This window comes from Desulfovectis peckii (genome assembly GCF_055391705.1).
The window spans coordinates 288357-346027 of the sequence record NZ_AP042409.1; the positions used below are offsets into that span (position 1 = coordinate 288357).

The window sequence follows — 57671 nt, forward strand, 5'->3', positions numbered from 1 at the left end:
TTAGCCTCAGTCAAGGCGGGCTGCTTTGTGATCACTGCCGGTCTGTGGATACAAAGCTTTATTTTTTAACTCCGCAAAGCTTAGACTTGTTAAAACAGCTTATCGTCACCAAGCCCGGTGGGCTAACCCGGCTGACCCCCCCGCAGGCCACATATCAGGAAGTAAAGCGGCTTTTGCATAATTTGGCAAAACATCACTTAGAAAGGCGGGCCAAAGCGCTGGATTTCCTGGAAGTACTGCATAAAAGTGCTCATTTTGGGGGTAAATATTAATAGTTTACAGGAGGTGTAAAACTTATGACCAGCGAGTTAGAAAAAATCGATATTATTCGGGCCCGTCTTGGTGTCAGTTATAAAGAGGCGCGCAATGCTCTGGAAGAAGCAGGGGGAGATGTTGTACAGGCCTTGGTGCAGTTGGAAGAGCGCAACCTTCACCTGCACGAAAAAATTCGCCATCGCAGCAAAGATATGGCCGGGCAGGTGCGCCACCTGTTTGGCAAAGGGCAAAGTACGCGCATTGAAATCAAAAAGGACGGACGCACAGTTTGCGAATTTCCGGCCACCGTTGGGGTAATGGGGCTGTTGGGGGCCTTGTACAGCACTGAACTGGCGGTACTGGGGGCGGTAGGTGCCGTTGCCGCCATGGTAAATAACTATACAATAGAAGTTAAGCGGCCGGAAAGGCTTTCGGCACAAGATGCTTTTGACTACCGCTATTATCAGTAAAATGTTGACAATTGACTGCTGATTTTGCTAAAATTCTTTCTATATAACTACATATTGAATGGCGATGCGGGAAAAAGTAGTGCAGAGCTGTTTTTTCAGCGAGTCGGGGACGGTGTGAGCCCGGTAAAACAACTGTTACGAAAGGGATTCCCAAGCCGCAGGAGGAAAGCCGAAGCCTTTGTTTTTCAACAAACGGCAGCGGTGAGTAAAACCTGCAATTATAAAGTGGGCCTTGTAATTTTAAGGCCAATCAGGGTGGAACCGCGGGAGGAACCTCTCGTCCCTGGCATTATGCCGGGGCGAGGGGTTTTTGTTGTATATAAGGTATAAAGGAGGAAAGGAAATGTCTCAGGTTACGGTTGAACATTTTTTTCAAGTGGATATTCGGGTGGGCACGGTGATTAAGGTTGAAGACTTCCCGGAGGCACGCAAACCGGCTTATAAGCTGTGGATAGATTTCGGTGCCGAAGTAGGGGTGAAAAAATCCAGTGCGCAAATAACCGACCTGTATTCCAAGGATGATTTGTTAAACCGCCAAGTAGTGGCCGTGGTCAATTTTCCGCCCCGGCAGATAGCCCGGTTTATGTCTGAGGTGTTGGTGCTGGGCGCAATGCAAAAGGACGGTTCGGTTGTGCTGTTGCAACCTGAACGTCCGGTAGAAAAGGGACTGCGAATATGTTAAGGAGGCAAACGCAAATGAATTTTCAACAATTGATTCAAATTTTAAATAACTTTTGGTCTGAACAAAAATGTATTATTCAACAACCCTATGATATCGAAAAGGGTGCCGGCACGATGAACCCGGCTACCTTTTTAAGGGCCTTGGGTCCGGAACCTTGGCGGGTGGCTTATGTGGAACCGTCCCGCCGCCCCACTGACGGCAGATATGGAGAAAACCCCAACCGGCTGCAGCATTACTATCAATACCAGGTGATCCTAAAGCCGTCGCCGGATGACGTTATTGAAATCTATCTGGACAGTTTGCGCGCTATCGGCATTGACCCGGCGCAACATGACGTCCGCTTTGTGGAAGATAACTGGGAGTCTCCCACACTGGGCGCCTGGGGACTGGGCTGGGAAGTTTGGCTGGATGGCATGGAAATAACCCAATTTACCTATTTTCAACAGTGCGGCGGCATTGACTGCAAGCCGGTTTCCGCTGAGATCACATATGGCTTGGAACGTTTAGCGATGTTTATTCAAGGGGTAAACAATGTTTTTGACATTGAGTGGGTAGACGGTGTTAAGTACCGTGACGTGCACCATCAGGGGGAAGTAGAACACTCGGTTTACAATTTTGAAGTTGCCGATACAGAAATGCTTTTTAAATTGTTTGACATGTATGAGAAAGAGGCTTTGAAGATTCTCGAAAAAGGTTTGGTCTTGCCTGCATATGATTATGTATTAAAGTGCTCCCATACTTTTAACCTGCTTGATGCCCGCGGCGCGATCAGTGTTTCTGAGCGCACCGCTTACATCGGCCGCGTGCGCAATTTAGCCAGAAAATGTGCTCATGTTTATGTTGAACAGCGCGAAAAATTAGGCTATCCCTTGCTGAAGAAGGAGGCAAAATAACATGGCTAAAGACTTTGTATTGGAAATAGGCACCGAGGAGATACCGGCGCGGTTTATTAATCCGGCGCTAAAACAACTGAAAGAGCTGGCCGCTAAAAGCTTGCAAGAATTGCGTTTAAACTATCAAGAGATCAACACTTACGGCACCCCCCGCCGCTTGGTGCTGTATGTGCGGCAGATGGATGAAAAACAGGCACCACTGGTAAAAGAAGTAAAAGGGCCGGCAAAAAAAGTGGCCTTTGATGCTGACGGCAATCCCACTAAAGCGGTGCTGGGTTTTGCCCGCGGGCAGGGGGTGGCGGTAGAAGACTTGGTTACCCGCCAAATAAAGAATGTAGATTACATGTATGCAGTGATCAAAGAAGAGGGCCGTCCGGCAGAAAAGGTGCTGGCAGAGGCGGCCCCGCAGCTGGTATCCGGCTTGTACTTTCCCAAGCCGATGAAGTGGGGCAACCTTGATTTTCGCTTTGCCCGGCCAATCCGCTGGATACTGGCTTTGTTTGGCAGTGATGTTGTGCCTTTTACGGTTGCGGATCAGGCCAGCAATCGCTTTACTTACGGTCACCGCTTCCTAAGTGACGGGCCCCTTAAAGTAGCCAGTGCGGAAGATTACTTTGCCGTGGTGGAACAGGGCTATGTAATGGTGGACGTTGAAAAGCGCCGGCAGGTAATTTGGCAGCAAGTGCAGGACTTAGCGGCAACAGTGGGCGGTAAGGTGGAATACGATGAAAAGTTGTTGACAGAAGTGACTAATTTAGTGGAGTACCCAACAGCTTTAATGGGCAGCTTTGCCGAGGAATATTTAGAACTGCCCGCTGAAGTAATCGTGACACCGATGCGTGAGCACCAGCGGTATTTTCCGGTACTGGACGATCAGGGCCGCCTGATGCCTAAGTTTATTGCCGTACGCAACGGCACCGACCGGCATTTGGATATCGTGACATCCGGCAATGAAAAAGTGCTTTCCGCGCGCCTGGCGGATGCTAAGTTTTTCTTCGAGGAAGATTTAAAAACACCGCTGGCCGACAAAGTTGACGGTTTAAAGAAAGTGGTTTGGCTAGAATCCCTGGGCACCGTTTATGAAAAGGCAGAGCGGGTTGCTAAACTGGCCGGGTATTTAGCTGAAGAATTAAACGCCCATGCCGAGCAAAGAGGGGTGATCAACCGGGCAGCTAAACTGGCCAAGGCAGACTTAGTTACCAATATGGTATATGAATTTCCCGAACTGCAGGGTATTATGGGGCGGGAGTATGCCTTAAGGAACGGTGAAAATCCCGCAGTGGCGCAGGCAATTTACGAACATTATTTGCCCCGCTTTGCCGACGATGAACTGCCGCAAACGCTACCCGGCAGGCTTTTAAGTATCGCCGATAAGTTAGACAGTATTGTGGGCTGTTTTGCTATCGGCATTAAGCCTTCCGGTTCTCAAGATCCTTACGCCTTGAGAAGGCAGGCCTTAGGTATCAGCAATATAATTTTAAATGCTGAACTGCCGGTTTCTTTAACCCAAATTATCACTGCCGCGTATAACGGCTATCACGGCAGCGTAGAATTAAAATTAAGTCAGTCGGCACTAATTAAAGAACTGCTGGAATTTTTCAAACAGCGGATTAAAGGGATATTCAGCGAGCGCGGTCTTTCTTACGATACCATTGATGCCGTGCTGGCGGCAGGTTTTGATCACATTGCCGATGCTTGGTATCGCGGTCAGGCTTTAACGGAATTTCGCACTCATCCCGAATTTGACGACTTATTGACGGTATTTAACCGGGCCAACAATTTAGCTAAAAACTTTGCCGGCGGCGAGATTAAAGAAGAGCTGCTTATGGAAGCGGCGGAAAAAGAATTGTACCAAAAGTATAACACTTTTAGTGCCGCGGCGGATCAATATATGCAGCAAAAGGATTATGCCGCTGTTTTAAAAGAAATAGTCAGCCTATTAGGACCAATTAACCGATTTTTTGAACAGGTAATGGTAATGGTTGATGACGAACAAGTGCGCAACAATCGCTTAGCGTTACTCTATAAGCTGGCCCAAAAGATGAAATTAGTGGCTGATTTTTCAAAAATTGTAGCTTAAAGCCCCTTAATAAAAAAATACAGTATACAATAAGAAAAAATTTTTTAAAAAGGAGGGATTTTTTAAGTTATATCAAATATAAATTAGTATGTCACATTTACTTGAGGGGTGATTGAATGGAACTGACCCCACGGCAGGAAAAAATATTGCAGATCGTAAAAGAAGAAGGTCCAATAACCGGTGAACGCATTGCTCAAAAGCTTGATTTAACCAGAGCAACATTGCGACCGGATTTGGCAATTTTAAGCATGACCGGTTATTTAGAAGCCAGGCCGCGGGTGGGCTATTTTTATAGCGGCAAATCACCCCAGCGGATGGTGGCTGAAAAACTAAAGAAAACCAAAGTGGGAGAAGTCAAGTCTGTTCCGATAGTTGTCAGTGAAAGTTGTTCTGTATACGATGCTATCGTAACAATGTTTATCGAAGACGTGGGTACCTTAATTGTGGTCAGTGAACAAGGAAGGCTGGAAGGAGTAATCTCCCGAAAAGATTTTTTAAAAGTCACGATCGGTGGTCAAGATATTCATAAGTTACCGGTAGGCGTAATTATGACCAGGATGCCAAACGTGGTTTGTGCCGAACCAGACGACTCTGTTTGGCTGGCAGCCCGTAAAATCATCACTCATGAAGTAGACTGCCTGCCGGTGGTTCGCCCGGTATCTGCCGGATCGAAGGATGCAGGTTATGAAGTGATTGGTCGGTTTACCAAGACCAATATTGTGCGACTGTTTGTAGAACTGGGCGAAGAATAATAGCTAGGGGGAGTTTGCCATTAGCACGTTAGATAGTTCTACACCCAGAATTTATATATTATCAGATTCTGTTGGAGAAACGGCAGAACTGGTAGTAAGAGCCGCTGTCAGCCAGTTTAATCACGGGGGCGTTGAAATTCAGCGTGTACCCTATGCCAATGAAGTAACGGACATCATTGATGTGGTTGCGGAAGCGGCGACAAATAACAGTATTATAGTTTATACTTTAGTACTTCCGGAATTAAAAGATGTTTTGATTCAAGAGGCTAAAAAATATGATATTCCGGTAATTGATATTATGGGTCCGATAATTGATGCCTTGACATTGATTACTCAGAAACCGCCCAAATTAGAGCCCGGTTTGGTGCGCCGATTGGATGAAGAATATTTTCGCCGGGTAGAAGCAATTGAATTTGCGGTCAAGTATGATGACGGCAAAGATCCAAGAGGCATTCTGAAGGCAGACTTAGTTATATTAGGTGTTTCCCGTACTTCCAAGACACCGCTGTGCATGTATTTGGCTAATAAGCGTATTAAAGCTGCTAACGTTCCATTGGTGCCTGAAGTCTCTCCGCCGGAAGAAATATTTGAGCTGCCCACCAATAAAGTAATCGGATTAACTATCCGTCCGCAGCAGTTGAATATTATCCGCCAGGAGAGACTGAAAACCCTTGGCTTGACATCAAATGCCGATTACGCCAGTATGGAACGGATATTAAAGGAGCTTGAATATGCTGAGAAAATAATGAAAAAAATTGGCTGTACAGTAATTGACGTAACTAATAAAGCAGTAGAGGAAACCGCAAGCAAAGTCCTGGAGTTATACTACCGCGGCCTGCGGAATAACCGTTAATGCAGAATTCAGCGCCACAGTACTGGTAACAGCCGCTAACCAACATTATTTCTGGGGAGGAATTAGGAAATCATGACTACACCTAAGTATGTGTACATGTTTGATGAAGGAAAGGCTGAAATGAAAGGCCTGTTAGGCGGTAAAGGTGCTAACTTGGCCGAAATGACCAATATCGGTCTGCCTGTGCCCCCCGGTTTTATTATTACCACCGAGGCTTGTAATGAGTTTTATAAATTGAACAAGCAGTTCCCGGCGGGCATGGAGGAACAGGTAATTGAAAAAATAAAAGAATTGGAACAAAAGATTGGTAAAAAGTTTGGTGATCCCGACAACCCCCTGTTGGTTTCGGTTCGTTCCGGGGCGGTAATATCTATGCCGGGTATGATGGATACCGTATTAAACTTAGGTTTAAACGATACTACCGTCGAGGGCTTGGCGGCTTCCACCGGCAACAAGAGATTTGCCTATGACTGCTACCGCCGCTTTTTACAAATGTTTGGCGATGTTGTTCTGGGTATTGAACACTACAAATTCGAAGCAGTTTTGGAAAGACAAAAAGAAATCCGCAATTTGCAGTATGATAACCAATTAACTGCGGAAGACTGGCAGGTAGTTATTGAACAGTATAAAGGGATTATTAAAAGCGAAACCGGTGAGCCTTTCCCGCAAGACCCCATAAAACAGTTATTCCAAGCCATTTATGCCGTCTTTAATTCTTGGAACAACGACAGAGCAATAGTTTACCGCAAGGTGAACAAAATACCTGATGACTTAGGCACGGCCGTTAATGTGCAAACAATGGTTTTCGGCAACATGGGTGACGATTGCGGTACAGGCGTAGCTTTTACCCGCAACCCTGCTACCGGGGAGAAAGTTTTATACGGTGAGTACTTAACCAATGCCCAAGGTGAAGACGTAGTGGCCGGCATTCGCACTCCGCAGCCAATTGCCAAATTAGAGCAGGAAATGCCGGATGTTTACCGTCAGTTTGCCGAAACCTGCGTGCTGCTGGAAAAGCATTATCGTGATATGCAGGACATTGAATTTACAATTGAACGCGGCAAGCTATGGATGCTGCAAACCCGCAACGGAAAACGCACTGCGCAAGCAGCGATTAAAATTGCCGTAGATATGCTTGAAGAAGGCTTAATTAGCAAAGAAGAAGCGGTCTTAAGAGTAGAACCCGAACAGCTCGATCAACTGCTGCACCGGCGCATTGACCCCAACGCCGAATTGGAGGTGCTGGCTAAAGGTCTGCCGGCTTCACCGGGTGCCGGTTCGGGTAAAGTAGTGTTTGACGCTGATTTGGCTGAAAAATTAGGCCAAGAAGGAGAAAAGGTATTATTAGTAAGAATGGAAACCACGCCCGATGATATTCACGGAATTGTTACTGCCCAGGGTGTGCTTACCTCACGGGGCGGCATGACCAGCCATGCAGCGGTAGTTGCCCGGGGGATGGGTAAGCCCTGTGTGTCCGGGTGTGAAGCGATAAAAATAGATTATGCGCAAAAAGAATTTAGAGTAGGCGATGTAGTAGTAAAAGAAGGTGACATTATTACCATTGACGGCAGTACCGGTCGGGTAATTTTAGGGGAAGTGCCGATGATTGAACCCGAACTGTCGCCGGAATTTCAAAAACTGCTCAACATAGCTGATGAAATTCGTACATTGCAAGTGCGGGCAAATGCGGACACACCGGAAGATGCGGCTAAATCAAGAGAATTTGGGGCCCAGGGCATTGGCTTAACCCGTACTGAGCACATGTTTATGGCTGTAGACCGCCTGCCCATTGTGCAAAAGATGATCCTGGCGACAACTGCTGAAGAAAGGCAAGCGGCCTTAGATGAGCTGCTGCCAATGCAGCAGAATGACTTCTACGGTATCTTAAAGGCCATGCAGGGGCTGCCTGTTTGCATCCGCCTTTTAGATCCGCCGTTGCATGAGTTTTTGCCTAACGCCGAAGAGTTACTTGTGGAAATTACTACACTGAAATTAACCGGCGGAGATAAAGAAGTAATTCAAGAAAAAGAAGAAATGCTGCGCAAAGTGCGTTCACTGTCGGAATTCAACCCGATGCTGGGGCACCGCGGCTGCCGCTTAGGAATTACCTTCCCGGAAATTTATGAGATGCAGGCCCGGGCTATTTTCCAAGCGACTGCCCAGCTAATAAAAGAAGGTTATCAAGTATTCCCAGAGGTAGAAATACCGCTGGTAATGGAAGAAAAAGAACTTGCTTTTCTGAAAGAATTAGTTGTTAAAACAGCTGAACAAGTACAGAAAGAAAGCAACGTTACTTTTGAGTACACAGTAGGTACAATGATTGAACTGCCCAGAGCGGCGCTGTTAGCTGATGAGATTGCCCGTCAGGCGGAGTTTTTCTCATTCGGCACTAATGACTTGACCCAAACGACATTTGGCTTTTCCCGCGATGACGCCGAGGGCAAATTCCTGTATGATTATGTCGAACACAAAATATTGCAGGAAAGCCCATTTGCGGTGTTAGATCGTAAAGGTGTAGGTAAATTAATGCGTATAGGAATAGAATTAGGCCGCAAGGAGCGTCCTGATCTGCTAATCGGTATTTGCGGTGAGCATGGCGGTGAACCCAGTTCAGTGGAATTCTGCCATGAAATTGGCTTGGATTACGTAAGCTGTTCACCTTACCGGGTACCTATTGCCCGCTTAGCTGCCGCTCGTGCTGCCGCTAAAGAAAAACTGCAATCAAAATAAGGCGAATATGAAAAAACAGGGTACTGTTTGCCACAGTACCCTGTTTTTTTATTCAAGAATTATTGTTTTGTAGCTATGATTAGTTGATTTTTGCCCACCTCTGCAAAATGCGGGGGGGAGAAGCCGGCATCCTGAAGCCATGTTTTATACTGCTCAAAGGTCCATGTTCCTCCGGATGCGGTATTTAACAGCATGTTAACGGCAAACAGCGCCGGTTTTGGCCCGGTGCCGCGGATAAGATCATTAATTACTATTCGCCCACCGCTAACCAGTTCATTTGCCGCATCAGAAAACAGTTTTCGGTTTTCTTTTTCACCGTAGATATGGCATACATTACCCAGGTAAACAAGATCAAAGGGCCCTTTGGGCAGTCCGACGGTAAAATCACCTTTTACCATGTTTATAGGCAGCTGAGGATTAACTTTAGGCTTCATCATGTCTATTACTTTAGGCAAATCCAAGACGGTAACGACAGCGCCTTGTTGGGCAAAAGCAGTGGCGTAGGTTAAGGGACCTCCCCCCACATCAAGAACCCGGGGGTTTTTCGGCAGGCCTTTTAAACAGTGTTTGACAATATCAGCCGCCCTTTTCCGGGGATAGTGACTCATTGCCGTAATAAAGGCCTTTAATGCTTCAGGGTCTTCTTTTTTCGGGACAGGCTTGCCGCTTTTCAAAACCTCAGGCAATTTCAGCCAGACAGAGATTAAATTATAGGCATGCATAAATGAAAAACCGGTGTAATTGCTACTGTTTTGATCATAAAAAAGGGAGTAGGCTTCTTCGGTAAGTTTTATCTTGTCCCCTTGATACTCTAAGTAGCCTAATGCTATTAAAGCCTCGGTTACCGTCCATAAAGCCCGCCGGTCAGTTGCGGTGCGCTTAGATAATTCTTCTAAAGTTAATGGATTATCCTTTATAGCATCAAATAACCCTACTTGCACAGCCGCCCCTACTATTAAAAATTCCTGCTGCAAATAAAAGCTGTCGATGTTAGGCATGTAAAAAACCTCCTTCTTTTAATTTTTTAATCGCCGGTTCTATAGCCTTTCTTCAGCCGGAATAACTTTATTTTTTAAATCATTTTGCAATCGGTTTTGGTGGCAACAATTCCATAAATAAATACCACAAATAAGCCAAATATATAACCGCTAAAAAGGTTAAAAAGCGCAATCTTTTAGAGAAAGTCGACGTATTCATGAATTCCTTCTGGGCATGAAAATAAAAAACATCCATACCCAATTAAAAGGGGCATTAAAGGCACTTTTTTGATCTTGCAGGAAATTTTATTCTTTTGTCGAACAATAATTAAGTTGGTTGACAGTGTTTTTCCGTCAGCAAAGTAAGCACGGGCTAAAGGGGCAGTTGTTTTTCAATCTAGGTATAATCCCCCTTTTCAAGGCATAGATTGAATAAACCGAAATCAAACAAAATTCACAGCGAAAGGGGAACGGAAAATGTTTATCGTTGCTCTTAACGGTAGTCCCCATGCTGACGGGAATACAGCATTTTTACTTAAAGAGGCCCTAAAAACAATTGAAAGTGAAGGTGTGGAAACTAAACTATATCATATATCTCCGGCAATAGCTCAAGCAAAACATCCTTTTTGTATTTGTTGTTCTACTCCCTGCAGCGGGGTGTGTTATCAAGGTACTTTATTGGAAGAGATTTTTAACGAACTGCGGCGGGCGGATGGCATTATTTTAGGCAGCCCGGTGTATTTTGGCACATTAACCGCTCAAATGAAAGCTTTTTGGGATAAGACCAGAGCTTTGCGAAAAGACAAAGCATTGGTTGACGTGGTCGGTGCGGCGGTTACCAACGGTTCATCACGTTTTGGCGGGCAGGAAAGTACCGCCCGGGCCTTGCATGAAATTATGTATACTCACGGAATGACGGTGGTAGGAAGCAGCTTTTATGCCGACGGCGCCGGCCATCAGGCCGCTTGTGCGCAGAAACCCGCTTATGATGATCACAATGCCATAAAGTGTACGCGTATATTGGCGAAACGCGTGCTGGCAGTAGCGAGAGCTACCGCTGAGTTGAGAAATCATCATCGAGGGTTGTAAACCTGATTGGAAGTGAGCGAATGCAAATTCGACGCTTTACCGAAGAAATGGAAGAAACAACATTATCGCCCTTTGCTACGGTGAGTTCGGCGAGCCGCGGAAGACTGAAACCGGAAAAGCCCTGTGCGGTGCGGACGGCTTTTCAGCGGGATCGGGATCGGATTATTCATTCGAAAAGTTTTCGCCGTTTAAAACATAAAACTCAGGTATTTATGATTCCCGAAGGAGATCATTATCGCACCAGGCTAACTCATACCTTAGAGGTTGCCCAAATAGCCCGCACTATTTCCCGGGCGCTGCGATTAAACGAAGATTTGACAGAAGCCATTGCCTTAGGGCACGATCTGGGGCATACGCCCTTTGGGCATGCCGGTGAAGCCGCGTTAGCGGAAGTTTATGCTCAAGGGTTTAAACATAACGAACAAAGCTTAAGAGTGGTTGATAAGTTAGAAGGCGGCAAAGGCTTAAATCTGACCTGGGAAGTGCGGGACGGAATATTGCATCATACCGGTGATAAGCTGCCGGCAACGCTGGAAGGGCAGGTTGTCAGGTATGCCGACCGTATTGCTTACATTAACCACGATATAGATGATGCCTTGCGGGGCGGTTTGTTAAAGATAGAGATGCTGCCTGAAAACTGTCGAAAGGTGCTTGGTGATAAGCACGCAGAAAGAATAAATACCATGGTGATGGATTTAATTAATAACAGCATGGGAAAAGACAAAATAATGATGAGCGATGAGATAAAAAAGGCGATGGATGAACTGCGCACATTCCTGTTTCAGCATGTTTATGTTGGTTCAGAGGCTAAAAAGGAAGAAGTTAAAGCCCAATTGGTGGTTAAGCAGTTATTTAAGTACTTTATGGAATATCCGGAGGCTCTGCCGGTTGAGTTCCAACAAGCCGCCAAAGCGGAACCCCTTAGTCGGGTGGTGGCCGACTATATTGCCGGAATGACGGATCGCTACGCCATTCGTGTCTATCAAAAATTTTTTGTTCCCAGTCCCTGGCTGGATAAAGATGATAGGTTTAACATGTTCTAAAATATGGTAATAATATTAAACATGGGTTAAATTAAAATAAAAACTGTCGAATAGAGGAAGGAAAATAGAAAGCAATAGCGAACTTATACACAACCGTAACTAAAGATTAGAATAACTTCTTGTGAAAATACCTTAAAGGAGGAAATATAATCTGTCCTATCGAATTTTTCATTAACGTTAGCTTAGTTGGGAGATATATTTATGGGTTATATTCCTGACGAAGTGGTGGAAGAGATATTACAAAAGGCTGATATCACGCAGATTATTTCCGAATATGTTTTGCTGAAAAAGCGAGGTACAAAGTACTTTGGCATTTGCCCCTTTCATCAGGAAGACACGCCTTCTTTTTGTGTGACTCCGGAAAAACAGATTTTTTACTGCTTTGGCTGTAACGTCGGCGGCGATGTATTTAAATTTTTTATGCTTAAAGACGGGCTAAGCTTTCCCGAGGCCGTTCGCCTGGTAGCACAAAAAGTAGGGGTGTTGATACCGGATAGATATAACAGGTCTAAACAAAGCAAACAGCAAAGGGAATACCGTATCATTGCCGCTACAGGCAAGCTATACCATAAATTACTTTTCACTCCGCGAGGGCAAAGGGCCCGAAACTATTTAAAAAATCGCGGGGTATCCGATGAAGCGGTTCAAGCTTTCCAAATCGGTTACGCACCTTCCGGTTGGGATAACCTAATAAAATACTTCTTATCGAAAGGTTGTCAGATAAGCGAACTGGAATCATTGGGTTTGATTATTAAAAACCAACAGGGCAACAGTTACTATGATCGCTTTAGAAACCGGTTAATGCTGCCTATTTGTGACGCTGCCGGAAGAACAGTGGGTTTTGGCGGCCGGGCACTGGATGACAGCAACCCCAAGTATTTAAATACACCGGAAACAGATTATTTTAACAAAAGGCATTTGCTGTACGGATTGCATTTGGCGAAAGGAGCAATCCGCCAACAGGGTTATGCAGTGGTAGTAGAAGGTTATATGGATGTTATCGCCGCTCATCAGCGCGGCATAAAAAATGTAGTGGCGTCTATGGGTACTGCATTAACCCGGGAACAAATAAAGCTGCTAATGCGTTATACCGAAGAAATAGTGGTTGCTTATGATGCCGATGCAGCCGGAATAAAAGCTGCCCTTAGAAGTTTAGATTTAATTCAGGAGCTTGGGTGCAGGGTCAAAATTTTACAAATTCCTCAAGGTAAAGACCCTGATGAATTTATCAGAGCTAATGGTGTGGCAGCTTGGAACGAATTAATTAAACAGGCGTACAATTTAATTGATTATAAATTATACACCGCATTGAAAAAAGGAGTTCCTACATCGGTTGCCGAAAAAGTATCTGTGCTTAGACAAGTTCTGCCCAACTTGTCTAACATTAAAGACCCGGTGGAACGTGAAGAAAACATTAAAAAAGTATCGCTTGCTTTAAATATAAGCTGGGAAGTAGTTATCAGTGAGTTAAAAAGATTTAGAGCAAAAGGGCATGAAATTTGGCAAAAAACGGATAACTACGCCAAAAATACATATACTATAAAGCCAGTAGACGCTGCGCACCAAGCCGAGTATTTGGTTCTTGGCTTAATATTATCAGATTATAATCTTTTTTCAATAGCAAAACAAGAAATTAAGGCCGATTACTTTCAAAATAAAAATTTACAAGGCATTTTTAACTTGCTGCTGCAAAGTAACGGTGATGAATTGAAAAACCCGGTGCAATTGATGTCAAAAATGGATGAAGGCAGTCAGCGCCTTTTCAGCAGGCTGTTAACAGAGGAAATACCCGGAGAAAATTCCGTTGAGATACTTTGCGATTGTATTAAAACAATGAAAGAAGTAGCTCGTAAAAAGCAAGAGGAGCAAATATTGTACCGACTTAAAGAAGCGGAAAGTCAGGGAAACCAGCAACTCGCCACAAAGTTATTGATGGAATTGCAGCAATTTCACCAAAAAACGAATTAAGATTTGCCCTAGAGGGGGGAAGAGACATGCGGGAAGAACAAACTCAAGAATATTTTAAGGAACTAATGTCCAAAGGGAAAAAGCGTGGAGCCCTTACTTATAAAGAAGTAATGGATACTTTGCAGGGCGTAGACTTAACACCTGAGCAAATTGATGATATCTATGAAAAACTGGCCAGCAACGGAATAGAAGTTGTGCCCGATGCCAGTGATCTGGAAAGAGTTGATGATCACCATGAAGAAGAACATGATGAAGATGTAGATTTAACTGTGCCGGAAGGCGTAGGCATAGATGATCCCGTGCGCATGTATCTAAAAGAAATTGGGCGTATTCCGCTTTTGACGGCAGAAGAAGAGGTAGAATTGGCCAAAAGAATGCAGCAAGGCGATGAAGAAGCTAAAAGAAGATTGGCGGAAGCCAACCTTCGCTTGGTAGTCAGCATTGCCAAGCGCTATGTTGGCCGGGGCATGCTGTTTTTGGACTTAATTCAAGAAGGCAATTTGGGATTAATTAAAGCCGTTGAGAAATTTGACTACACTAAGGGCTTTAAGTTTAGCACCTATGCCACTTGGTGGATTAGGCAAGCCATTACCAGAGCGATTGCCGATCAGGCGCGAACAATTCGTATTCCGGTACACATGGTGGAAACAATAAACAAGTTAATTCGCGTTTCCCGTCAATTACTGCAAGAATTGGGACGGGAGCCTTTGCCGGAGGAAATTGCTAAAGAAATGGGTATTTCAGAGGAAAAAGTTCGCGAGATAATGAAAATCGCTCAAGAACCGGTATCTCTGGAAACACCGATTGGTGAAGAAGAAGATTCCCATTTGGGTGATTTTATTGAAGACCATGACGCGAAAGCGCCGGCAGAGGAAGCATCCTATACTTTGCTGCGAGAACAGCTGGATGATGTGCTGCATACCTTGACTGACAGAGAGCAAAAAGTACTGCGGCTGCGCTTTGGCCTTGATGACGGCCGGGCACGGACACTGGAAGAAGTAGGTCAGCAATTTGGTGTTACCCGGGAACGCATTCGTCAAATAGAAGCAAAAACTTTACGCAAATTAAGACATCCCAGCCGTAGTAAAAAACTGAAGGATTATTTGGACTAAAAACTATAAATTGACATTAAAAAAGTATTGACCTAACCACATGAAATGGGTATAATAATAGTTGCCGATGGCGCTCCTCGATAGCTCAACGGTAGAGCAACCGGCTGTTAACCGGTAGGTTGTAGGTTCGAATCCTACTCGAGGAGCCAATATTTATGTTTAGGGCCCATAGCTCAACGGTAGAGCATCCGGCTCATAACCGGCTGGTTCTAGGTTCGAATCCTAGTGGGCCCACCAAAAAAGTATATTAAAGTCTATGGCCCCTTGGTCAAGTGGTTTAAGACACCGCCCTTTCACGGCGGTAACACGGGTTCGAATCCCGTAGGGGTCACCATAAATCCGGGCGATTAGCTCAGCTGGGAGAGCGCCTGCCTTACAAGCAGGAAGTCGGCAGTTCGAGCCTGTCATCGCCCACCAAAAAACCCTGCAGTTTTTCTGCAGGGTTTTTTCATAAGAAACCGCCTTTTCTTTACCCACTTACAGTTTGCGAAAACATATCAGTCGTCATCGTCCCATGGATTATTCCAACCACCGTAGCCCGGCCAACCGTACCCCGGTCGGCCGTATCCCGGCTTGCCGTAGCCCGGCCAACCATATCCCGGCCTGCCATATCCGGGCCGACCGTATCCCGGCCTGCCATATCCGGGCCGACCGTACCCCGGCCAACCATATCCCGGCCTGCCATATCCGGGCCGACCGTACCCCGGCCTGCCGTACCCCGGTCTGCCGTACCAGGGGTCGTAATAATAACCGCCTCCCCAACCACCGTAACCCTGTCTGGGTTTAGCCTGCCTCATGTTGCATCCTCCTTATCTCACTTAGTTAACTTACCTGCCCTACTAAACTGAACCCATTGCCAAAAGACATAAAAACTCTTATGCCCATACAGTATAAGATATTGCCATTGTTGGCAAAATGTTACATGATCTGGTTAAGTTTATAGAGAGTAATATTATTTAATCAGAAAAGGTAAATTAACCTACTTTGGAGAAGTATATAACCATGAATGAGAAAAGTTTATCCCATCGACTTTTAGCAATCAGTAAATTTATACCCCAAGGGAAAGTTGTTGCCGATATTGGCACGGATCATGCCTATCTGCCTGTTTATTTGGTAAAATCAGGTCGATGTCCGTTGGTTTTTGCTTGTGATGTTAAAGAGAAACCGCTGCAAGCGGCCAGAAGAAATGTGCTTGCTAACGGATTGAGTTCCCAAATTAAGCTGCGTTTAGGTGACGGCTTGAGCGTACTGCAGCCGGGTGAGGCTCAGGTGGCAGTTATTGCCGGCATGGGCGGCAACACTATAGTAAAAATATTAGAGCAATCCCCTGAGGTCTTAAAGGAAATTGAGATATTGGTGTTACAGCCTATGGGCGATGAAGAGAGTTTAAGGCGTTGGCTAATTACCAACGGCTGGTGCTTGTCTGATGAAACCCTGGTACTGGAAGACGGCCGCTTGTACAGTATTATTGTCTGCCGGCCGGGACAAGAGCGGTTATATGCTGCAGAAGTTTTAGAGCTTGGCCCCAGGTTAATTGAAAAAAAGCATCCGTTATTGCCGCTTTTAATCAACAAGCTGGAAGAGAAATATTCTTTAATATTACAGGGGTTATCCCGCAGCAACAGGCATGAGGCGCAAAAAAAAGTTAAAGAAATAAAAGATAGATTACAGGCCTTAAAGGAGGTAGCTGAGAATGTCGGTAAAAAATAAAGATATTTTTAAGATCATAGAGGAGCTTGCTCCTAAAGGCTTGGCTGAAGATTGGGATAATGTCGGACTGCAAGTTGGCCGGCCAACTGCTGAGGTTAAACGGATTATGTTAACACTGGACTTAGACAGGGATGTTTTGCAGGAAGCCATAGAAAACAAAATAGATTTGGTGATCACTCATCACCCGCTGTTAATGAAAGGAATTAAAAATATTGATGCCGATACCCCAAAGGGAAAAATCATTGCCGAATTGTTAAAACACGAGATTACGGTGTATGCTGCGCACACTAATTTAGACATTGCCGATGGCGGGGTAAACTGTGTATTGGCCGAAAAAATCGGCTTGGAAAATGTTTCTGTATTACATCCTACCGGAGAGCAAAAATATTTTAAGCTGGTGGTATTTGTTCCGTTGGGCCACTTAGAGGAGGTAAGAACCGCTTTAGGTAAAGCAGGAGCGGGATGGATTGGCAATTACAGTGATTGTACCTTTCATACCACCGGTATCGGCACTTTTCGTCCGCTAGAAGGTACCAACCCTTACATTGGGGCACAAGGTAGGCTGGAAGAAGTTGAAGAGGCACGCTTAGAAACAATTGTTCCGGCAGAAAAGCTGTCAGAAGTAATCAAAGGGATGATATCAGCCCATCCTTATGAAGAAGTGGCCTATGACTTGTATCCGTTAAACAACCAAGGTGCTGCCTATGGCTTGGGCAGGATTGGCTACTTGCCCTCAGAAACTACTTTCGAGCAGCTTGTGCAGCACATAAAGCAATTGTTAGGTCTGAAAGCGATAAAAGCGGGCGGGCAAGCAAGTAAAACGGTGAAAAAAGTGGCAGTATGCGGAGGTTCTGCAGGTGAGTTGTGGCGGGCAGCTGCCATGAAGGGTGCGGACGTCTATATTTCCGGTGACATTAAATATCACACCGCTCAGGATATATTGGCCGCCGGCATGTCTTTTATCGATGCCGGACATTTCGCAACTGAACGACCGGCAGTGGATAGATTATATGATTACTTGACTGCCCGCTGTGCCGAACTTAATTGTGAGGTGCAAATTGTTGTCGCAAAAAATCAAAAAGATACTTTTGATTATTATTAAGATGAGGTTGTATGGAATTGCCTCATCTTATTTTTTTATCGGTTCAGCCGTTATTTTAATTTAGGGAGGCGTTAAGATGAAGGTTGTTAAACAATTATGGGACATTCAGGAATTGGAGACGGCTCAGTTTGAGCTAGAAAGGTTAATGAAAAATAACGAATTGGTTGGGCGGCTGAGGCAGGTTAAAAAAGATATTCAGGACGAACAAGCCAAGTTTGACTGTTTACAAGCAGAATATAATTTTCTAAAAAACGAAATAAAGCAGTTGGAAGACAGGCTGCGAACCCAAGACCAAGAACTGGCCGCCCTCAACAACAAACTTTACGGCGGTCAAATGAACAGCATAAAAGAAATTGCCGGTGTCCAAACACAAATAGATAAAATTAAGCAAAAAATATCAGTACATGAGGAACAAGGTTTATGCCTATTAGAAAAACAGGACAAACTAAAATATTCATTGAGTCAGGCGGCAGAAAACTTACAGAAACTAAAAACATTGTTTCACACCGTCCGAGAAGAATATTCTCGGCAACAGCGGCAGTTAAAAGAAGAGTTAAGCAAATTATGCAGCAGTAAGGAGAATAAATATCAGCAAGTAAGGAAAGATGCACTGGAATTGTATTTAGCATTAAAAAAAGAAAAGAAAAAGCCGGTAGCTAAAGTAGTAAACGGTGTGTGCGGCGGCTGTAGGTTAGTTTTGACATATGACAAACTAAGGGAATTAAAAGCAAAAGAGTTTGTTCAGTGCGACCATTGCGGGCGGCTGATATTTATGGAATAAGGCGGCTTACATTTTAACCACTTGCCTTTTAGGCAGGTGGTTTTTTGTATCTCTGACTTCATTAAGGTTGTTGGATATTTTTTAAGCACATTTGTAACAAAACTTATTAACATGCCATATAATGTCATGAACATTAAAAACAAGGAGGCAGATATCATGGGCTACTACGGTGCCGGCTGTGATTATCCGGGCGGCGGAGGCCAGCAATATCCCGTTTACCCGTCTTTCATTATTTACTTGATATTAATCCTGCTGGTATTTGGCTCTGCCTATCATCCCGGCCATCGTTGTTAGGGCAAAAATTTTTAGGAAGTTGTAACACCTTAAAGTAACATGCAATATAATGTCACAAATAATAAAAAGGAGGTAGTTATGTATGGGTGGTTATTATGGCGGATATCCTAATTATCCATCTTTTATCATCTTCTTAATTCTGGTATTGTTGGTGTTTGGTTCCGGTTATGGCTACGGCCCTTGTGGCTATTACGGCGCTGAAAAATAAAGGTGCAATTATATAACAGCTAAAGCTTTAGTCAAATGATAAAGGGAGGCATGTATATATGGGCTGGTATGGCGGAGCATATCCCAACTACCCATCTTTTATCATCTTCTTGATCCTGATTTTGTTGGTCTTCGGTTCCGGATACGGTTACGGCGGCTATGGCGGCTATTACGGTGTTGAAAAGTGATTCCGCGTAATGTCATAAATAATAAAAGGAGGCATGCATATATGGGCTGGTACGGAGGCGGATATCCTAATTATCCATCTTTTATCATCTTCTTGATTCTGATTTTATTGGTCTTTGGTTCCGGATACGGTTACGGCGGCTATGGCGGCTATTACGGTGCTGAAAAGTAATAGCCTTTAAAGAATAAGACCTCACGATTGCCCGTGAGGTCTTATTTTATCCTCCCAGTGTAATATCCTGTTTTTCGTACCAGCGCAAGGCCTGATATAAGTGATCGGGCTGAAAATCCGGCCACAGATCTTCAACTACGAAAAAGTCGGCATAAATTGATTGCACCGGCAAGAAACCGCTTAACCTTCTGCGGTTGCCCCAACGAATAATTAAGTCTATGCGTGAGATATCCCTTGATGCGATTGAGTTTTGCAGAGTGCCGTCGGTTGCTTTGTTTTGAATACCGTAAGTAAGATCCCACTTCCAACCGTAATTAACCAAAAAGTTTATTTTAATTAAACCTTTACCGAAAGTCTGCCGTGTGGTAAAAGGCAGCAGCTCACGGGGGAATTGGGGTGATTCGGTATTGCCGATAACAAGTAAGGCTGCGTCACGGTTAGCCAGTTTATATACCGCCTCTACACAGGCTTTTTGAAATGCTTTTTTTTGGACGGCCGGGCGCTTAGTATTATCTACTGTAAAGCCGTAAAATGTCACTTCCGGGATTCCCAGCTCCAAACACATTTCATATAAAGTAAAGCCAGGGTCAATTCCATATTTATAACCGGCTTCTTTGGGTAATCCCTTTTTTGCAGCCCAGCGTCGGTTTCCGTCCGGGATTATGCCAATATGTTTGGGGAGGCGTTTAAACTTTTGTTGCATAGGCACCTCATAAAATATGATTGTTAATTGCGTTATTTGTTAATATTTACAATATAAGGCTAAATATACATTAAAATTTAAAAAACTTACCGGGAATTAGTTGTGGTTAATCAGCCTGCGAATTTCGTCACCGGTTAGTGTCTTCTTTTCTTGCAGTGCCTTGGCTACCCCTTTGATTTCCTTTTGGTGTTCGGCTAAGATTTGCTGAACTCTTTGATACTGCGGCTCGACAATTTCTTTGTATAGAGCGGACTTTTCTTCATCATTAAGTGCAGCCCAGGATTGGGGACCGCAAGAAGTCAAGCCGTTGTTGCAGAGTTTAACGACCAGTTCGTGGACTTTATCCAGATCGTCACTTGCGCTTACATAGGCTTGCTTGTCGCCATAGATTATTTTTTCAGCAGCTAAGCCGGCCAAATAAATTCTAATGTTTTTCATTATTTGTTCCTTTGAGGGTAGGCGGGAAGGATTTTCTCCCATCACAAATCCGCTGGGCAGCGATTGCTCAAACCAGTTATTGGCATCGGCAATATCGGAAGGGCTGACAATTTCCGCTCTGATGGTAGAACCCGGGTATTCGATTTCCCTCATCACGGCATGTCCGGCTTCATGAACGGAGATGCGTTCCAGTTCCTCAGCGGTCCAGGGCTGGGGTTTGGCCACCAAACCATACAAGCCACCGGTATAAAATACTGATACCATAAGAGTTAACAGTGATGCTGCCAGCCCGACAATCACTAAGTATGTAGCTACGGTTTTAGTTTTAGCAGCCGCGGCATGTTTTTGTGCTTCTTTCTCTAAATAAGGTGCTAGCACCTTATGAATTAAAAATAAATAAAGGGCACCGATGACAGTGGCGACTAAGGTGTAAAAGGCCAGTTTGTCAAAGGCATCATTAATGTTAATCATAAACTGATAATTTTGTAAAAAAGCAAGTTTAGAAAAGGGAAGATAAGCGATAATCAGGTAGCAAACAGCAATTAACGCAATTATTAATGAGTACATTGGTTGAACCGCCTTTCTTTGTTAGAAAATACATTCTTATTTCGGCGTATGTGTTAAACATCCTTTAATTTCATGGAAGATAAAAAGGACGCCTAATGGCGTCCTTTAAATATGGTGCCACGGGACGGAATCGAACCGCCGACACGAGGATTTTCAGTCCTCTGCTCTACCAACTGAGCTACCGTGGCATTATGTGGTGGGCGATGACAGGTTCGAACTGCCGACTTCCTGCTTGTAAGGCAGGCGCTCTCCCAGCTGAGCTAATCGCCCGTAACTTTTAACAGCAATTAGTATAATAACAAAAAGCCGGGCGTAAGTCAATGTCATATTTAGGTAAATTTTGTAGAACAGGGACTGATTTGCGTGACAAAAGTTTAGCCGTTCAGGTATTACTTATTTTTTTTTTAGTCTAATCATTCCCAATAAAAACAGCATTGCACCGATTGCACCGACAAGAGAGGCATGTTCACCGGCAAATAAACTTGCACCAATGACAATAAAGCCAACCAGTCGTAAAATCCATTGTACTTTAGGAATCAACGGTAACAACTCCTTCTAAAAACTTAATATAAGTATTTCTAAATCAGCCAAATAAGTCCTGCTTATTATTTAAGAATAAATGAACAAATGCTAAGCATATTTTGCAAGGGATAGGAATAGTATATTTCTGGAAAAGCGTTGCCGCTTTAAATTTAATGTTAGACATTTCCATATTTTTTGATAATTAAGCAGGATTAATGATAAAGATGGCGAATACTCTCAATAATAAGCCAAGATATCATACATTATGTAACATGTAATAGTAATATTTACAAAAAGGCAGGCAAAATAATAATTATACTTGTCAACCGCCTATAAACATGTTAAAATTTACACAATCTATTAATTACATAGTTGCCTGACTGACTAAAAAATATAGCTCCAATTGTTTTTGGAAAAATCCGCACGAAAGCCGCTTTTTTTTATCAAGCTGTGTTCGCAAGTTCACAATTAAAAAGCTTTGCTTTTTGATATTTTATAAAATTGCATATTGAAGGGAGGGAGCAGACATATGCCCGGGATGGAAGTGAGAAAGTATGATCCTGAGTTTACTAAAAGGGTTTACAAAACAGATGCCGGCCGCTGGGTAAAGATGTGCATGCAGTGCGGTATTTGTCCTACTACCTGCACGCTCAAAGATATGATGGACAATTCCCCCAGGAGGATAATTCAATTAATCCGTGCCGGTGCTAAGGACGAAGTGCTTAAAAGCAAAACCATCTGGCTATGTACATCTTGCTATACCTGTGCCAGTCGGTGTCCGCGCGGTGTGCCGATGATGGATATCATGCATGGGCTACAGCATATAGCTGCCGAGGAAGGTTACAAACATAACTCCACTCTGATGGCAAAAGTGTATCAGTCAGATGTCTCTAAGCGTGGCCGTATTTGGGAGGGTGGCTTAACCCTTCAATATGGCTTAAAGCTAGGAATTGGGCCGGCGATAAAGTTAGGGCTTGATATGAAGGATGTCGGGTTGGAAATGGTCAAGCATAAACGCTTGTCGTTTATGCCCGGAAAAGGTGTGAAAAACCCCGCTAATCTGCGGAAGGTTCTGCAGCGGGCAGCAGCTCTGGCAAAGGAGGAAGGCTAAGTGAAGTACAGCTATTATCCTGGGTGTGCCAGTGAGGGGACTGCATTAGCCAACTACCATGCCTTTTTAGCTGTTGCAAAGGCCTTAGGTATTGAATTAAAGGAAATTGACGACTGGAACTGCTGTGGTGCTACAGTAATGTCCAGCGCCATTGGGGAATTTCCTGCACAGGTGCTTGCAGCCCGAAATTTGGCTTTGGCTGAAAAGCAACAGCTTGATGTAGTAACTACTTGTAGTTCTTGCTACGCCATCCTGGGTTTAACTAACCAAAAATTTAGGGACGAAAAGTTTAAGGAAAAAGCCAATATTGCGCTGAAAGAAGACGGTTTGCAGTATAACGGAAGTTTAAAAGTACGCTTTGTGTTGGATATTTTGGCAAATGATGTTGGGCCGGAAAGAATTGCGGCGGCAGTGAAGAAGCCTTTAAAAGGTCTTAAAGTTGCCGCTTTTACCGGATGTCAAAGCGTGAGAGCGCTTCCCAGAGAATACGATGATCCGGAATATCCGACAGCAATGGCTAAAATTATTTCAGCACTTGGTGCTACACCGGTGGACTTTGAAAACAGTGAAAAGTGTTGTACCGGTTCCATGGCTTTGACTGCCCCGGAAATTGCCACTAAAGCAGTGCACCCGATTATTGAAGGAGCAGCTAAAGCCGGTGCTGATATAATTGCAACTCCCTGTCCGTTATGTCAAATGAACTTAGATGCATACCAGGCAAGAGCAAACAAAGAATTTAAAACAAATCACCACATGCCGGTGCTGTTTATCACCCAACTGCTGGCATTGGCATTTGGCTTGGATAAGAAAGATGTCGGATTGAACTATTGCATTGTTTCTCCGCAAAAAAAATTAGCTAAATATATGTAGCGAAAAAGGTAGAAAAAACTCAATAAAAGAATGAAATTTTTTTCTCAAACTAGAAGGATTTTTTAAATGAATATGGAATATATAAGCACAAGGCTAAAGAATAAGTTTTAGGCGCAACGGTGCCGGCGCCTAAAAATAAAAGCCCGAGGAGGTAACTTGCTTAATTAAAAGTAATAATACAAAAGCAAGTTATACTCTTCACAAAAGCACCTTCGTTTTAACAACACAATAGTTCGCTACAAAACAATTTGTGAAGGATCTAACCTCCACAAATCGACAAATTTAGCGAACGAATCGGCAAACAAAATATAAGGGAGGTAAAGTAAATGGCATTAGTTCAACCCCATGGTGGGAAACTAACCCCGGTATTGGTTCCAAGAGACCAACGTGAAGAATGGTTAGCTAAGGCTAAAACTCTGCCGGTTATCAGAATGACTTCTCGCGAAACATCTGACGTGTTGATGATTGGTATGGGTGCTTTCAGCCCGCTAACCGGATTTATGAACAAAGAAGATTATGAAAGCGTTGTAAACACTAAGCACTTGGCAAATGGCTTAGCATGGCCGATTCCGATTACTGTTTCAGTAACTAAGGAACAAGCCAAAGACCTTAAAGAAGGCCAAGAAGTTGCCCTGGTTGACGATGAAACCGGTACTTATGTCGGTATCCTTACGGTAGAAGATAAGTATGAGTATGACAAAGTAAAAGAATGTAAAGAAGTTTTCTTCACCGATGATCCTGAGCATGCCGGTGTACAAAAGGTTATGGCTCAAGGTGAAGTAAACGTTGGCGGTTCGATTGTTACTTTCAGCGAGTTAGGTTATGCCACAAAATACGCCGGCTACTATGCGCATCCGGCTGAAACCCGTAAGCTTTTTGAAGAAAAAGGCTGGAGCACTGTTTGCGCATTCCAAACCCGTAACCCCTTGCACCGTTCACACGAGTACTTGTGCAAAATCGGGATGGAAATTTGCGACGGTTTATTCATTCACCCAATTGTCGGTAAGCTAAAGCCCGGCGACATTCCGGCTGAAGTTCGCTTTAAGTGTTATCAAGTTCACCTGGAAAACTACTTCAATCCGAAACACGTGGCAATGAAAGTTTACCCGATGGAAATGCGTTATGCCGGCCCCAGTGAAGCTATCCTGCACGCTATTTTCCGTCAGAACTTTGGCTGCAGTCACATCTTAATTGGTCGTGACCATGCCGGTGTAGGCAGCTATTACACCCCGTATCAGGCGCAAGAAATGTTTGATCAGTTTAAACCTGGTGAAATCCTTTGCCAACCGATTAAAGTTACTGCTGCTTACTACTGCAAGAAGTGCATGGGAATGGCTACTGAAAAAACTTGCCCGCATGGTCCGGAAGACAGAATCTCCATTAGCGGTACTAAAGTTCGGGCTATGTTCGCTGCCGGTGAACTGCCGCCGCTGGAGTTCGGCCGGAAAGAAGTACTGGAAATTCTCACTGAGTACTACCAAAGCCTTAATAAGTAATTGATTTCCTAACTAATTAACTGAAGCTAAGTAAAGGATGGGGTTTGGGGAGAAAAGGTTCGTGTCTGGATAAAAATTTATAACCTTCTCTCCAAACGCCTCAATATAAAACAAAAAAATTATGAGAATAGGAGGTTAAAATTAATGCCTAGTTTTGTAATCCAAGAAAAGTGCGACGGCTGCAAAGGGCAGGATAAAACCGCATGCATGTACATCTGCCCCAACGACCTAATGGTGTTGGACAAGGAAAGAATGAAAGCTTATAACCGCGATGCTTCGATGTGCTGGGAATGCTATTGCTGTGTTAAGATTTGCCCGCAGCAAGCTATTGACGTTCGTGGCTATGCTGACTTTGTTCCGATGGGCGCCAGCGTTGTACCTTTGAGAGGTTCCGACAGCATTATGTGGACTGTTAAGTTCCGTAACGGCACTGTTAAGCGCTTTAAGTTCCCCATCAGAACCATTGAAGAAGGTACTGCAGATCCGACCGGCGGCTATGCAACTCATGATGATCTGAACAGCCAACTTTTATTTGCTGAGCCGGAAGCACTGGGAATGGACCTTCCGACAATTAAAAAGTAATTAACTGATAACTTTTGAAAAAAACAAATTAAATGAGAATAAACGAAGGAGGTTAATATAATGCCGGTTAACTTTGAAACTGTAGAAGTTACTACTGATATTCTGATTCTCGGTGGCGGTATGGCTGCATGTGGTGCTGCCGTAGAAGCTTCCTATTGGGCTAAGAAGCATGGTTTAAAGGTAACCTTAGTTGATAAAGCTGCTATCGACCGTTCCGGTGCTGTTGCTATGGGTCTGTCCGCTATTAACCAGTACCTCGGTCTGGCTAAAGGGGACAACACTGTTGAGCAGTATGTTGAATACGTTAAAAATGACTTAATGGGTATTGCTCGTGATGACTTAGTTTATAACATCGCTCGTCACGTTGACTCTTCTGTACACCTGTTTGAAAAATGGGGTCTGCCCATTTGGAAAACAGAGGACGGCAACTATGTTCGTGAAGGCCGTTGGCAAATCATGATTAACGGTGAATCATACAAGATCGTAGTAGCTGAAGCAGCTAAGAATGCTCTGGGCACCGAAAACATTTATGAGCGCGTATACATTTGCAAGCCGCTGTTAGATGGCGACAGAATCGCCGGTGCTATTGGTTTCAGCACTCGTGAAGAAAAGATTTATGTATTCAAAGCTAAAGCAGTTCTCGCTGCAATGGGTGGCTGCGTTGGCGTATTCCGTCCTCGTTCCACCGGTGAAGGTTTAGGTCGTTCCTGGTATCCTCCTTTCAGTTCCGGTTCCTCTGCAGCTTTCACATTGCTGGCCGGCGCTGAAATGACTTGTCAAGAAGTTCGTTTCATTCCGGTACGCTTTAAGGACGCATACGGCCCTGTCGGCGCTTGGTTCTTGCTCTTCAAATCAAAAGCTACCAACGCTGAAGGCGGCGAATACATGGTTCACAACCGTCCGGAATTAGAAAACTGGGGTCCGTATGGCTTAGTTAAGCCTGTACCCGCTAACTTACGTAACTACCTGAGCATGATCGACGAAAACAAGGGTCTCGGACCTATCTACATGCAGACTGCAGAAGCTATTCATAGATTAGCTGAAGAATATAAAGATGATCCGAAAGCCTTCAAGAAGAAAATGAAGCAATTAGAAGCAGAAGCATGGGAAGACTTCCTCGACATGACAATTTCCCAGGCTATCCTGTGGGCTGCTACCAACACCCAGCCGGAAGAAAAACCGTCTGAAATCGCAGCTGCTGAGCCTTACTTCATCGGTTCACACTCCGGTGCCAGCGGCGCTTGGGTATCCGGTCCGGAAGACATTGCTCCTCCAGAGTACTTCTGGGGTTACACCAATATGACCACTGTTAAAGGATTATTTGCAGCCGGTGACGCTTCTGGTGCATCCAGCCACAAGTTCTCCTCCGGTTCACACGCTGAAGGTCGTATTGCCGGTAAAGCAATGGTTAAGTTCGTTGTAGAAAATCCGGAAATGCCCAACGTAGATCCTGCAGAAGTAGAAAAAATCAAGGAAGAAATTATCAAGCCCTTGAAGCTGTTTGAAGAGCACAGTGGCTACACCACTGACCCGGATGTTAACCCGAACTACATCCTGCCCAAGCAGTATATGTTCCGTCTGCAAAAGCTGATGGACGAGTACTGCGGCGGTGTATCACAAAGATTTACAACCAGTAAGCTTATGCTGGAAAAAGGCCTTGATTACCTGCAACTGTTGAAAGAAGACAGTGAAAACCTGGCAGCTCGCGACTTGCACGAATTAATGAGATGCTGGGAAAACAAACACAGAACTATGCAGGCTGAATCCCACATCCGCTCTGTATTGTTCCGTGAAGAAACTCGTTGGCCTGGCTACTACTATCGTGCAGACCTTCCGAAGATGGACGAAGAAAACTGGCTCTGCTTTGTTAACTGCAAGTACGATCCCAAGACCGGTGAGTGGGACGTATTCAAGAAGCCGCTTATCAGACTGTTTGACTAAATTAGATATTGTCTAAAAATTAATATGGCCCGTGGCCTTAACGGTCACGGGCCATACTTTAGATTATTTTGAGAAGTGCCTATCCTACGACATCTGGAACAGGGGTGAAAAGATGGGTAATAAATCAATATTAGTAGTAGGCGGGGGTATCAGCGGCATTACCGCGGCAGTTGAAGCGGCAGAAGTAGGCTGCGAGGTGTTCTTGGTAGAAAAAAATTCCTACTTAGGCGGAAAGGTTGCGCAAATTAATCAATACTTTCCTAAAATGTGCCCCCCGAACTGCGGTTTAGAAATTAACTTCCAACGAATCAGAAAGAACCCAAAAATAACGGTCATCACAATGGCTGAAGTAGAGAGTATTTCCGGTGAAGAAGGAAATTTTGATGTTACGATTAAAATAAATCCGCGTTTTGTAAATGAGAACTGCACCGCTTGTGGAAAGTGCGCTGAGGTTTGTCCGGTAGAAAGACCTAATGACTTTAATTTTGGCATGGACAATACCAAGGCTATTTACTTGCCACAACAATTTGCTTTCCCGCTGAAGTACGTTATTGACGGTGCTGCTTGTCAAGGTGCTTCATGTGGCAAGTGTGTTGAAGCCTGTGAGTACCAGGCAATTGACTTAAACATGGAAGCTAAATCCATGAAGGTAAATGTTGCTTCGATTATTTGGGCAACCGGTTGGAATTCATACGACCTCACTAAGCTTAGCAACTATGGCGGCGGAAAATTTAAGAATGTAATTACCAATATTCAAATGGAACGCATGGCTGATATAACCGGCCCGACACAAGGTAAGATTGTCCGCCCGTCAGATAATGCCGAGCCGAAAAATATTGCTTTTGTGCAGTGTGCCGGTTCCCGTGATGAACATCACCTCAAAACCTGCTCTTCTGTGTGCTGCATGGCCACCATGAAGCAGATAAACTATGTCAGAGAACAATATCCCGACGCTAACATTACTGTCTACTATATGGATATCCGCACGATGGGTAAGCATGAAGACTACTATCAAAAAGTGCTTGATACTCAAAATGTAACCTTCATCAAAGGTAAGCCCAGTGAAATTAAAGAAGACCCCAACACCAACAATCTGCTGGTATTGGCTGAAAATCAGATTACCCAGGAAGTGACCACACTGGAGTATGATCTGGTTGTATTGGCAACCGGTATGGCACCGGCAACCGCAGACAGCAAAGTTCCGGCAGATGTAAATTATGATGTTGACGGTTTTCTGGTTTCCGGACCTCCAACACCTGGTATCTATGCTGCGGGCTGTACAAGAAAACCCGGTGATGTTGCATCTTCTGTACAGGATGCTACCGCTGCCGTATTAAAGGCTATCCAATCTACGGTGAGGAGGTAACAACATGGACAAAAAGTATGGAGTATATATCTGTACCGGTTGTGGTATTGGCGATGCGTTTGATGTTGATGCCCTGGTTGACGCTGCCAAGGAAAGTAAAGTTTCTGTATGCAAAACCCACCCGTTTTTATGCGGTGCTGAAGGGGTGGAGTTAATTAAAAAAGATATTGAGGCCGAAGGTGTCAACACAATAGTAATAGCTGCCTGCTCGGGTCGGGTAAATTATGATGTGTTTGATTTCGGTCCCGATAAGATTGTTGAGCGTGCTAATTTACGCGAGCAAGGTGCTTGGGTACATGAGCCTGATGATGAAGATACAACAATGCTTGGCGAAGACATTATAAGAATGGCTTGTGCCAAGGTTAAGTCAATGGAGCTTCCGGAACCATTCCAGGCTGAAGATCTGTCCAAGTCGATTTTAGTTGTCGGCGGTGGCATGGCCGGTATTACCGCTGCCTTAGAAACTGCTAAAGCCGGTTATAAAACAACCCTGGTAGAAAAAGAGGCCAGCATTGGCGGCTGGTTAAACAAGCTGCATAAGGTCACCCCCCTGAAAGCCCCCTACACAGAAATGGAAGACCCCAATATCGAAGGCCGGCTTAAGGAGTTGGAAGAAAACAACGTAACTGTTTATACATCGGCTAAAATCAAAAAAATTGCCGGCGCTCCCGGTATGTTTGATGCCTGCATTGATGTTAACGGCAGTGAAGTAAATGAAAGATTCGGTGCAATTGTGCTTGCTTCCGGTGCTGTGCCAGTTAGCAACGACAAGCTTGCATACCTTGGCTACGGCAAATACAAAAATGTGATTACCCATGCCGACTTAGAAGCAATGGCCAAGAACGGTAAGATTGTTCGTCCCTCTGACGGCCAGGAAGCCAAAAAGGTGGTCTTTATTCAATGTGCCGGTTCACGGGATAAAGAACGCCTGCCTTACTGTTCTGCGGCTTGCTGTGTAGAATCTTTGAAACAATCGATTTATGTCAGCGAGCTCAATGCTGATGCCAGCGCCTATATTATCTACAAAGACATACGGGCATCCGGCACTTATGAACATTTCTACAAGAAAGCCCAAGAGGCCGGCACAGTTTTCATTAAAGGAGACGTTACCGGTATCACCGAAGCCAGTGACGGAACATTAACCGTAGAGTCGGAAGATGTTTTACTGGGCGGCAAAGCCCAAATAGAAGGAGCCGACCTGGTAGTATTGGCTACCGGCATGGTGCCGACAACTGCATTGGGTGAAGAATTAGTTGTAGAATCTTCAGGCGAAGCCGAAGAAGAGGCAGCTGCCGCTCAAGAAGAGGAACAAGCACCGCAGGATCTCATCATTGCTTCTGATATATTAAACCTGGAATACAGGCAAGGCCCTGAATTGCCGACCTTAAAGTACGGTTTTGCCGATTCTAATTATATTTGCTTCCCGTATGAAACCCGCCGCACCGGTATCTATGCTGCCGGAACCGTGCGTGCTCCGATGGACATGGCCAAGGCCGTTACCGATGCTACCGGTGCAGCCTTGAAGGCTATTCAATGTGTGGAAGCTACAGCCCGGGGTGCAGCAGTACACCCGAGAAGCGGAGATTTATCATACCCAATCTTTAATATGAACCGTTGCACCCAATGTAAGCGTTGTACCGAGGAATGTCCGTTCGGTGCCATTAACGAAGATGAAAAGACCAACCCATTGCCGAATCCTACCCGTTGCAGAAGATGCGGTACTTGCATGGGTGCTTGTCCGGAAAGAATTATTTCCTTCAAGAACTACTCTGTACCAATGATTGGCAACATGTTTAAGGCTTCCAGTATGCCGGAAGAGTTTGAAGAAAAGCCGAGAATTTTAGTATTTGCTTGTGAAAATGACGCTATTCCGGCAATTGACATGGCCGGTATTAACCGCCTGAAGTACAACCCATGGGTAAGAATTATACCCCTTAGATGCCTGGGTTCATTGAACTTGGTATGGATTAACGATGCGATGAGTGGCGGTTATGACGGCGTATTATTAATGGGATGTAAACATGGTGAGGATTATCAGTGCCACTTTATTAGAGGCAGTGAATTAGCTGAAATCCGCCTTTCCAAGATATCAGAAACATTGGACCGTTTGGGCTTAGAATCTGAACGGGTACGTGCGGTAGAAGTAAACATTATGGATTACATGGAAATACCCAAGATCTTGGATCAGTTTGCAGAAGATCTGGAAGAACTAGGCCCCAACCCAATGAAAGACTTCGTATAATTTGTAATTATAAATAAACAAAATAACTAACTCTGTGATTTATGTGATATGCTCCCTTTATGGTAAACATTTAACACAAAAAACTGTTACCATAGAGGGAGTATTACTTTGTCAGCCGTTTTAATAAACCGCCGATAATATCTAAAAAGTTGATCGGCGAATTATATAATGAATATTTGTACCAGGCTTGCTGGTTTAATTTAACATACATATCCAAGCCGGAATTATCAAGTTTTTGATATATCTTTCTTAACGAAGAAATATTTTCAATATGCTCCTGCAGCGGTTTAACCAAACTGTTGTAGTCTTTACCCTTAATCATCGCTTCTGCCGCTAAAAAACCGCTGGATAAAGCCGCGGTACACCCGGTGCCGGTAAGCCTTTCTGTTAGCCCGGCTGCCCTGCCAACCAATAAAACATTATCCACTTGAAACTTGCTGACTTTGCCCAATGAAAAAGGGGGGAGAATCATTTTGAATTTCGCCTCTAGATCGGATAAGCCTTCATACTCCAGAAACTGCTCAAATTTCTTTTCCATTTCATATTTATCAATACCTATGCCGTAAAGATCAACGATAGCGTGATAATTACTAAAAGGTGTTAAGCGGCCAAATCCCCGACCGGCATATTCGGTATTAAAATAAATTAGCTGGGTACCGGTATCAAACTCTCCTAAGGTTAAAGCAGAGTGAATGTATACCTTCCCACAGTCTTCCCAAACCCCCAGTCTTTTGGCCGCAACATCATTGCCGGTGGCTACAACTACATAATCGTATTTTTTAGATAACTCTTCAAAATCCGCCGGTCGGTTAAAACGCACAGTGGTATGCTGTAATAAACGGCGCAATTGATTTTCTATAGAAGTTTCCTGTTTCCCTCTGGCGAAGAAATAACCAAGTTTCCCCTTAATTACCGCTTTTTCATTTGGTGATTTAAGAATTATTTTGCTAATGGCATCAATTGGATTAAGAATAATGCCATATTTTTTCTCTAAGTAATGTCTTACATTTCCGGCACCTAGTTCAAAGACATTTAACAGAAGAATAACCGACGGCCAGTTCCAACCGATGTCCTGTTCACTCTCAAAAATATCCGGAATAACCCCAGCCTTTCACACTGCAGGGCGCAGGCCATTCCTGCCGGTCCGGCACCGATAATGGCTATGCGCATGTATTTTTTGTCCACTTTAATACCCCCAGGAATCCTTTGCCTTTTTGCATATTTAAAACTGTATATAAGCCTTTTTTATATTTTCCAAAGAAAAAAATTTTTAGTATTTTTTAATGGCAGTAGGGGCCGATAAGCCACAGTAACCCAAATTAATAACCGCTAATGCTGCTAAACGGAGCCTTTGTTTAAATAATAAGTTTAGTCGAAATTTTAGAAAAAAGGAGGAATTTGGCAGCCGGTATAGAATTATAGCCATGCCAAGCTAAAATTGTATTATCTTGTGCTTTTTTTATTTTTCACTACTATATAGCTAGCAAGGAGGGTTAATTAATAATATCTGTTATATAACAAGATTTAGCTTTAAATTTATTAAATTTATGAGCTAATTTTTAAAATAGTAGCTTAGCCAAATAACACAGGAGGGATCAAAATAACATGAAATTTAAGATTGGCACTAAAATTGGCCTGGGCTATACGGTTTTAATTGTTTTAATTTTGGCATTGGGAGTTTACTGCTTTACTATTAGCAATGCTACAAATCATTATTTAAATCAAATTGATCTGCTTAATGATCGTTTAGAATTAGAAAGGGATATTCAAGTATATTTTAACGGAGCAATGGCCGGTCTTAGAGGATATTACAGTACCGGTTCGGTAGAGTTTAAAAATGAATATACTAACAACATGAATCAAATTATGCAAGCATTGGATGAACTAATGAAAATAACCGCTGCGGAAAACAAATCAACGGTGGAAAACTTGCAAAACATGGTGGATGAGTATGATCGCATCGCCAGGGAAGATCTAATTTCTCTCGTTGAGCAACGGATTAAAGCCGACAGTGAAGAAAAGCGAGCTGAAATTGATGTACAATTAAGCTCGGCCAGCTCCAAACAGAAGGTGATGGCTGATGAAATAATGGCTACGATCACAGAGCTGGTTAATAATAACTTTGCCGTTAGAGAACAGTATATTAGTGAGGCGAAGAGCAATGCTGACGGTGTGCAAAGAAACTCTGTCATATTTACTGCGCTGGCACTTTTAGCCGGCTGTATATTAGCATTTGTCCTCACTAATTTAATTAAAGTGCCGATTTTGCGTCTGATTGACGGTGCTAACAAATTTGCCGAAGGAGACTTTAGTGAACAACTGCAGATTAGAAGCAATGACGAAATTGGCGATTTAGGGCGAGCGTTTAACAACATGGCCCAAAGATTAAGTGGTTTAATCAGCAATGTGGCCCAAAATGCGCAAATGCTGGCTGCCCACAGTGAACAACTGGCGGCCTCCGCGGAAGAGGTTAATGCTACCGGTCAAGAGGTAGCCAGTACGGCAAATGAGGTGGCCGCTGCTACTGCCGCCGGTTTTGAAAACGCTAAAAAAGCTGCGGCAGAATCCCATAAGGCCGGACAAGTGGCGCAAGCAGGCAATGAAACGGTAAAACGAGCGGTAGAAAAGATAAATGCCATTGCCGCTTCAACAAACGAAGTGGCAAATTCCATCCGCGGTTTGTATGAATTATCCAGTCAAATTGGCAAGATTACCGGTGTCATTGCCGGCATTGCCGAACAGACTAATCTTTTGGCGTTAAATGCCGCTATTGAGGCGGCCCGGGCGGGAGAACACGGTAAGGGCTTTGCGGTAGTAGCCGATGAAGTGCGCAAATTGGCGGAGCAATCGGCCGATGCTACGGAAGAAATTAATCAACTGATTCAAAAAGTGCAAGACGGTGTGGAAGCGGCCAGTAACGTCATGCAGCACGGAGTTAAAGAAGTAGAAGAAGGTGTACAGTTGGCTTCCGAAGCGGGCCAAGCGTTAGACAACATCATTACATCTGTTAACAGTGCAATTAGCATGATTAAAGAGATTGCTGAAATCTCCCAACAAAACAGCGAGGGCATGGAACAATTGGCAGCCAGCAATGAACAGATATCCTCTACCGTGCAGCAGGTAACTGCCGCCACTCAAGAGTTGGCACATATTGCCGGTCAATTGCAGCAGGCGGTAGAACAATTTAAAATTGCTGCTGCCGCTGACGAAGCATATATAGAAGAAATAAATAATACAGAAGATAATACAGAAGAGACAAATGCTGATGAAGATTTTAAAGACAGTTCTGAAGAAGAGATAACTAAGCTCGATGAAAAATAAAGGCAAAAGAGGTGCGTCAAAGCACCTCTTATTTTTGCAGTAAAAGCATTGAATATTAATTATCTATTATTGATAAGAATTTGCCCGCCAGACTGTTCTACATTGCTGATTCCTATGACATCTGTAAAAAAGCTCAGCGGAACATAGCTTGTTCCCTCAACTAACACCGGGGCAGTGCCCAATTTAACAACTGCTGTTTCAGCTTTAGTGTAATTATCTTGGCCAATAGTGAAGGTAATGTTCCGGTCAACAGTTACCTTTTGCTGCCCGGCATCCCAGTGCACTGCTACCCCTAAGGCATTGGCGGTTGAACGAAGCGGAACCATAACAATGCCTTGTTCGTTCAGATAAGCTGCGGGGGCTTTTAAGGCTTGATTATTAACAACCACTGACATCTCCGGAGCATTGACAGAAGGTGTAGAGCTTTGCTCTAACACTACTATTTTAATAGGGGTAGTTTGGGCCGGGATGCTTTTGGTAGACTGCTCATATACTACCAGCAGTTTTTTGTCGGCCAAGTCACCGCTGAAAGCCTTTCCGTTTCGAGAAATAATCTGTGTCTGTTCAGAAATATTTAGTTTTAAACTATGATCGCTGCTGACTAAATTTCGGCTAAAGACATCAACCTTAATATTAGGCATTTGCTTTTCGCTGTTTACAATTATGGTTTCTGCCGGGTATTGGGGTGGGTAAATCATAATGCGGGGTGCATGGGCATCATAAAAAACAGTGACGGATGAACCCTTGGTTATCGGTGTACTATTTAAAATATAGGTATCGGCGGATACCACAAGATTTGCCGGCTCTCCTTGCTCGGTTTCAATAGTCACCAACTTCGTACCGTCACTGCCGCGGAAATCAGCGATTGATTTGACCACACCCGTAACGGAATGAAAACAAACTTGTTTTGCTTCCAGCACATCACCGTTGCCTTTGGCAGTAGTTAATTTTTCTAAGTTGGCGGCATGGGCTGATGCAACGGGAAGCGTAAATACAGTAACAGCTAATATTCCGGCCAGTACTTTTTTGAATGACAATTTATCCCTTCTCCTTTCATAAATGTTTTGCCTATATAAGGCGTAACAGCAACACATAAGGTTTCCAAAATCACAAAAAAGGAGTGCAAATCAGGCGGAGTTTTAATCCGCTTGATTTGCACTCCTTCTGTTAGCAGGATTATTTTTTTGTTTTGCTTTCAGGATTACCCCATCCGTACCAGGGGCCCCAGGGTGAGCCATACCAAGGACCGTACCAAGGTGAGCCGTACCAGGGACCGTACCAGGGGTACCCAGGCCGTCCGTACCAGGGGCCATACCAGGGACGCCCGTACCAAGGGCCGGGACAACGACCGCCACCGTAATAACCCATAGACAAATACCCTCCTTAATTAGGTGTTGTAATTTATTCTATGGTAATTTTTGCAAAAGGTGATAAATTAATGAAAAAAGCTGCTGCACTTTTTGTGCGGCAGCTTAACATGCTAGATTAAAATTTCTATTTGGCTATTTGCCCTTAGTTTTTCAATCAGTTTCTCCAGCTCTTGCGCTGATTTTTCCTGCTGCAGCTGCATCTGCAGTTGAGGCTTAAGCTCTTCAAAAGTGGGAATTCCTTCCCCCATTTGTTCCTTGTATTGCTCATACAGTGTTTTCATTTCTGTTTCGCTAATAACCGGCTGAGGAATTTCCTTCTCTAAGTATTTTTCAATCTTTAGGTCGTCTGCGATAATTTCATTAAATTCTTCCAGCGTCAGCTTGCCGGCCGCCAAAGCTTCATTAAAGGTCTCATCATCGGGAAACTGAGCTTTAATTATTTCAAATCTTTCATTAATACTTTCTTTGGAAACGGTATAGCCTTTATTAGCCACGTCTTGTAGCAGTAATTCGCGGTTAATCATGTTGTCTAACGTGGTTTTTTCAAGTTCTGTCAATAGCTGTTTTCCTTCTTCCGTTTCAAAATCCACACCGATTTGTTGATATGATGCTTTGGCTTGTTCCAGCATTGCTTCATATTCTGCCTTATCAATATATTTGCCGTTAACAATGGCAACGGCGTTTTCCCTGTCTTCAGCCCGGTCATATAGGAACACAGAAACGGCAATGGCAAGTACTAGCAGGGGAATAGCGACTAAAAGTATTTTGCGTTTCATACAAAGCCCCTTTCTTATTTTTCATAAACTAAATATGCACTTTATTGTATCACATAATCAATTCCGCTGTCAGCAGGATAATCTATAGATCGATTAGAAATAACTTAAATCAAAGGAGGCCTTTGCCGTGCAGCAGCTGCAGATTAAACTGAAAAGCATATTAAAAGATCTTGCGGTGCCGGCTTATTTGGTTGGCGGTACGGTGCGCGATCAGCTATTGGGGCGCGAAGCCAGCGATCTCGATGTGGTGGTAGAGCGCGACACATTTAATATTGCAATGCGGGTGGCAGCGGAGTTAGGCGGCCGCTGTATTCCCTTAGATAAAACTCACGGAACGGTGAGAGTGGTCTGCAACGCACAAGGCTCCAGCGTTCATATTGATTTTTCTCCTTTTAAAGGTGCGGATATTTATCAGGATCTCGCTCATCGCGATTTTACCGTCAATGCGATGGCCATGCCGGTGGGCGAGCAAAGCCTGCTGGATCCTTTTGACGGCCGGCGGCACCTATCTGCCAAGCGCATAGCGATGGTTAGCCCCTCCGCCTTTCGCGATGATCCGCTGCGGATATTGCGTGGTTTTCGCCTGGCCGGAGAGCTGGGTTTTCACATTGAAGCGGAAACGCTGCATGCAATGGCGGCAAATGTAAGCCGGTTAGAACAGGTGAGCGGCGAACGCATTTTTGAAGAACTGACTAAGCTTATGCTGGTTAGGAACAGTTATTCTTACATCAATCAGGCGGATAAGGAACTGAACTTATGGGTATATATTTTTCCGCTGGTTGATGAAATGAGGGCAACGGCGCAAAACTTTTATCACCGGGATAATGTATGGGAACACAGCCTTAAAACTTTACGTTGCTTAGAAGAGCTCTTACAGCGTCATGATTGGCCATCGTCAACCGCAGCTCTTCTGCATGATGCCTTAAATCGCCAATTAGCCGGTAACCGCCCGCTTCTGGTAATTTTAAAAATTGCCGCTTTAATGCACGATATCGGCAAACCGGCCTCAGTTGGCAGGCGCCTCGACGGCCGCATTACCTTTTACGGTCATGAAAAAATCGGCCCAGAATTAATTCAGCCGTTTGTAAAAAGGATGAAATTAGCAAACAAAGAAGCTTTTGCATTGAAGCTGCTAATCGGCCAGCACATGCGTCCGCTGTGGCTGTACAACGAGCAGCCAATTACCAATAGCGCTAAATACAAACTCTATCAGGATTTAGGAGAATATTACTGGCCCTGCTTAATATTGTCACTTGCTGACGTTACCGCTACCTATTTGTCCTCAAACCGCCGGCAGGAAATCAAAGCCTATCAAAAGTTTATTTTTAGTCTGCTCAACTTGGCCGTTGACGAGCGGCAGAAAAAGATTTTAAATCCGGATCCGTTGGTAGACGGCAACGATTTAAAGGATTACTTAGGCCTGCCTCCTTCTAAAATAATCGGTCAATTGCTAAGGGCTATTGCAGAGGCACAGGTTGAGGGTGTGGTGACAAACAAAGAGCAGGCATTGCAGTTTGCCAAAGAGTTATATGAAAAGAATAAACCTTTTAAATTTAATTAGGCAAAAATAAAAAGGACCGTTTTGTACTTACAAAACGGCCCGTTTTTTAATATTGATGATGTAACTTTAAGCTACTTACAAATCTTTTACATACCTTCCCGTTAATTGTTTAAATCACCGGCTATAGTTCATCGACCACCCCCTTGCCTTCTAATAAACATATATGTAAGTTAACCTAACTTTAGACTTTGTTTATTCAAGAGGGGGCCAGGTTTTTGTTGTCATTATTACCTTTTATAACCGCCCAGCTGTAAAAGTGAATCGTAAAATTCCATATCATCGCCGGCCAGGCCGGTGGAATGAGAACAAGCCTCTTTTTGGCTGACGGTGTTTTGTTGTAGCTTTTGCATATCTTGCCGGATTAATAAGCGAATGTATTTACTGCGGTTGGTTTCTTCTAAAGTATCTGTATTAATTTCGTTAATCCGCCGATCTAAGTAATCTACTAAACTTTTCGGTAAGCTGATGGTAATGGTTTTGTATTTTTGAATATCAATCGCCTCCTCCCGCCAAAACATTCTATTATTAAGATATATGAAACCAACCGATCAAAAAATAACCGCTAAAAGAAAAAAGTGCCATCAGTGTTCCCGGCTAACAAACTGCCTAAATATGGGGAGAGGGGGCCTGTTGGCTTGTCAAATATTGTCGTAATCGCTACAATAGAAAAAAGCGGGGAGGAAATATGAGGCAAACACGAAAAATTGATCATATTAAGTATGCATTAAAAATTCCGGATCAACCGGAAGCCGGCTTTGCGGATGTGCATTTACTGCATTGTTCGCTTCCTGAACTGGATTGGCAAGAGTTGGATCTGGAGTGCAGTTTTTTAAATAAAAAAATAAAAGCTCCGATCATGATCAATGCCATGACCGGAGGGCACAGTGATGTGCTGGAAATCAATAAAAACTTGGCCCGGGCCGCCAAAGAAAGCGGTTTGGCCATTGCTCTCGGCTCGCAGCGGGCTGCACTGGAAGATAAAACGGTGATCAGTACTTTTAAAGTAGTGCGTGAAGAAAACCCCACCGGCATCGTAATTGCCAACTTAAGTGCCGGGTGCAGGTTACAAGAAGCGGCTGCGGCGGTAGAGATGCTGGAAGCCGATGCCCTGCAGCTGCATGTCAATGTCCCCCAAGAGCTGGCGATGTCTGAGGGAGACCGCAGCTTTCGCGGCTTAGTAGCAAACATTGCTGAAATCACGGCCAAGCTTTCTGTGCCGGTAATTGTTAAGGAAGTAGGATTCGGCATGTCAAGGGAAACAGTGGCGCAATTATACCGCTGCGGGGTGAAATATATTGACATCAGCGGGCGGGGCGGCACTAACTTTATTGCCATTGAAAAGGGACGGGCGGTAGATGACGGCAGCAGCTTTATTGAGGGTTTGAACGATTGGGGCATTCCCACTGCGGTAAGTATTGCCGAGGCCCGTGCCGAACGGCTGCCGATTTTTATTATTGCTTCCGGTGGGCTGCGCACATCGCTGGATATTGCCAAATCCATTGCTTTAGGGGCGGATTTAACGGCGCTGTCCCGGCCCTTTTTGCAAACATTGCTGCGGCAAGGCTATAGGGATTTAATTGCCCATATCGAAACGCTGATTGTGGGTTTGAAAAAAGCAATGTTAATGTGCGGGGCGGCTAATATTCAACAGCTGAAGAAAGTGCCGTTAATCATTACCGGACAGACAAAGGAGTGGTTAACCGCCCGCAACATTGACATTAAACCTTACGCCCAGCGTAAATTTATAAATCAATAAAACGTTCCTTTAATTTTTCCCGTACCAACGGCATAGTGGTGTATTCCATTTCCTCAAGGTGCAGACGATGGGGTTCAAAGGGCCCTAGTCTTCTTAAATAGTCAGCCAGTTCGTTTGCTTTTTGCCGTGCCGAGTCAAAGGCCTTATCGGCAAAGAAATCTTGAGGCCCAATCAGCTTGCCGTCGGCCAGTTGAAACCCTAAGGCCACTACCCGCGGCGGGCCGTCAAATCTGGTGGGGGAACTTTCTTTTACGCTGACCGGCATCAGCGGGCCGCAGTGTGAGCCGCGCATCCAACCGGAAACCAGATGCGGATTGGCAAAAGGCTCCAGCACTTCGCCTACTGCCGGCAAACCGCTTTGACAGCGTACAATCAGCACCGGGTCATCTTTACCCACATAACGGCCGGCCATTAAATTAAGGCGCTGTGTGGAGGAAACGGCTGCAATTTCTCCGGTTTTTTTATGGCGTACTTCTTTAATGCAATAACGACCGGGAGCACCGATAAACACCAGCATGTCGTAAAGATCTTCCGGCATAGAAAAAACAACTTTGCGGTTTTTAATTAAATCCCGTACTTCAAAGGTAAAGCCGCCGTGCATGTTGGGGTCAATTACCAAGCCAATAGTGTTGAAGGGATCGGCGAAAATTTTATACAGCGGCAAGTTCCAGGCACCGGGTTCGGTTTTGTCGGCCATAAAAACGATAATCGGTTCACTTTTTCGCTCTTCAAACTCCATTTCCGCCACCCCTGGCCCCAGTCCTTTGATGTTGCCGGAAAAAGCATCGGCCAGCAAATCCTGCCCCGCCCCGTAAAGCTTTAATTTCCGGGCTACTTCGGTGCAGGCGGTGAAGGTATCCCAGGCCAGTTGGTGAATTTCCCCCGCGTTACGCCCCAAAGGGTGAGTTAAAATCAAATTGATGTCATCGCCTACGTGTGTAACATGAAAGTCAATCAGTTCAGAACGCCCCTCCAGCATTTCTTGGGCTTTGGCCAATAACTCCGGGTGTACACTTGAGTGCCCTACATAACCGCCAATGTCCGCTTTAATTACCGAAACAGTTATCTTTTCTCCCATTTGTATCCCCCTTTATTTAAATAATTAGTATACATTATGTTAATGTGTTACATTAATTGACTGACTTTAGCCTTCTAAATGAATAATATTTTTTAAATATTATATCATAATAATCAAAAAGGAAATTTATATCTTTTGTCGAACTAGTTACCCTGTGTTTTATTTTTTTCTGAGGGAGTGAATATTGTTGAGTAACAGTGCCAAAATAGCTGTTGTTACGGACAGTACAAGCGACTTATCCGAAGAGCAGCTCAAAGCAAACGGCATTAGGCTTTTGCCGTTAAAAGTGATTTATAAAGATCGGGAGTTTATTGATCGCCAAGAAATCCAGCCAGAACAAGTATATGAGAACTTTGCCCGGGAAATTCCTAAGACCTCAATGCCTTCCCCCGGCGAGGCCGTTAAGTTATTTCAAAAATTGGCGGATGAAGGCTTTACTGACGTTATTTCTATACATATTTCCAGCGCGTTAAGCGGTACCGTGCAAATGATGAAAACTGTAGCCAAACAAATGAAAGATGTAATTAATATTGAAGTAATTGACTCCAAGTCCGTGTCTATTGGCAGCGGTTTTTTGGCACTGGAGGCAAAGCGGCTGGTTGGCGAGGGAAGGAGTTTTTCCGATATAGTAGAACAAATTCAGGCTTTGCAGAAAAAAGTGAAAGTTTTTTTTGTGGTGAAGACATTAGAATACTTAAAAAAAGGGGGACGCATCGGTTGCGTCAGCAGTACGATTGGGGAAATTTTGAATGTTAAGCCGATCATTTCGGTAAATGAAGAGGGTGTATACTACTCTTACCAAAATGTCCGCGGCCGTAAGCGTTCATTGGATAAACTGGTGGAGATTGTTAAAGATTATGCTAAAGATAAAAAAATTTCCTTAGCTATTTTGCATGGCGATGCGTTAGAAGAGGCGCAAAGCATTCGTGAACGTTTAAAGTTACCGAACATTGAGCTAAAGCTCTTTGGCCAAATCGGCCCGGTAATTGCCGTCCATGCCGGCCCCGGCGTTGTGGGCGTGTCTTTTTTTGAACAAGTCGGTGACAAATGATAATTTATAATACATAATGAAACCATAACCAAACAATTAATAAATTATATAGGCAAGTCCCTTGACGACTTGCCTATGCTTTTCTTTTATTACTTTAGGAAATTTTTTGTACCGCTTGCTCCTGCTGTATATGCTGCTGCTGTTGTTGTTGTTTTGCCCTTTTGCTCATCACATCTTCCGCATAGTCGCAGGATATTAAATATAGGCTTACCCACAGGTCATGTTCGGTGGGTTTGCCTTTTAGTTCTGTAGAAACATCTTTGAATTTTTTTTCTACCCGATCTTTAAACATAGAAAACTCTACCAATACCTCAATCACATCTCTTTGATTATAAGCGGCACCTTCACGCAATATTTTGGCCAGCGCATCCACCCCCTATTGCTTGTCCAAATACTTTACATATATTATAGTAATTTTGGAAAAAAATGTTAAGGGGTGTGAATTGTCTAATCTTGTGGAAAGTAAACAAGGCACGTCAACGTGCCTTGTATTTGCTTAATGCTTTATCAATATTGATAGCCGTATCCGGTATGGCTAAATTGACCGGTGCCAAATTGGCTTTGCTGCCCCAGTTGATTGTATTGTCTAAAGGGCTGCTGATTTTGCTGTTGGCGGGACTGGAAAGCCTGCATTGGCTGGTTAAACTGCTGACTTTGCATGCCTAGCTGGTTATACTGACTGAAGGGCTGCTGGCTTTGTTGCTGTCCCAGCTGACTGTACTGACTGAAGGGCTGCTGGCTTTGTTGCTGTCCCAGCTGACTGTACTGACTGAAAGGCTGTTGGCTTTGTTGCTGTCCCAGTTGATTATACTGCCGGAAGGGCTGTTGATACTGCTGCTGCATAGTCCCGGTTTGCATACTTGTGCTGCCAAACTGCTGACCCGGTTGACTATAAAAACTAAAAGGTTGTTGATTTTGCTGCTGGCCAAACTGACTGAAGGACTGCATACTCTGACTGGCAATTTGACTTAATCTTTGATTGGCCTGCTGGCACATTTGATTGATTTGCTGCAGCTGTTGGCTGATGTTTGCTTCCGTTTGCATCATTTGCTGCAATTGCTGGTTGTTACTTTGCTCTCTTTGGGCGAGTTGGCTTGCCATTTGAGCAATGTTGCTTAAATCTTGACGCAGTGAGTTAATTTGTTGTTGCATTTGTTGCTGAAACATTTAGTTACCTCCTTGTATTAATTAACTTAAATTTATAGTTGTAGTATGCGTTTAAAAATAACTAGTATTACTGGAAAAATATGAAAATAATGCTTTTTTTAAGACTTTTTCATCCACTGCAAGTAATACCCTCCAATTGGCTGCAGCGTAAACTTTTGTACATTTCTTTGACTGACAGCGATATGACAACCGTAATTAAGCACTACCCAAGGCGCTTCTTGCAAAATAATTTGTTGGGCGTGATAATAAAGTTGTTCGCGCACTTCGCCATCGACAACCTGCTGAGCACTGGCTAATATGCGGTCTACTTGCGGATTGCTGTATCGGGCTATATTTAAGCCGGATTCAATTTGATTGGTAGTTAACAAGGTGGCCAAAAAATTATCCGGATCGCCGTTGTCCCCTGTCCAACCATATAAAAAGCAGTTTCCCTCCTGTCTTTTTAAAGCTTCTTTATACTCTTCCCAGGGATAAGCTTTAATTTGCACGTTAATTCCGGCTTTGGCGAGCTGCTCTTTGATCCCTTGCGCCAGCCTTACCCCGCCAACCGGGTTATAGGGCCGGGTTTCTTGGTAAGTGATTAATGTAATTGTCATTCCGTTAGGGTAGCCGTTTTGAGCCAATAAATTTTTGGCTTCATCTATTTGATAGGGGTATTGGGTTAATTTGCTGCTGTATCCCGCTACTTTTGGCGGAAGGTAACTTTCGCCCACTGCCAATTGCTTGTCATATAATTGTTCTGCCAACGCTTCCCGATCCAGTGCCATGGTTACCGCGCGACGGATGCGGGCAGAGGCAAAGGGGGGTTTGTTGGCATAAAAGCCCAGGTAATTAACCGAGGCTGCCGGTTGCTTTAACACCTCAAGGTTGTTTTTTTCCGCCCAGGCGATGTTGGCCGGGGAAATGCCGTCGGCAATATCGGCCTCACCGTTGACAAGCATTTCTAAGCGCCTTTTTTCATCAGGCTGGTAAATAAATACTACCTTATTCACCGCCGGCGGATCTTGCCAGTAATTTTTATTGGCCACCAGCGCTAATTCATTTTCGGATTTATCTTTTAAGCAAAAAGGGCCGGTACCCACCGGATTTTCCGCAAACCGGTCGTTTAAGCCTTTTACCGCACTGGGGCTGACTATCGGCGCTGCCCATGGCATAGCTAAACTTTGCAGAAAGGGGGCATAAGCCTGTTTTAAGGTAAATTTAACTGTGTAATCATCCATAATCTCAATGTTTTCCACCATTTCAAATGCCATGTTGGCATAGGGCATGGTGTTTTTGCCTTTCATCACCCGCTCTACGGAAAATTTTACCGCTGCGGCATTAAAGGGTGTTCCGTCGTGAAATTTTACCCCCTTGCGCAAATGAAATATCCACACCCGACCGTTTTCATGTATCTCCCAGTCGGTGGCCAGTGCCGGTTCAACCTCAGTTGAGTTAGCTTTGTATTTAACCAATCCTTCAAAAATGTTGCTGATAATATTAGCGGATGCGGCATCACCGGCATATGCGGGATCCAAGCTTTCCCAGCGCTCAGCAGTTAATATTTTTACGGTATTTTCGGAATGAGGGGCCAGAGTGGTCACTGCATCCCGGTTTTCCAACATAATTACTATCAGCAAAACCGATACCAGAAACACTACTTGCCGCACCCATTTTTTAAGCAGCACTGTCCTCACCTCCTAACACCTTATTATTATTTTCCAAAAAATTACTGTTACCTGCTTAAAGCCAATATCTTACAAAATTACTGTTATTTTTACCTAATTCCAGTTATGATATTAAGCAGATATAATAACAGGATGTGATCACAAAATGCCCGTTAAATTTGGCCCGGCCGGTAACTCTGACTCTTTTTACGAACAGGGTTATAAAAGTTCGCTGGACATGCCCCTTTGGCTTGCCCAAATGGGCTTAAAGGCCTATGAATACCAGTGCTCCCGCGGGGTGCGAATAAAAGAAGAATTTGCCCGCAAGCTTGGTGAAAATGCCCGTGCCCATGGTGTTGCCTTAAGTATTCACGCACCCTATTACATAAACATATGTAGCCATGATCCGGAAATTCAGGCAAGGACTAAGAACCACATATTAAAATCAATGCGGGCCGCCGATTGGATGGGGGCAACAATTGTGGTAATGCATCCCGGTGGTGGGGCAGGAAATGACCGAACGGCAAGCTTTAAGCGGGGAATGAACTATCTAAAAGAGATTTGTAAAGAAATAGAGGCTGAGGGTTTAAGCCATATTAAACTGGCTCCGGAGACCATGGGCAAGGCTAACCAAATCGGCTCACTGGATGAAATTTTGGAATTGTGTACGGTGGCGGACTTTGTGGTGCCCTGTGTGGATTTTGGGCATCTGCATGCCGTCACGGGAGGTGGGTTGACGGACAAAAGGGCATTTGAGAAAGTATTAAATCAAGTTAAAAGCGCTTTGGGTGATAAGGTTCTAAAAAATTTGCATATTCATTTCAGCCCCATTGAATTTACTAATGCCGGTGAGAAAAAACACCGCACCACATTAGAAAGGGAGTTCGGCCCGGATTTTGCCCCGCTGGCAGAACTGATCAAAGAATATCAGCTGAAACCGACGGTGATTTGCGAATCACAGGGCCGGCAAGCGGAAGACGCGCTGGTTTACAAGCAAATTTACGATCAACTCAAAAAGTAGCTTGGCAAACTCTTAAGTCCGGCCGTATTTAAAAGCCCGAGGATGAAGAACACTCCTCGGGCCTGCTAAAACAAGAATTAGTGAATTTTTACGTTTTCAGCGCGATACTTGCGCAGTGTTTCTGCTGCTTGGTTGGCACGGCTTTCATCGGCTTTTACCGCTACCAACACATCGCCTTGTCTTACTCTTTCTTCCAGCTGCTTGCCTTCCTCAGCGGGAATGCCGAAGTCAGCCAAGCCGCCGGCTAAACCGCCGGTTGCCGCACCGGAAAGCATGCCGGCAATCGGACCGGCTGCCAGTAATGGCCCCAGCCCGGGAATAGTCAGTGCACCGGCTCCTACCGCTAAGCCGGCCAAGCCGCCCAATACACCGCCGGTAGCAGCACCGTCGGTTACCGAGTCAGTGCCGCCCATACCTTGGGCATTTTGGTCCTCCTTGGCGACAATGGAAATTTCTTTTTCAAATCCTTGCTGGCCCCGTAATTCAGCAACTGCCCTTTCAGCTTGATCGCGGTTGCTGAATGTTCCTACAACCGTTTTAGTCATAATAAACCTCCTTTTGGGATAATTTAAGCTTAAAACAACTTTCGACACATATATTTCCACATTTTCAAAATTACTATTCCAGAAAACAAAAAAACAGTTTATTTTTCTGGTGCATTTGGTATAATATGATTTGTTTTAAAGAAAATATGGAATTAAGTGAGGGATCGACTATGCTGCCTACACCTAAAAAATACTTTTTAACTGCGGCTGCAGCCGAAGGTTACAGCAAGTTAAATGCTTTTGACAATGCACTTTTAAAGGGGAGAATCGGCAACGTCAACCTGTTGCGCGTAAGCAGTATCCTTCCTCCCAGTGCGGAGTATGATCCAGATTTAGAACTGCCTCCCGGCTCTCTGGTGCCCACAGCCTACGGCTACATTATGAGTGACGTGCCCGGTGAAACCATTGCCGCCGCTGTCGGCGTAGGTCTTTCCAAAGACACCTTTGGTGTGATCATGGAGTTTTCCGGTAAATGCACCAAAGAAGAGGCACGGCAAGCTATTGAAAATATGCTTAAAGAGGCTTTTGAAATGAGAGGAATGGATTTGGTAGATATGAAAATTGCCGCCGTTGAACACAAGGTAGAAAATGTAGGTTGCTGTTTGGCTGCGGTGCCCCTGTGGTACTAGGATAAAAATACCTTGATGGGGTGGAGGAAACAAATATTTTACTATCAATAATATAATGGGGGGTTAGAAATTTGTCTGAACAATCGAAGCTTTATGATCAGGAACACCATGTGTTTAACCTGTGGGTGACCGAAGATCAAATGCCGACCATGCGTCTTAGCCTGCAGGCCAAGCAGACGCTGCACACAGAGCAAACACCGTACCAACATTTGGCAGTTGTGGATACGCTGCCTTATGGCCGGATGCTGTTTTTAGACGGCATTATTCAAACATCCGTAAAGGACGAATTTGTTTACCATGAAATGATTACCCACCCGGCCTTAAACACCCATGGGAATCCCAAACGGGCACTGGTAATCGGCGGTGGTGACGGGGGGACTATCAGAGAGATTATCAAATACCCCACTATTGAAAAGGCAACTTTGGTGGAAATAGATGCCCGGGTGGTAGAAAACGCCCGCAAATACCTGCCGGAAATCAGCTGTGCGTTGGACGATCCGAAAGTAGAAGTGCGCTATGAAGACGGCATTAAACACGTTCAAGAGCACAAAAACACTTATGACGTAATTTGTGTAGATTCTACCGATCCCATTGGACCGGCAGTAGGATTGTTTGAAAAACAATTTTATCAAAACGTCTTTGAATCGTTAACTGAAGACGGTATTTTTGTTGCCCAAACCGAATCACCCTGGTTTAACGATAAATTAATTAACCGCGTTTACAACACGATTTCTGATATTTTCCCGATAACCAGACTGTTTTTAGCTTATATACCCACTTATCCCGGTGGTATGTGGTCATTTACCATGGGCTCTAAAAAATACGATCCGTTAGAAATTGACGAAAGTAAGTTTCCCGGATACCAAACCCGTTATTACACTCCGCAGATCCATAAAGCCGCTTTTGTGCTGCCGCCCTTTGTAGCGGATATATTAAAGTAGAGGGGATCGATATGCTTCCAAATACCGAAAAATTAAGCGACTTTATGGGCAGCACTGCCGATTATCAAGAAGCGAGTATCGTACTGTTGGGTGCCCCGATGGATTTTACCACCAGTTTCCGCCCGGGCACCCGTCAGGGCCCACAGCAAATTCGCGCCGTGTCGTACGGCCTGGAAGAATACAGTGTTTATCAAGATAAAGACTTGGCTGATTATGCATACTACGATGCCGGGGATGTCGCCATACCTTTTGGTAACGTTGCTGCCGGCTTAAAAATGATTGGACAGGCCGTCGGTAAAATTCTTGACGATCACAAGTTGCCTATTCTTTTAGGCGGTGAACATTTGGTCAGCTTGCCGGCCATTGAACAAGCGGCGCAAAGATATCCGCGCTTGGCTTTAATTCACTTTGATGCCCATGCCGATTTGCGCGAAGAATACTTAGGCGAAAACTTATCCCATGCTACCGTCATTCGCCGGGCGATGGAATTCCTTGATGAAAACAGTGTTTATCAATTCGGCATTCGTTCAGGTACCAAGGAAGAATTTGCCTTTGCCCAAAAACATACCAATATATATATTGATCAACTGTTGGAACCTTTACAAAAAGTATTGCCCCAAATCCAAAACAGGCCGGTTTATGTCACCCTGGATATTGACGTAGTTGATCCGGCCTTTGCTCCCGGTACCGGCACCCCGGAGCCCGGAGGCTGTACGGCCAGGGAAATTATTCAGGCGGTAAACATGCTGGGGGGATTAAACCTTGTGGGTTTTGATCTGGTAGAAGTAAGCCCCACTAATGATCATGCTGATATTACCGCCATTTTAGCGGCAAAACTGGTGCGTGAGGTAATTTTGCAATTTGGCCGCAGAAGGTAATATCTTTTTCCTATCAATGGAAATTATAACTAATTCTGTCTTAATGAAGATATATGTTAAAATTTGCATAAATAAATAAAATTTAGTTTAAAATAATAATTGACAATAATCATGAGCTTTAGTATACTAGTCAATGTCAGCGCTAAAGATAGCTGATAAAAACAACCGAAGGGTGCTGTGGTGTAGTGGTTAACATGCCGGCCTGTCAAGCCGGAGATCGCGAGTTCAAATCTCGTCAGCACCGCCATTTTTATAAAAGCCACGGTAGCTCAGTTGGTAGAGCAGAGGACTGAAAATCCTCGTGTCGGCGGTTCGATTCCGTCCCGTGGCACCATTTTAAGCAAGCGGAAGTGGCTCAGTGGTAGAGCATCGCCTTGCCAAGGCGAGGGTCGCGGGTTCGAATCCCGTCTTCCGCTCCACTTGTCAACACGCTACCTAGCAGGCAGTAATAGGTAGTTTTTTTAACCAATATGCGGAAGTGGCTCAGTGGTAGAGCATCGCCTTGCCAAGGCGAGGGTCGCGGGTTCGAATCCCGTCTTCCGCTCCAAAAAAAAAATCCCCGGCATAAACCGGGATAAGGCTATTAAAGTGTTGACAAATTGTATTTTAGCATTTTCGACAAAAATCGTCAATATCTAAATATGTGTTTCAAGCGATAAACAGTTGGGTAAATAACATAAAATACTACTTGACTTACTGTAAAGTAAGTGATAAACTAAATACTGCTTGACAAGTGATAATTGCCGGAGTGGCGGAATTGGCAGACGCACAGGACTTAAAATCCTGGGGTGAGCGATCACCGTACCGGTTCAAGTCCGGTCTCCGGCACCATATATAACGGCGGCATAGCCAAGTGGTAAGGCAGAGGACTGCAAATCCTTTATCCCCAGTTCGAATCTGGGTGCCGCCTCCAAGTGCGTAAAAACCTCTTTGCAATAACTGCAAAGAGGTTTTTTATATATCTTAATCGGCCATGTAAAAACATCTTTTATTTGCAGGGTTTTATCTTTCAGGGTTGAATTATATAGCAGAATTATAATGACTAGAATAACAGCAAAGGAGCTGACCTTGTTGACTGAAAAATCTCGCCCCTTTTCAGTATTAAAAGAACTGGTAGAGAAAAATAAAATTGTCATCAATTTGGATACCCGCAAAAGCATTGATTATTATAATAAAAAAGCAGGGGAAGGAACTATTGAACTACCCACATATCTTAAAATTTGGTATCTAATTTCCAAAGTTTCCGGTTTGCTTTTATTAATAGGGATATTTTTTGCCTTTTTTCTAAAACCTTGGGTTAATGGAGTGCTGTTGTGTTTATTAGCTATTTACTTGCGGATTATTGCCTGGCGGCGGCTTAAAAATTATGCTTTAAGCGTCGTCTACCGGGAAGTGCTGCAATCGGAAGATGTTTTAAACAAATTATACCGCAGCAATGGCCTGACCATGAAAAACACGGTTACCGGAAAAACGGTGCGTTATCCTGAAAAATGGACGGTAGTGCTGCCCAAAGAAAAGCCTATTGTTGAAGAATAATATAATAATGGTAATCAAAATCATCACTCCTCAATAAATTAAGTATTAGGCTAGTTTGAGGGGTGTTTTTATGACTGAAAAACCTAACAAACCTTCCGCTGTGCCGCCAAAGCGGCGGTCTGATTGGCATTTATGGCTACTTGTTATTATTCTTCTGCTGGCTGTAATAGCCTTAGGCGGTTTGCTTTGGTTTTTTAGTTTTTGCCATAAAATAAGCCTTCAAGAAAACGTTGCGGAGTTTCAATATCAACCGGCCGAAAAAACCTGTATTTATTCGGCCGACGGGGTGTTGTTGGCGGAAGTATATGATCAGGATCGCTCTTATGTGGCGCTCGAGGATATTTCACCTAATATGCTAAAGGCAATTGTTGCCATTGAAGATCACCGCTTTTATCAACACATTGGGGCGGACTTTATCGGTACATTAAGGGCCTTGATGAAAAATATTGCCTCCGGACAGGTGGTGCAGGGAGGCAGCACAATTACCCAGCAGCTTGCCCGCAATCTTTTTTTAACTAACGAGCGTACCTATGAGCGCAAACTGAAGGAAATAGCCATTGCCATTGCTTTAGAAAGGAAATTCAGCAAAGATGAAATTTTAGAGATGTATTTAAACCAAATTTACTTTGGCAGCGGGTATTATGGTGTAGAAACTGCCGCCCAAAAATATTTCGGCAAACCGGCCAAAGAGCTTACCCTGGCAGAAAGCGCGTTGTTGGCGGGGATTCCCAACCGCCCGGTTGATTACGATTTGCATCATAATCTGCCGGCGGCTCAAAAACGCCAGCGGGTTGTACTGCAGCGCATGCTGGATTTACACATGATTAGCGATAGGGAATACCAAAGGGCTATCGAGGAAGAAATTAAAGTGCAAAAACCGCAGGTAAAGAATGACAACTACCGGCATCCGTATTTTGTCAGTGCCGTGATCAGGCAGCTGGAAGAACAATTTGGCCATGAACAGGTTTATCAGGGCGGACTAAAAGTGTACACCACATTAAATACCGAACAGCAGAATATAGCAGAAACTGTTTGTCAAAATAGCGTTAACAGTTTTGCCCAAAGAGGAATTAAAGCCAGTAATATTGCCCTGGTATCGGTTGTGCCGCAAACCGGGGCGGTAACCGCTTTGGTTGGCGGCACGGATTTTCAAGCCGACCAAAACAATATGGCATTAATTCCCCGGCAGCCGGGCTCCACTATTAAACCTTTGGTTTATGCTGCGGCACTGAACAGCAATATAATTAGTCCTTATTCGCAAATCAACGCCCAGCCGCGAGAATTTGCCGGTTATGTGATTAACAATCCTATCTCCTGGGGGGGCAAAACAGCCAGCGTGTCAGATGCCCTTCGCTATTCGTTAAATGTGCCGGTGGCAGAGTTGGTGAGCAAATTAGGTTTTGAAAAAACGGCGGCTTATATTCGGCGTTTTGGCATTACCACGGTGACTAAGAATGATCTTAATTACGCTGCCTTAGCTTTAGGCGGTATGTATTACGGCGTTAAACCGCTGGAGATGGCGGCGGCTTACGCAGTATTTGCCAATGACGGCCAATATAACCGGCCTTACTTTATTGAAAAGGTTGTAGATCAGAACGGCAAAATTATATATCAGCATCAAATAAAGCCCAAGCGGGTAATTAACGCCCAAACGGCCCGTGTCATGCACAGCTTTTTAGTTAACGTGGTGCAAAGGGGTACCGGCCGTTATGCACGCATACCGTTGGAAAGTGCAGGAAAAACCGGCACTACCGATCAAAACCGCTGTCTGTGGTTTGTGGGGTATACGAAAAATTTAGCTACCGCAGTATGGGTTGGCAACAGCGATAACCGGCCGGTTTATGGCGTGGCCGGCGGCGGCAGCGTAGCCGGCCCGGTGTGGCAGCAGTATATGCTTGCCTTACTTGATGAACACCCTATCGCCGAACCGCCGCCACCGTCATACCAACTGCCTCCGCCGCCAAAAGATACGGCAAATGTTACTGAACAGCTGCCGGAATCTAATACTGATGAAAATGCCGCTGAGGAAACAGGTGAGCAGCCCGTGCCGGCAAACGATACCGAAAACGCTACTGATGAAGAGCCGGAATCTAATAATGCTGAAAATGCTGTCGATGAGACAGAAAAACAATCCGCACCGCAGCCGGAATGGTTGCCGGAGCCCCCGGCTGAACAGTAACTGTTTTGTTTGTTTTAAAAACTTGGTTAACTTAAAAACCAAGTTTTTTCTTTTTATCTGCTGAAAAATGATTTTTTGACAGGAATATTCTTTTATACAGCGAAAAAATATAGGGTGCCAAATATTTATAAACGAGGTGATGTAAAAAGTATAAAATTTTTTAATTTTTGCGACTATAAGAAACAGGAGGAGAGTTTAAAACATGGAATACGGATGGCTGTCGATAATACCGCCTGTAATTGCCATCGCTTGCGCATTGATTACCAAAGAAGTTTTGCTGTCATTATTTTTAGGTGTTTTTTCAGGGGCCCTTATACTTGCCGATTATAATTTGCTTCATGCTTTTGAGGAAACAGTTGCCATTACCTTTAACGGTATGGCTGATCCGGAGTGGAACATTCCCATCTTAGCCTTCTTATTTTTACTGGGCGGCTTAACTGCCTTAGTTGCGGCCTCCGGAGGTAGTAGGGCCTTTGGTGACTGGGCCATGTCCCGCGTAAAAAGCCGCGTTGGAGCACAATTAGTTACATTGCTACTTGGTATTATTATCTTTATTGACGACTATTTTAACAGTTTAGCGGTAGGGCAAGTGGCCCGCCCGATTACCGACCGGCATAAAGTTTCACGGGCAAAACTGGCTTACATTATTGACTCTACCGCCGCACCGATTTGTGTTATTGCTCCGGTATCCAGCTGGGGTGCCTATATTATTACGATCATTGCCGAACAATTACATGCAGTCAATATTAACGGCATTCAAGCGCTGCCTGCCTTTGTAACCATGATTCCAATGAACATCTATGCTATTTTAGCTATTTTGATGGTGATAATTATTGCCGTTACCAACATTGAATTTGGGCCGATGGCCAAAGAAGAAAAGCGAGCCATGCTTACCGGCAAGCTTTACAATGATGCCATGGGTGAACCGCCCGGCAGTACGGATGTTTCTTTAGGTGCCGAGCGGGGTAAGGTTATTGACCTGGTACTGCCCATCTTAGGCTTATTTGTATTTACTATAATTGCCATGTTATATACCGGTGGCTTCTTTGGCCCTGACGGCGGAAGCATTATGGATGCCTTTTTAAATACCGCCGTTAGTATCTCCCTTGTTTACGGCGGTGTGATGAGTATCATCTTTTGCGCATTGCTTTACCTGCCGCGCAAGCTGATTAAACCAAGAGACTTTGCTCCCACCTTGCTGAAAGGGATGCAATCTATGGTTACCGCCATTATTATTTTGGTGCTTGCTTGGGCTATCGGCGGTGTTATCGGTGAACTGGGAACCGGTGAATTCCTGGCTTCCAAGTTCAGTGAATCGCTGCCTTACTATCTGATGCCGGCCTTGGCCTTTGCCCTTTCCGGAATTATGGCCTTTGCCACCGGTACTTCTTGGGGTACCTTTGGCATTATGCTGCCGATTGCCACACCGATGGCGGCAGCTGTCGGCGTGGGAACGGAATTTGTGTTGATGTCGATGGCAGCGGTACTGGCCGGCGCGGTATACGGTGACCATATCTCCCCGATCTCCGATACCACCATTTTGTCTTCCACCGGGGCAGGCTGTCATCACATAGACCACGTAAACACCCAGCTTCCTTACGCTACTACTGTGGCGGTAATCAGCTTAGTCGGTTACATTGTCATGGCCTTAACACAAAGCGTACTGGTCGGTTTAGGTTTCTCGCTGGCAGTGTTGCTACTTACCATCTTCCTACTTAAAAAACACAAACTGGAAGTCTCTCAAGATTTACACTTGCAATAACTAATCAAAAAGTGGTATAAAAAAATTGGACCTCCCTTTTAAAGGGGGGTCTGTCATTTCAACATACTTTAATGTCAGCGGGTGAGTTTTGAACATGAGTACTGAACGTTTATGGAAGTTTTTTGAGCACATCGAATGGACGGCTATTGCGGAAAAAGCGGCAATTATTTTGCTGATATTGGCGTTAACTTACTTTTTTATGCACATCCGGTATAAATTGATAAAAAGAATATTTTTGGTAACAAGACTGGATAAAAGCAAGGAAAAATCTTTAGAATCGTTGTTATTGTCTTTAACCAAGTATGTCATTTACATTATCGGCTTTTTATTAATTTTGCGCCAATTTACCGATATTACACCGATTATTGCCGGTGCCGGAATTGTCGGTGTGGCTGTCGGCTTTGGTGCCCAAAGTTTGGTAAAGGACGTTATTACCGGCTTCTTTGTCATGTTTGAGGATCAGTACCATGTCGGTGATTATATCGAAATTAATAACGAGGTTTCCGGCACGGTAGAAGAAATTGGCTTGCGCTTAACTACCATTCGCGAATGGTCGGGAAAGAAATTTTACATTGCTAACTCCGAGATCCGCACAGTGCGCAATTACAACCGGGAGAAGTTGCGGGCCATTGTTACTGCAACCTTTCCCTTTGAAGAAGACCCAACTTTAATCAGGGAAATGTTAGAAGACGTATGTGCGCAAATTAAACGCGACTTTTATGACGAACTCCTTGCCGATGAAAAGGGCAACTTAGTAGAGCCGCCCCAGGTATACGGTGTCACTGACATTGATCAAAACGACAAAGGGGGCACTTATACCATTGTCGCGCTTACCAAGCCCGGTTCAATTTGGTTGATAGAGAAAATGATCCGCGAGTATATCTGGATTAACAGTTATCGCCGTGGCATTAAAATTGCTTACCCCAGAAGAGTATATGAGCAGGCTGCAGAAGCAGATGCCGGTTCTGCAGATTAATGCTGCCTAATTATGCATTTTACAGAGAGTAATGATCATTAATTAGTCAATTGTGTTATAATGTATCTAAATTAAGTAATTCTTGGGGGGTTATCATTTGGAACGTGAACTGGCACTGGAATTAGTAAGAGTTACCGAGGCAGCTGCACTGGCATCGGCTCGTTGGCTGGGCCGCGGTAAAAAGGAAGAAGCGGACGATGCTGCCACTACTGCAATGAGAGCAATGTTTGACTCGGTGAACATCGACGGTACAGTGGTAATTGGCGAAGGCGAGATGGACGAGGCGCCGATGCTGTATATCGGAGAAAAGTTGGGCCACGGAAATATTTCGGTAGATGTGGCTGTGGATCCCTTGGAAGGCACCAACCTGGTGGCCAAAGGCTACGGCAATGCCATGTCGGTGGTGGCAATTACCGAACGAGGTAATTTACTACATGCCCCGGATATGTATATGGAAAAAATTGCTGTTGGCCCCAGAGCTGCCGGTAAAATTCACATCGACGACCCCATTGAACAAACCTTAAAGACATTGGCTAAAGTAAATCAAAAAACGATTAGTGACTTAACGGTAATGATTTTAGAACGGGAACGGCACAAACATATCATTGAAGCTGTCCGCAATGCCGGTGCACGGGTGCGCTTGTTTAGTGACGGAGATGTCGGTGCGGCCATATCAACTGCCATTGAAGGTACCGGTATTGACTTGTATGTAGGTATCGGCGGAGCGCCGGAAGGCGTAATTTCGGCAGCGGCTTTAAAGGCGCTGGGCGGTGAAATGCAGGGGCGTTTGGTACCCCAAGATGACAACGAGTATCAGCGCTGTGTGAGTATGGGCTTAAAAGATCCTCGCCAGATACTGTATATGGATGATATGGTTAAAGGTGACGATGCCATTTTTGCTGCCACCGGTGTTACTGACGGTGAAATGCTGAAAGGTGTGCGTTTTATTGGCAATGAACGGGCTGAAACCTATTCTATAGTGATGCGTGCTAAGACCGGCACCATTAGATTTATCAAAGCAGTGCACTACCTACCAAACAAACCGCACTTGGTAATGAAGTAAGCAATAAAAAAACTCGTACCACTGTTTTGGTGATACGGGTTTTTTATAATGCCTACAGTAATTATAAAACGGCATTGGGCAATATCATTTTTTGCTTTGGCAGGCATCCGCAAGATTTTGCGGAATGGGAATAAAACAGATGTTACCGCCGAGGAGGACTGTGCCGGTGCAAATATTTAAGTTTTATCTTATATTTATCAATCTACTTACCTTTGTTATGTTTGCAGTAGATAAATTGCTAGCCAAATATAAAAAATGGCGGGTGCCGGAAAGCCGCTTGCTGTTGGCTTGTTTAATCGGCGGTTCCCTTGGCGGTTTGTTTGCCATGCAGATGTTTCGCCACAAAACCCTCAACCCAAAGTTTAAGGTCGGCGTACCGGCAATTATTTTGCTGCAGCTGGCGGTAATGCTGCTGATTTTTAAATTGGCTTATCTTTGATTATTAGTGGCTAAGACTTATGATTTTTTTCTAAACCGTAACGCCAACTTTTTACTCCGCCGACTAGATTATTTACATCGGTAAAGCCTGCTTCAACCAGATAGGCTGCCGCTTTGGCACTGCGGTTGCCCGAACGGCAAATTAACACCAGCTTTTGATCTTGTTCTAACTGGTGTGCCCAATTTTCAATACTGCTTAGGGGGTACAAAACCGAACCGGGAATGTGTCCGCTGTTATATTCCTTTGGCCGGCGCACGTCAATCAACAGCACATCGGCATTATTATCCAGCAATTCTTTTAATTCTTCGGCGGTGATATTTGTGTAACCCAAGCTGCCGTTATTTTCGCTTACCGCACATGCCGTTATCAGCACTGTTAACAAAAGCAGAACCACTGCCGGCAGTACATAATTTCGGTGTTGAATCATTTCTTAAATGATGTCACCTCCATGCGTAGGTTACATCTATTTTAACATAACCTACCTGCAGGCCGGCGTGCTGATCCGTAAAAGAAACGTTACATATAGCTAAAGAAAACTAAAGCTTTCGGCAAGCCTAAAGACACAGGCGAAAGCTTTAGTTTTCTTATACTGTCTTCCTTAAATTATGATAGTAAGGTTAGCAATGCCCTTTGAATTAGCCGGCTAATCGAAAGCATAAGGTCAAATGACCTGGGCGCCACAAGTAACGTTGCGTCAGCTAAGAAACATCCTATCAGTGCGAATGTACAGGCATATATATAGCCTCTACGGTTGAAGGGTAATCAATAAAAATGTAGGGACG

Annotated in this window: 56 protein-coding genes and 12 tRNA genes (1 of these 68 only partly in view); 51 read left to right on the top strand and 17 right to left on the bottom strand. The window is 44.3% G+C overall.

What is annotated here, in order from left to right:
• The 8 genes from recO to ppdK form a co-directional block, all read left to right on the top strand.
• On the top strand, positions 1–272 hold the 3' portion of the coding sequence (recO, locus tag ACZ5NG_RS01440; RefSeq protein WP_464252249.1) for a DNA repair protein RecO. Its footprint begins 508 nt before the window's first position; 272 of the gene's 780 nt are visible here — the last part of the coding sequence; its start codon lies off the left edge, out of view; it ends in the stop codon at positions 270–272.
• A 24-nt stretch (positions 273–296) separates the two neighbouring features.
• Positions 297–725 (top strand): DUF4342 domain-containing protein, encoded by a 429-nt coding sequence (locus tag ACZ5NG_RS01445; RefSeq protein ID WP_464252250.1) that lies wholly within the window; start codon positions 297–299, stop codon positions 723–725.
• 343 nt (positions 726–1068) lie between these two features.
• Positions 1069–1407: a tRNA-binding protein gene (locus tag ACZ5NG_RS01450; protein ID WP_464252251.1), complete on the top strand. Its 339-nt coding sequence runs from the start codon at positions 1069–1071 to the stop codon at positions 1405–1407.
• A gap of 14 nt (positions 1408–1421) precedes the next feature.
• Positions 1422–2300 carry a glycine--tRNA ligase subunit alpha gene (glyQ, locus tag ACZ5NG_RS01455; RefSeq protein ID WP_464252252.1) on the top strand — a complete coding sequence of 293 codons (879 nt, stop codon included), beginning with the start codon at positions 1422–1424 and terminating at the stop codon, positions 2298–2300.
• Between the two features lies 1 nt (position 2301).
• Positions 2302–4380: a glycine--tRNA ligase subunit beta gene (gene glyS / locus ACZ5NG_RS01460; protein ID WP_464252253.1), complete on the top strand. Its 2079-nt coding sequence runs from the start codon at positions 2302–2304 to the stop codon at positions 4378–4380.
• A 116-nt stretch (positions 4381–4496) separates the two neighbouring features.
• Positions 4497–5132 carry a helix-turn-helix transcriptional regulator gene (locus tag ACZ5NG_RS01465; protein WP_464252254.1) on the top strand — a complete coding sequence of 212 codons (636 nt, stop codon included), beginning with the start codon at positions 4497–4499 and terminating at the stop codon, positions 5130–5132.
• A 19-nt stretch (positions 5133–5151) separates the two neighbouring features.
• The gene (locus tag ACZ5NG_RS01470; protein ID WP_464253091.1) at positions 5152–5985 is read left to right on the top strand and encodes a pyruvate, water dikinase regulatory protein; all 834 of its coding nucleotides are present in this window, start codon (positions 5152–5154) and stop codon (positions 5983–5985) included.
• Positions 5986–6057: 72 nt separating this feature from the next.
• Positions 6058–8715, top strand: a complete 2658-nt coding sequence (ppdK, locus tag ACZ5NG_RS01475; RefSeq protein ID WP_464252255.1) for a pyruvate, phosphate dikinase — start codon at positions 6058–6060, stop codon at positions 8713–8715.
• 59 nt (positions 8716–8774) lie between these two features.
• Here the strand turns inward: ppdK and ACZ5NG_RS01480 are convergent, their stop codons facing one another.
• Positions 8775–9713 carry a methyltransferase gene (locus ACZ5NG_RS01480; protein ID WP_464252256.1) on the bottom strand — a complete coding sequence of 313 codons (939 nt, stop codon included), beginning with the start codon at positions 9711–9713 and terminating at the stop codon, positions 8775–8777.
• Positions 9714–10169: 456 nt separating this feature from the next.
• Here ACZ5NG_RS01480 and ACZ5NG_RS01485 point away from each other — a divergent pair, with 456 nt between their 5' ends.
• The 8 genes from ACZ5NG_RS01485 to ACZ5NG_RS01520 all read left to right on the top strand — a co-directional run bounded on the left by ACZ5NG_RS01485 (position 10170) and on the right by ACZ5NG_RS01520 (position 15321).
• Positions 10170–10781 carry a flavodoxin family protein gene (locus ACZ5NG_RS01485; protein ID WP_464252257.1) on the top strand — a complete coding sequence of 204 codons (612 nt, stop codon included), beginning with the start codon at positions 10170–10172 and terminating at the stop codon, positions 10779–10781.
• A gap of 20 nt (positions 10782–10801) precedes the next feature.
• The gene (locus ACZ5NG_RS01490; RefSeq protein WP_464252258.1) at positions 10802–11824 is read left to right on the top strand and encodes a deoxyguanosinetriphosphate triphosphohydrolase; all 1023 of its coding nucleotides are present in this window, start codon (positions 10802–10804) and stop codon (positions 11822–11824) included.
• A 201-nt stretch (positions 11825–12025) separates the two neighbouring features.
• The gene (gene dnaG, locus ACZ5NG_RS01495; RefSeq protein WP_464252259.1) at positions 12026–13792 is read left to right on the top strand and encodes a DNA primase; all 1767 of its coding nucleotides are present in this window, start codon (positions 12026–12028) and stop codon (positions 13790–13792) included.
• Positions 13793–13818: 26 nt separating this feature from the next.
• A complete protein-coding gene (gene rpoD / locus ACZ5NG_RS01500; RefSeq protein ID WP_464252260.1) occupies positions 13819–14904 on the top strand; it encodes an RNA polymerase sigma factor RpoD in 1086 nt (361 codons plus the stop codon).
• Positions 14905–14978: 74 nt separating this feature from the next.
• Positions 14979–15053 (top strand) — tRNA-Asn (locus tag ACZ5NG_RS01505).
• Positions 15054–15066: 13 nt separating this feature from the next.
• Positions 15067–15141, top strand: a tRNA-Ile gene (locus ACZ5NG_RS01510).
• Between the two features lie 21 nt (positions 15142–15162).
• A tRNA-Glu gene (locus ACZ5NG_RS01515) sits at positions 15163–15238 on the top strand.
• A gap of 7 nt (positions 15239–15245) precedes the next feature.
• Positions 15246–15321, top strand: a tRNA-Val gene (locus ACZ5NG_RS01520).
• Between the two features lie 80 nt (positions 15322–15401).
• Here ACZ5NG_RS01520 and ACZ5NG_RS01525 read toward each other — a convergent pair.
• Positions 15402–15701, bottom strand: a complete 300-nt coding sequence (locus tag ACZ5NG_RS01525) for a hypothetical protein (RefSeq protein WP_464252261.1) — start codon at positions 15699–15701, stop codon at positions 15402–15404.
• A gap of 205 nt (positions 15702–15906) precedes the next feature.
• Here ACZ5NG_RS01525 and ACZ5NG_RS01530 point away from each other — a divergent pair, with 205 nt between their 5' ends.
• The 7 genes from ACZ5NG_RS01530 (at position 15907) to ACZ5NG_RS01560 (ending at position 19356) form a co-directional block, all read left to right on the top strand.
• Positions 15907–16614: a tRNA (adenine(22)-N(1))-methyltransferase gene (locus tag ACZ5NG_RS01530; RefSeq protein ID WP_464252262.1), complete on the top strand. Its 708-nt coding sequence runs from the start codon at positions 15907–15909 to the stop codon at positions 16612–16614.
• Positions 16598–17716 (top strand): Nif3-like dinuclear metal center hexameric protein, encoded by a 1119-nt coding sequence (locus ACZ5NG_RS01535; protein WP_464252263.1) that lies wholly within the window; start codon positions 16598–16600, stop codon positions 17714–17716. Before ACZ5NG_RS01530 ends, ACZ5NG_RS01535 begins: the two co-directional genes overlap by 17 nt.
• A 76-nt stretch (positions 17717–17792) precedes the next feature.
• Positions 17793–18497 carry a zinc ribbon domain-containing protein gene (locus ACZ5NG_RS01540; protein ID WP_464252264.1) on the top strand — a complete coding sequence of 235 codons (705 nt, stop codon included), beginning with the start codon at positions 17793–17795 and terminating at the stop codon, positions 18495–18497.
• A 156-nt stretch (positions 18498–18653) separates the two neighbouring features.
• Positions 18654–18791, top strand: a complete 138-nt coding sequence (locus ACZ5NG_RS01545) for a hypothetical protein (RefSeq protein WP_464252265.1) — start codon at positions 18654–18656, stop codon at positions 18789–18791.
• Between the two features lie 82 nt (positions 18792–18873).
• The gene (locus ACZ5NG_RS01550) at positions 18874–18999 is read left to right on the top strand and encodes a hypothetical protein (protein ID WP_464252266.1); all 126 of its coding nucleotides are present in this window, start codon (positions 18874–18876) and stop codon (positions 18997–18999) included.
• 58 nt (positions 19000–19057) lie between these two features.
• Positions 19058–19186, top strand: coding sequence for a hypothetical protein (locus ACZ5NG_RS01555; RefSeq protein ID WP_464252267.1), 129 nt, complete (start codon positions 19058–19060; stop codon positions 19184–19186).
• Positions 19187–19227: 41 nt separating this feature from the next.
• On the top strand, positions 19228–19356 hold the full coding sequence (locus ACZ5NG_RS01560) for a hypothetical protein (protein WP_464252268.1): 129 nt from the start codon (positions 19228–19230) through the stop codon (positions 19354–19356).
• Positions 19357–19402: 46 nt separating this feature from the next.
• Here the strand turns inward: ACZ5NG_RS01560 and ACZ5NG_RS01565 are convergent, their stop codons facing one another.
• The 5 genes from ACZ5NG_RS01565 to ACZ5NG_RS01585 all read right to left on the bottom strand — a co-directional run bounded on the left by ACZ5NG_RS01565 (position 19403) and on the right by ACZ5NG_RS01585 (position 21604).
• Positions 19403–20059, bottom strand: coding sequence for an undecaprenyl diphosphate synthase family protein (locus ACZ5NG_RS01565; RefSeq protein WP_464252269.1), 657 nt, complete (start codon positions 20057–20059; stop codon positions 19403–19405).
• A 96-nt stretch (positions 20060–20155) separates the two neighbouring features.
• Positions 20156–21064, bottom strand: a complete 909-nt coding sequence (locus ACZ5NG_RS01570) for a M41 family metallopeptidase (RefSeq protein ID WP_464252270.1) — start codon at positions 21062–21064, stop codon at positions 20156–20158.
• Positions 21065–21176: 112 nt separating this feature from the next.
• Positions 21177–21252 (bottom strand) — tRNA-Phe (locus ACZ5NG_RS01575).
• Positions 21253–21258: 6 nt separating this feature from the next.
• A tRNA-Val gene (locus ACZ5NG_RS01580) sits at positions 21259–21334 on the bottom strand.
• A gap of 123 nt (positions 21335–21457) precedes the next feature.
• Positions 21458–21604 (bottom strand): hypothetical protein, encoded by a 147-nt coding sequence (locus ACZ5NG_RS01585; RefSeq protein WP_464252271.1) that lies wholly within the window; start codon positions 21602–21604, stop codon positions 21458–21460.
• 511 nt (positions 21605–22115) lie between these two features.
• Between ACZ5NG_RS01585 and ACZ5NG_RS01590 the strand changes: the two genes are divergently transcribed.
• The 7 genes from ACZ5NG_RS01590 (at position 22116) to ACZ5NG_RS01620 (ending at position 31194) form a co-directional block, all read left to right on the top strand.
• Positions 22116–22697, top strand: coding sequence for a 4Fe-4S dicluster domain-containing protein (locus ACZ5NG_RS01590; RefSeq protein WP_464252272.1), 582 nt, complete (start codon positions 22116–22118; stop codon positions 22695–22697).
• Positions 22698–23567, top strand: coding sequence for a CoB--CoM heterodisulfide reductase iron-sulfur subunit B family protein (locus tag ACZ5NG_RS01595; RefSeq protein ID WP_464252273.1), 870 nt, complete (start codon positions 22698–22700; stop codon positions 23565–23567). It abuts the gene before it with no gap.
• A gap of 326 nt (positions 23568–23893) precedes the next feature.
• Positions 23894–25063: a sulfate adenylyltransferase gene (gene sat, locus ACZ5NG_RS01600; protein ID WP_464252274.1), complete on the top strand. Its 1170-nt coding sequence runs from the start codon at positions 23894–23896 to the stop codon at positions 25061–25063.
• Positions 25064–25207: 144 nt separating this feature from the next.
• Positions 25208–25645 (top strand): adenylyl-sulfate reductase subunit beta, encoded by a 438-nt coding sequence (aprB, locus tag ACZ5NG_RS01605; RefSeq protein ID WP_464252275.1) that lies wholly within the window; start codon positions 25208–25210, stop codon positions 25643–25645.
• Positions 25646–25705: 60 nt separating this feature from the next.
• Positions 25706–27586, top strand: coding sequence for an adenylyl-sulfate reductase subunit alpha (gene aprA / locus ACZ5NG_RS01610; protein ID WP_464252276.1), 1881 nt, complete (start codon positions 25706–25708; stop codon positions 27584–27586).
• Between the two features lie 91 nt (positions 27587–27677).
• Positions 27678–28952 carry an FAD-dependent oxidoreductase gene (locus ACZ5NG_RS01615; RefSeq protein ID WP_464253092.1) on the top strand — a complete coding sequence of 425 codons (1275 nt, stop codon included), beginning with the start codon at positions 27678–27680 and terminating at the stop codon, positions 28950–28952.
• A gap of 4 nt (positions 28953–28956) precedes the next feature.
• Positions 28957–31194 (top strand): hydrogenase iron-sulfur subunit, encoded by a 2238-nt coding sequence (locus ACZ5NG_RS01620; protein ID WP_464252277.1) that lies wholly within the window; start codon positions 28957–28959, stop codon positions 31192–31194.
• Positions 31195–31297: 103 nt separating this feature from the next.
• On the opposite strand, the gene ACZ5NG_RS01625 is transcribed toward ACZ5NG_RS01620, so the two are convergent.
• On the bottom strand, positions 31298–32041 hold the full coding sequence (locus tag ACZ5NG_RS01625; protein WP_464252278.1) for an NAD(P)/FAD-dependent oxidoreductase: 744 nt from the start codon (positions 32039–32041) through the stop codon (positions 31298–31300).
• A gap of 758 nt (positions 32042–32799) precedes the next feature.
• Between ACZ5NG_RS01625 and ACZ5NG_RS01630 the strand changes: the two genes are divergently transcribed.
• Positions 32800–34515: a methyl-accepting chemotaxis protein gene (locus ACZ5NG_RS01630; RefSeq protein WP_464252279.1), complete on the top strand. Its 1716-nt coding sequence runs from the start codon at positions 32800–32802 to the stop codon at positions 34513–34515.
• Between the two features lie 59 nt (positions 34516–34574).
• On the opposite strand, the gene ACZ5NG_RS01635 is transcribed toward ACZ5NG_RS01630, so the two are convergent.
• On the bottom strand, positions 34575–35552 hold the full coding sequence (locus tag ACZ5NG_RS01635; protein ID WP_464252280.1) for a copper amine oxidase N-terminal domain-containing protein: 978 nt from the start codon (positions 35550–35552) through the stop codon (positions 34575–34577).
• 192 nt (positions 35553–35744) lie between these two features.
• On the opposite strand from ACZ5NG_RS01635, the gene ACZ5NG_RS01640 reads away from it, so the two are divergent.
• On the top strand, positions 35745–35885 hold the full coding sequence (locus tag ACZ5NG_RS01640; protein ID WP_464252281.1) for a hypothetical protein: 141 nt from the start codon (positions 35745–35747) through the stop codon (positions 35883–35885).
• A 110-nt stretch (positions 35886–35995) separates the two neighbouring features.
• Here ACZ5NG_RS01640 and ACZ5NG_RS01645 read toward each other — a convergent pair whose 3' ends face one another.
• Entirely contained in the window at positions 35996–36661 is a 666-nt protein-coding gene (locus tag ACZ5NG_RS01645) for a SurA N-terminal domain-containing protein (RefSeq protein WP_464252282.1), read from the bottom strand.
• Between the two features lie 127 nt (positions 36662–36788).
• On the opposite strand from ACZ5NG_RS01645, the gene ACZ5NG_RS01650 reads away from it, so the two are divergent.
• Positions 36789–38222, top strand: coding sequence for a CCA tRNA nucleotidyltransferase (locus tag ACZ5NG_RS01650; RefSeq protein ID WP_464252283.1), 1434 nt, complete (start codon positions 36789–36791; stop codon positions 38220–38222).
• A gap of 227 nt (positions 38223–38449) precedes the next feature.
• Here the strand turns inward: ACZ5NG_RS01650 and ACZ5NG_RS01655 are convergent, their stop codons facing one another.
• Positions 38450–38740, bottom strand: coding sequence for a ribbon-helix-helix domain-containing protein (locus ACZ5NG_RS01655; RefSeq protein WP_464252284.1), 291 nt, complete (start codon positions 38738–38740; stop codon positions 38450–38452).
• A gap of 167 nt (positions 38741–38907) precedes the next feature.
• Here ACZ5NG_RS01655 and fni point away from each other — a divergent pair, with 167 nt between their 5' ends.
• Positions 38908–39978: a type 2 isopentenyl-diphosphate Delta-isomerase gene (gene fni / locus ACZ5NG_RS01660; RefSeq protein ID WP_464252285.1), complete on the top strand. Its 1071-nt coding sequence runs from the start codon at positions 38908–38910 to the stop codon at positions 39976–39978.
• Here fni and fbp read toward each other — a convergent pair.
• The gene (gene fbp / locus ACZ5NG_RS01665; protein ID WP_464252286.1) at positions 39965–41056 is read right to left on the bottom strand and encodes a fructose-1,6-bisphosphate aldolase/phosphatase; all 1092 of its coding nucleotides are present in this window, start codon (positions 41054–41056) and stop codon (positions 39965–39967) included. The genes fni and fbp overlap by 14 nt on opposite strands.
• Before the next feature lie 187 nt (positions 41057–41243).
• On the opposite strand from fbp, the gene ACZ5NG_RS01670 reads away from it, so the two are divergent.
• Positions 41244–42107, top strand: coding sequence for a DegV family protein (locus ACZ5NG_RS01670; RefSeq protein WP_464252287.1), 864 nt, complete (start codon positions 41244–41246; stop codon positions 42105–42107).
• A gap of 94 nt (positions 42108–42201) precedes the next feature.
• On the opposite strand, the gene ACZ5NG_RS01675 is transcribed toward ACZ5NG_RS01670, so the two are convergent.
• From ACZ5NG_RS01675 to ACZ5NG_RS01685, 3 genes are all read right to left on the bottom strand, one after another.
• Complete coding sequence (locus ACZ5NG_RS01675) at positions 42202–42471, bottom strand: hypothetical protein (RefSeq protein ID WP_464253093.1); 270 nt, start codon at positions 42469–42471, stop codon at positions 42202–42204.
• A 143-nt stretch (positions 42472–42614) separates the two neighbouring features.
• A complete protein-coding gene (locus ACZ5NG_RS01680) occupies positions 42615–43274 on the bottom strand; it encodes a hypothetical protein (protein ID WP_464252288.1) in 660 nt (219 codons plus the stop codon).
• Positions 43275–43372: 98 nt separating this feature from the next.
• Entirely contained in the window at positions 43373–44941 is a 1569-nt protein-coding gene (locus tag ACZ5NG_RS01685; RefSeq protein WP_464252289.1) for an ABC transporter substrate-binding protein, read from the bottom strand.
• A gap of 145 nt (positions 44942–45086) precedes the next feature.
• On the opposite strand from ACZ5NG_RS01685, the gene ACZ5NG_RS01690 reads away from it, so the two are divergent.
• Positions 45087–45941, top strand: coding sequence for a TIM barrel protein (locus tag ACZ5NG_RS01690; RefSeq protein WP_464252290.1), 855 nt, complete (start codon positions 45087–45089; stop codon positions 45939–45941).
• Between the two features lie 77 nt (positions 45942–46018).
• On the opposite strand, the gene ACZ5NG_RS01695 is transcribed toward ACZ5NG_RS01690, so the two are convergent.
• Positions 46019–46486 carry a general stress protein gene (locus tag ACZ5NG_RS01695; RefSeq protein ID WP_464252291.1) on the bottom strand — a complete coding sequence of 156 codons (468 nt, stop codon included), beginning with the start codon at positions 46484–46486 and terminating at the stop codon, positions 46019–46021.
• 170 nt (positions 46487–46656) lie between these two features.
• Here ACZ5NG_RS01695 and ACZ5NG_RS01700 point away from each other — a divergent pair, with 170 nt between their 5' ends.
• From ACZ5NG_RS01700 to ACZ5NG_RS01770, 15 genes are all read left to right on the top strand, one after another.
• The gene (locus tag ACZ5NG_RS01700; RefSeq protein ID WP_464252292.1) at positions 46657–47115 is read left to right on the top strand and encodes a pyruvoyl-dependent arginine decarboxylase; all 459 of its coding nucleotides are present in this window, start codon (positions 46657–46659) and stop codon (positions 47113–47115) included.
• 140 nt (positions 47116–47255) lie between these two features.
• Positions 47256–48056, top strand: coding sequence for a polyamine aminopropyltransferase (gene speE, locus ACZ5NG_RS01705; protein WP_464253094.1), 801 nt, complete (start codon positions 47256–47258; stop codon positions 48054–48056).
• Between the two features lie 11 nt (positions 48057–48067).
• Positions 48068–48934: an agmatinase gene (gene speB, locus ACZ5NG_RS01710; protein WP_464252293.1), complete on the top strand. Its 867-nt coding sequence runs from the start codon at positions 48068–48070 to the stop codon at positions 48932–48934.
• Between the two features lie 171 nt (positions 48935–49105).
• Positions 49106–49181, top strand: a tRNA-Asp gene (locus tag ACZ5NG_RS01715).
• Positions 49182–49192: 11 nt separating this feature from the next.
• Positions 49193–49268, top strand: a tRNA-Phe gene (locus ACZ5NG_RS01720).
• A gap of 10 nt (positions 49269–49278) precedes the next feature.
• Positions 49279–49353: transfer RNA gene (locus ACZ5NG_RS01725), tRNA-Gly, on the top strand.
• Between the two features lie 53 nt (positions 49354–49406).
• Positions 49407–49481: transfer RNA gene (locus ACZ5NG_RS01730), tRNA-Gly, on the top strand.
• 195 nt (positions 49482–49676) lie between these two features.
• Positions 49677–49765 (top strand) — tRNA-Leu (locus ACZ5NG_RS01735).
• Between the two features lie 8 nt (positions 49766–49773).
• A tRNA-Cys gene (locus tag ACZ5NG_RS01740) sits at positions 49774–49847 on the top strand.
• A 158-nt stretch (positions 49848–50005) separates the two neighbouring features.
• A complete protein-coding gene (locus ACZ5NG_RS01745; RefSeq protein ID WP_464252294.1) occupies positions 50006–50470 on the top strand; it encodes a hypothetical protein in 465 nt (154 codons plus the stop codon).
• Between the two features lie 70 nt (positions 50471–50540).
• Positions 50541–52649 carry a transglycosylase domain-containing protein gene (locus ACZ5NG_RS01750; protein WP_464252295.1) on the top strand — a complete coding sequence of 703 codons (2109 nt, stop codon included), beginning with the start codon at positions 50541–50543 and terminating at the stop codon, positions 52647–52649.
• A gap of 202 nt (positions 52650–52851) precedes the next feature.
• Positions 52852–54411, top strand: a complete 1560-nt coding sequence (locus ACZ5NG_RS01755) for a Na+/H+ antiporter NhaC family protein (RefSeq protein ID WP_464252296.1) — start codon at positions 52852–52854, stop codon at positions 54409–54411.
• A 94-nt stretch (positions 54412–54505) separates the two neighbouring features.
• A complete protein-coding gene (locus ACZ5NG_RS01760; RefSeq protein ID WP_464252297.1) occupies positions 54506–55387 on the top strand; it encodes a mechanosensitive ion channel family protein in 882 nt (293 codons plus the stop codon).
• Between the two features lie 97 nt (positions 55388–55484).
• Positions 55485–56450 (top strand): class II fructose-bisphosphatase, encoded by a 966-nt coding sequence (glpX, locus tag ACZ5NG_RS01765; protein WP_464252298.1) that lies wholly within the window; start codon positions 55485–55487, stop codon positions 56448–56450.
• 166 nt (positions 56451–56616) lie between these two features.
• Positions 56617–56889 carry a DUF1294 domain-containing protein gene (locus tag ACZ5NG_RS01770; RefSeq protein ID WP_464252299.1) on the top strand — a complete coding sequence of 91 codons (273 nt, stop codon included), beginning with the start codon at positions 56617–56619 and terminating at the stop codon, positions 56887–56889.
• A 10-nt stretch (positions 56890–56899) separates the two neighbouring features.
• On the opposite strand, the gene ACZ5NG_RS01775 is transcribed toward ACZ5NG_RS01770, so the two are convergent.
• A complete protein-coding gene (locus tag ACZ5NG_RS01775; protein WP_464252300.1) occupies positions 56900–57316 on the bottom strand; it encodes a rhodanese-like domain-containing protein in 417 nt (138 codons plus the stop codon).
• Positions 57317–57671 lie beyond the last annotated feature (355 nt).

Coding starts and splice junctions, on each gene's coding strand:
- ACZ5NG_RS01445 (WP_464252250.1), top strand. CDS start 297: ATGACCAGCGAGTTAGAAAAAATCGATATTATTCGGGCCCGTCTTGGT.
- ACZ5NG_RS01450 (WP_464252251.1), top strand. CDS start 1,069: ATGTCTCAGGTTACGGTTGAACATTTTTTTCAAGTGGATATTCGGGTG.
- glyQ (WP_464252252.1), top strand. CDS start 1,422: ATGAATTTTCAACAATTGATTCAAATTTTAAATAACTTTTGGTCTGAA.
- glyS (WP_464252253.1), top strand. CDS start 2,302: ATGGCTAAAGACTTTGTATTGGAAATAGGCACCGAGGAGATACCGGCG.
- ACZ5NG_RS01465 (WP_464252254.1), top strand. CDS start 4,497: ATGGAACTGACCCCACGGCAGGAAAAAATATTGCAGATCGTAAAAGAA.
- ppdK (WP_464252255.1), top strand. CDS start 6,058: ATGACTACACCTAAGTATGTGTACATGTTTGATGAAGGAAAGGCTGAA.
- ACZ5NG_RS01480 (WP_464252256.1), bottom strand. CDS start 9,713: ATGCCTAACATCGACAGCTTTTATTTGCAGCAGGAATTTTTAATAGTA.
- ACZ5NG_RS01485 (WP_464252257.1), top strand. CDS start 10,170: ATGTTTATCGTTGCTCTTAACGGTAGTCCCCATGCTGACGGGAATACA.
- ACZ5NG_RS01490 (WP_464252258.1), top strand. CDS start 10,802: ATGCAAATTCGACGCTTTACCGAAGAAATGGAAGAAACAACATTATCG.
- dnaG (WP_464252259.1), top strand. CDS start 12,026: ATGGGTTATATTCCTGACGAAGTGGTGGAAGAGATATTACAAAAGGCT.
- rpoD (WP_464252260.1), top strand. CDS start 13,819: ATGCGGGAAGAACAAACTCAAGAATATTTTAAGGAACTAATGTCCAAA.
- ACZ5NG_RS01525 (WP_464252261.1), bottom strand. CDS start 15,701: ATGAGGCAGGCTAAACCCAGACAGGGTTACGGTGGTTGGGGAGGCGGT.
- ACZ5NG_RS01530 (WP_464252262.1), top strand. CDS start 15,907: ATGAATGAGAAAAGTTTATCCCATCGACTTTTAGCAATCAGTAAATTT.
- ACZ5NG_RS01535 (WP_464252263.1), top strand. CDS start 16,598: ATGTCGGTAAAAAATAAAGATATTTTTAAGATCATAGAGGAGCTTGCT.
- ACZ5NG_RS01540 (WP_464252264.1), top strand. CDS start 17,793: ATGAAGGTTGTTAAACAATTATGGGACATTCAGGAATTGGAGACGGCT.
- ACZ5NG_RS01545 (WP_464252265.1), top strand. CDS start 18,654: ATGGGCTACTACGGTGCCGGCTGTGATTATCCGGGCGGCGGAGGCCAG.
- ACZ5NG_RS01550 (WP_464252266.1), top strand. CDS start 18,874: ATGGGTGGTTATTATGGCGGATATCCTAATTATCCATCTTTTATCATC.
- ACZ5NG_RS01555 (WP_464252267.1), top strand. CDS start 19,058: ATGGGCTGGTATGGCGGAGCATATCCCAACTACCCATCTTTTATCATC.
- ACZ5NG_RS01560 (WP_464252268.1), top strand. CDS start 19,228: ATGGGCTGGTACGGAGGCGGATATCCTAATTATCCATCTTTTATCATC.
- ACZ5NG_RS01565 (WP_464252269.1), bottom strand. CDS start 20,059: ATGCAACAAAAGTTTAAACGCCTCCCCAAACATATTGGCATAATCCCG.
- ACZ5NG_RS01570 (WP_464252270.1), bottom strand. CDS start 21,064: ATGTACTCATTAATAATTGCGTTAATTGCTGTTTGCTACCTGATTATC.
- ACZ5NG_RS01590 (WP_464252272.1), top strand. CDS start 22,116: ATGCCCGGGATGGAAGTGAGAAAGTATGATCCTGAGTTTACTAAAAGG.
- sat (WP_464252274.1), top strand. CDS start 23,894: ATGGCATTAGTTCAACCCCATGGTGGGAAACTAACCCCGGTATTGGTT.
- aprB (WP_464252275.1), top strand. CDS start 25,208: ATGCCTAGTTTTGTAATCCAAGAAAAGTGCGACGGCTGCAAAGGGCAG.
- aprA (WP_464252276.1), top strand. CDS start 25,706: ATGCCGGTTAACTTTGAAACTGTAGAAGTTACTACTGATATTCTGATT.
- ACZ5NG_RS01620 (WP_464252277.1), top strand. CDS start 28,957: ATGGACAAAAAGTATGGAGTATATATCTGTACCGGTTGTGGTATTGGC.
- ACZ5NG_RS01630 (WP_464252279.1), top strand. CDS start 32,800: ATGAAATTTAAGATTGGCACTAAAATTGGCCTGGGCTATACGGTTTTA.
- ACZ5NG_RS01645 (WP_464252282.1), bottom strand. CDS start 36,661: ATGAAACGCAAAATACTTTTAGTCGCTATTCCCCTGCTAGTACTTGCC.
- ACZ5NG_RS01655 (WP_464252284.1), bottom strand. CDS start 38,740: ATGTTTTGGCGGGAGGAGGCGATTGATATTCAAAAATACAAAACCATT.
- fni (WP_464252285.1), top strand. CDS start 38,908: ATGAGGCAAACACGAAAAATTGATCATATTAAGTATGCATTAAAAATT.
- fbp (WP_464252286.1), bottom strand. CDS start 41,056: ATGGGAGAAAAGATAACTGTTTCGGTAATTAAAGCGGACATTGGCGGT.
- ACZ5NG_RS01680 (WP_464252288.1), bottom strand. CDS start 43,274: ATGTTTCAGCAACAAATGCAACAACAAATTAACTCACTGCGTCAAGAT.
- ACZ5NG_RS01690 (WP_464252290.1), top strand. CDS start 45,087: ATGCCCGTTAAATTTGGCCCGGCCGGTAACTCTGACTCTTTTTACGAA.
- ACZ5NG_RS01695 (WP_464252291.1), bottom strand. CDS start 46,486: ATGACTAAAACGGTTGTAGGAACATTCAGCAACCGCGATCAAGCTGAA.
- ACZ5NG_RS01700 (WP_464252292.1), top strand. CDS start 46,657: ATGCTGCCTACACCTAAAAAATACTTTTTAACTGCGGCTGCAGCCGAA.
- speE (WP_464253094.1), top strand. CDS start 47,256: ATGCCGACCATGCGTCTTAGCCTGCAGGCCAAGCAGACGCTGCACACA.
- speB (WP_464252293.1), top strand. CDS start 48,068: ATGCTTCCAAATACCGAAAAATTAAGCGACTTTATGGGCAGCACTGCC.
- ACZ5NG_RS01750 (WP_464252295.1), top strand. CDS start 50,541: ATGACTGAAAAACCTAACAAACCTTCCGCTGTGCCGCCAAAGCGGCGG.
- ACZ5NG_RS01755 (WP_464252296.1), top strand. CDS start 52,852: ATGGAATACGGATGGCTGTCGATAATACCGCCTGTAATTGCCATCGCT.
- ACZ5NG_RS01760 (WP_464252297.1), top strand. CDS start 54,506: ATGAGTACTGAACGTTTATGGAAGTTTTTTGAGCACATCGAATGGACG.
- ACZ5NG_RS01775 (WP_464252300.1), bottom strand. CDS start 57,316: ATGATTCAACACCGAAATTATGTACTGCCGGCAGTGGTTCTGCTTTTG.